Source organism: Deinococcus sp. KSM4-11 (genome assembly GCF_004801415.1).
GTDB lineage: Bacteria > Deinococcota > Deinococci > Deinococcales > Deinococcaceae > Deinococcus.
Genome location: NZ_SSNX01000008.1, coordinates 1 through 55,537, shown reverse-complemented (window position 1 = coordinate 55,537; position 55,537 = coordinate 1). Strand labels below are relative to the sequence as shown.

Genomic DNA, 55,537 nt, shown 5'->3' with positions numbered 1-55,537 from the left:
CAGCGACTCCAGCAGCACCACGCCGGGGGCCTGAGCCGCGCGCAGGCGGCGCAGCACATCGGCGGGCGACGGCACGGGGGCGTTCACGCGCCGGATTCTAGGGCGGGCGCCGGGGTCAGCGGCAATTCCTTACACTTCACCCGGAATTACGCGGTAGACTGCACGGCATGTGGGTGTCCACCAAAGCCCAGTACGGCCTGCGCGCCCTGATCGAGATCGGACGCCATGATGGTCTGCCTGTGCCGCTCAAGGACGTCTCGGAGCGCCAGGGCATCAGCCAGCACTACCTGGAGCAGATCGCCAGCAACCTGCGCCGCGCGGGCTTCATCAAGAGTATCCGCGGCGCGCACGGCGGCTACCGCCTGGCCCGGCCCGCCCGCGAGATCAACGCCTACGACGTGGTCACCGCGATGGAAGGCTCGATCGCCCCGGTGTCCTGCGTCGAGGACGACCACGCCTGCGAGAGCCAGAACGTGTGCGGCACCCAGGGCCTGTGGCAGCGCGTGGATACCGCGCTGCGCGACGTGCTGGGCGGCACCACCCTGGCCGACCTGATCGCCGAGAGCGAAGTGCAGCAGCACGCGCGGCTGGTGCAGCTCGAACCCATGTTCACGCCCGCCTGAGCGGGCGGTCACACTCCACCTATCCTGAGGGGTGATGTACGCCTCGCTCGTCAAGCCCCTGCTGTTCCGCCTGGACGCGGAACGCGCCCATCACCTGACGCTGGACGCCCTGGAACTCGCGTCCCGTCTGCCCGGCTGGCCCAGTGTGGCCCGCGCCGTGACCTCCCCGGCCGATGCCCGGCTGGCGCAGACGCTGTGGGGGCAGGCGTTCGCGTCGCCGGTGGGCCTCGCGGCGGGACTCGACAAGAACGGTGTAGCCGTCCCGGCCTTCGGAGCGCTGGGCTTCGGATTCCTGGAGGTCGGCACCGTCACGCCCCGGCCGCAACCCGGTAACGACCGGCCGCGCCTGTTCCGCCTGCCCAGCGACGAAGCGCTGATCAACCGCATGGGCTTCAACAACGCGGGCGCCGGAGCGCTGCACGACCGGCTGGCCACCCTTCCCGCTCGGCCCGTACCCGTCTGGGCGAATATCGGCAAGAACAAGGTCACGGCCAACGAGGAAGCCACAGAGGATTACCTGACGTGTGTGCGGGCGTTGCAGGACGTGACGGACGCCTTCGTGGTGAACGTCAGCAGTCCGAACACGCCGGGCCTGCGCGCGCTCCAGGCGGCCGACGACCTCGCGGCCCTGCTGCGCGCCGTGGTGGCCGAGGTGGAGGCTGGACGCGTCCGGACGCTGCGCCGCCCGCCGGTGCTGGTCAAACTCGCGCCGGACCTGCACCCCACCGACTTCGAGGCGAGCGTGCAGGCCGCGCAGGACGCGGGCGCGCAGGGCGTCATCGTCAGCAACACCACCCTGAGTCGCGACGGGCTGACCCACGTGAACCGCGAGCAGGCGGGCGGCCTGAGCGGCCGGCCCCTGACGCGGCGCTCGACCGAACTTGTCCGCGACGCCTACCGGATCACGCGCGGCCGGATACCGCTGGTGGGTGTGGGCGGCATCTTCGGTGCGCAGGACGCCTACGACAAGCTGCGCGCGGGCGCGAATCTGGTCGAGGTGTACTCCGCCCTGATCTACCGCGGGCCGGGGCTGGTGCGTGAGCTGAACCGGGGTCTCGCGGCCCTGCTGGAGCGTGACGGCGTGGCGAACGTAACCGAGGTGGTCGGTGCAGATGCATGATGTGCGTCGCCTGCGGGTGCCCGGGCGTGCTAAGCAAAGGCACATGAAGCTCCTTGCACTGCCCCTGCTGGTTCTGACTCTCGCTGGATGTTCGACCACCACCACGTCCGCCCCGTATGACGCGTCCGGCACATGGCAACTGGAGGGCAAGAGCGCCACCCAGACCTCTTGGACCGGCGGGACCATCCTGCACCTCACGCAGGCCTCGGACGGCTCCTTGACCGGCACCGCCACAAGCACAGACGGCTCCATCAACAATACGGTCACCGGACAGGTCTCGACGGGCCAGTTGACCCTGCATGGCGGCGGGGAACTCTTCGAGATGACCGGCACCTTCAAGGGGAACTCCTACGCAGGGACATACACCTATGGTGTCTACGATTCCGGTTCCGTCCGTATGACCCGCTGACCTCAACTGGGCATCAGGCCTGCTCATCAGCGCGTGATAAGCCGTGGGGATGAAGCGGCTCCTGATTCCCATTCTGGGCCTGACCCTGGCGGCCTGCTCCAGTGGGGCACCCACCTTCACCTACGATGCCTCGGGCACGTGGCGGGTCGAGCGCCGCCCGGCGTCCGGAACGGCCTTTCAGGAAGCGGGCACCGTGCAGCTCACGCAGGAGGAGGGCGCCCGGCTGACCGGCACCCTGGACAGCGCCGACGGCCTCACCCACGCCCCGGTGGAGGGCAACGCCATGACCGGCATGCTGACGGTCACCAGCAGCAGCGACGTCCTGAAGATCACGGGCACGTTCAGCGGGAATACCTATACGGGCACCTACTCCGCCAGCACAGGTGCTTCTGGCACGGTGGATTCCGTCACCTGGCGGATGACACGCTGAAGCTCCCGCACGGCTGGCCCTGCTAGCCTGAGTCCATGAAGATCCTGGTGGTGGGCGGGGCTGGGTACATCGGGTCGCACACGGTGCGGCAATTGCGGGCGGCAGGGCACGAGGTGGTGGTGCTGGACAACCTCTCGAGCGGACACCCGGAGGCCTTGCCAGCCGACGTGGAACTCGTGCGCGCCGACCTGCTGGACGCAGCGGCCGTGAAGGACACCCTGATCCGCACGCAGCCGGACGCCGTGATCCACTTCGCCGCACTGATCGAGGTGGGCGAGAGCATGCGCGCCCCTGCCCGCTACTACCGCAACAACGTGGTCGGCAGCCTGAACCTGCTGCAGGGCATCGTGGACACCCGCAAGATCCCGCTGGTGTTCAGCAGCACGGCGGCCGTGTACGGCACGACCGACAACGTGCCGATTCCCGAGAACGCCGCCATGCAGCCCGAGAGCGTGTACGGCGAGACGAAGCTGATGACCGAACGCATGATCCACGCGTTCCACACGGCGCACGGCCTGCCGTACACGATCCTGCGGTACTTCAACGTGTGCGGCGCGTCACCTGCCGGGGACATCGGGGAAGCGCACGCGAACCAGACGCACCTGATCGAACTGGCGTGCCTGACCGCGCTGGGCCAGCGCGAGAAGATGATGATCTTCGGCGAGGACTACCCCACCCCGGATGGCACCTGCATCCGCGACTACGTGCACGTGCAGGACCTCGCGGACGCACATGTGCTGGCCGTCGAGGCGCTCGGGGCCGGGCAGCAGGACGCCGCCACGTACAACGTCGGCCTGGGCCACGGCTTCTCGGTGAAGCAGGTGCTGGACGCCGTGGACGCCGTGACGGGCACGCCCCTGACGCGCGAGATTGCGCCGCGCCGCGCCGGTGATCCCCCGCGCCTGGTGGCCGACGCCACGAAGATCGTGCAGGAGCTGGGCTTCTCACCGCAGTTCACGGATCTCCAGGAGATCGTGCAGACCGCCTGGAAGTGGCACCAATCCCACCCGCACGGCTTCAAGCGGTAGGGCTTCACCCGGCCCTGACCCGCCCGCCTACACTCGGGGCATGCCACTGACCGCCCTGCTGTTCGACGCCGAGGGACAGGATTCACAGATCGACCTGAACGCAGGCCTGCCCGAGATGCGCCCCCACCAGCTCCTGTGGGTGGACATCCAGGCCGACGACGCGGAACCGCTGGACACCCTGCTGGCTGGCCTGCCACTGGACGACCATACCCGCGCGTGGCTGCTGGACGCGGGAGCGCATCCCCTCCTGCACCGCTTCGATCACGCCGTGCAACTCCGTGTGAATGCGCTGGAGAAGGATCAGCACCATTACCGCGCGGTGCCCGTGCGGTTCGTGGCGGGCAGGAACGTCGTGTACACCGCGCACGAGGGGCCGGTGTCGTTCCTGGACGCCTTCCGGGCGCTGCTGGAGGCTGACACGCAACTGGGACAGCTGGACGCCGCCGCGTTCCTGGCGGTGGTGCTCGCGCACCATGTCGAGGGGTACTACCACCAGCTCTCGCCCATCGAGGACAACGTGGATCGGCTGGACGAGCACATCCTGAGCGAGGCGCGGCAGGGACGGCGGCACCTGGAGATCCTGGTGGGCCTGCGCCGCCGCGTGAGTGAACTGCGCCGCATGCTGGCCGCGCACCGCCTGGTGTACGTGGCCCTGGCCAGCCCGGATTTCGCCGTGTACGAGAACGACGAGCCGGAGATCCGGCTGACCCGGCTGCTTCACCAGTTCGAACGCACGCAGGAGGCCGTCAGCCACACGCGCGAGACGGTGCTGGGCTCCTTCGACCTCCTGATGAGCAGCACCGGGCAGCGCACGAACGACACCATGCGGATCCTGACGGTCGTGACGGTCACGCTGGGCATCATCGCGGCGGTGGCGGGCGTGATGGGCATGAACTTCCAGGCGGACATCTTCAAGGCGGGGAACAACGGCTTCCGGGACGTCCTGCTGTTCAGCGGCGGCCTGATCGTGGCCGTCATCGGCGTGGGCCGCTGGATCGGGTGGCTGTAACCACCGCGCCGGGCCGGGCGGCCAGTGCAGGAAATCCTCTACCCTGCGGAGCATGACTCCACCGGATACCGACCTGAGCGCCCACATCCTGCGCGGCCTGCACGACCTGGCGAACCTGGTCGCGCTGGAGAGCGTGTCCGCCCAGGGCCGCATGCTGTCCGAGACAGCCGACGCCGTGCAGGCCCTGCTGGAAGCCGAGGACTTCACCGTCACCATGCACCCCGGTCAGGTCGCGCCCGTGCTGCTGGCCGAGGCGGGCGACGGCCCCTTTACCCTGCTGATCTACAACCACTACGACGTGCAACCCGAAGACCCGGCGGATCTGTGGGAGAGTCCGCCCTTCGAACTGACCGAGCGCGGCGGTCGCCTGTACGGGCGCGGCGCGAGCGACGACAAGGGTGAGTTCACGTCGCGTCTGGCCGGTCTGCGCGCCCTGCGCGAACGCCACGGCGGCCGATTGCCATTGAAGGTCAAGTGGCTGCTGGAAGGCGAGGAGGAGGTCGGCAGCCCCAGCCTGGAACACTTCGTGGAGGCGCACGCCGCCGACCTGAAAGCGGACGGCGTGTGGTGGGAATTCGGCTCGATCACGCCCGAGGGCCGCCCGGTGCTGTACGCGGGCCTCAAGGGCATCATCTGCCTGGAGTTGCGCTGCCGCGTGGCCGCCAGCGACCTGCACTCCTCGAACGGCGCCGTGGTGGACAACCCCCTGTACCGCCTGAGCCGCGCGGTGGCCTCCCTGCGGGACGAGGTCGGGCGCGTGACCATCCCCGGTTTCTTTGACGACATCCGCGCGGAAACGCAGGCCGACCTGAACGCGATCAAAGCCCTGCCCGGCCACGGCGAGGCGCTGATGACCGGCTACAGCGTCACGCAGCCGCTGGGCACGCCGCCCGAGTACCACCACCGCCTGAACCTGATGCCCGTCGTGAACGTCAACGGCTTCCATGGCGGGTACGGCGGCCCCGGCAGCAAGACCGTGCTCCCCGCCGAAGGCATGGTGAAACTCGACTTCCGGCTGGTGCCGGATCAGGATCCCGCGAAGATCGTCGGCCTCCTGCGCGCCCACCTGGACGCGCAGGGCCTGGGCGACATCGAGATCGTCGAACTGGAGAGCCACGAACACCCCTCGCGCAGCGACCTGAACAGCCCCTTCGTCCGCACGGCCGCCCGCGTGGCCGAGCAGGTGCACGGGCACGCGCCCCTGCTGAATCCCAGTTCGGGCGGCAGCGGCCCGATGTACCCGTTCATGCAGCACGTCGGCGCGCCCGTCATCGCCATGGGCATCGGCAACCCCACGGGCCGCGTGCATGCCCCCAACGAGAACATCCTCCGGCGCGACTTCGAGAGCGGCGTGCGCTTCGCCCTGGAATTCATGGACGCCCTCGCGAAAGAGTAAAAAGGCTACGAATCCCAGCCCTTGATTCAGTAGCGATGGTCACACGCTCCCACAAGTCGAGAGAGAAGTAACAACCGAATCGTCCCACCCTGCCCCTGACCGAATGCCATCGTGCGCGAAGCGCGCGGGCGCTGACGACGGCAAAGGAAATAGCAGACACACCACCCCCACGCGAAAGAGACCGCCACCAGATCCAGTTAGCGACGCACGGCGACCACATGCCCAGTGCAGCGCTGCTCCCCTGCCCCTCTGCTCCGCAGCTCTACGAGTCTGGGGTAGGGGCTGGGGGTGGGGCAGCCCACCGCAGGCGCGCCCCCAGCCCCCCTTGTCTACCTCTTCCCCTTCCGTTCCCAACCCCCCGCGCCTATGCTCCCCCTATGCAAGCGGCGCGAATTATTCAGCGGAGTGGGGTCATTGCCTGACAGCCGCCGCGCTGCCCGTCTGCCCCCGCCGAAGTCGCGGGGGTGTTTCGTTTCGAGAGGAGCCCAACATGCTGCAGGTCAGGGAGTTCAAACCGGGGGACATGGACGCGATGGACGTGCTGCGTCTGGCATTGACGAGCAAGGTGTACGGCGCGGCGATCGAGACGCCGGTGAGCGAGACGCCGCTGCTGAGTCGGCGGACGGGGAACCGCGTGCTGCTCAAGCGCGAGGATCTGCAGCCGATCTTCTCGTTCAAGTTGCGGGGGGCGTACAACAAGATGGCGCAGCTCGCGGCCGCCGAGCGGGAACGTGGCGTCATCACGGCGTCGGCGGGGAACCATGCGCAGGGGGTGGCGTTCGCCGCGCAGGCGCTGGGGGTGCGGGCGGTGATCGTGATGCCGTCGACGACGCCGGAGATCAAGGTGGGGGCGTGCCGGGCGCGCGGGGCCGAGGTGGTGCTGTTCGGGGACAGTTTCAGTGACGCCGAGGCGCATGCGTTCGCGTTGCAGAAGGAACTGGGCTTGACCTTCGTGCATCCGTACGATGATCCGCTGGTACTGGCGGGGCAGGGCACGGTGGCGCTGGAGGTGTTGCGGCAGGTCGAATCCGGCAATGGCTACACGGTGTTCGTGCCGGTGGGCGGCGGCGGCCTGATTGCGGGCGTGGCGGGCGTGATCAAGGCGCTCCGGCCGGACATCCGGGTGGTGGGCGTCGAGCCGGACGACAGCGACGCGATGTACCAGTCCTTGCAGGCGAACGAGCGGGTGCGGCTGGACACGGTGGGGATCTTCGTGGATGGCGTGGCGGTGAAGCAGGTGGGCGCGTATACCTTTGACCTGACCCGCCGCTACGTGGACGACTGGGTGCGCGTGAACACCGACGAGGTGTGCGCGGCGATCAAGGACGTGTTCGACGACACGCGCGCCGTGATGGAACCGGCGGGCGCACTGGCGGTCGCCGGATTGAAGAAGTACGTGTCCGAGCGTGGCATCCAGGGCGAGACGCTGGTGGCCCTCACGTGCGGCGCGAACGTGAACTTCGACCGGCTGCGGCACGTGGCCGAGCGCGCGGAGGTGGGCGAGCAGCGCGAGGCGATCCTGGCGGTCACGATCCCGGAGCGGCCGGGCGCGTTCCGGGAGTTCATCGAGGTGATCGGGGTGCGGGCGGTCACGGAGTTCAACTACCGTTACGCGCCGCGCGCCGAGGCGCAGATCTTCGTGGGGGTGCAGCTGGCACAGGCGGGGCAGCGCGGGGCGCTGGTGGCGGAACTGACGGCGCGCGGCTACGCGGTCACGGACCTGACGGAGGACGAGCTGGCGAAGGTGCACGTGCGGCACATGGTGGGGGGGCGCGCGCCGGAGGCGACGGACGAGCGGGTGTATTCGTTTACCTTCCCGGAGCGGCCCGGCGCGCTGCTGGAGTTCCTGACGCATCTGCACGGCCGCTGGAACATCAGCCTGTTCCACTACCGCAACCACGGCAGCGCGCACGGGCGGGTGCTGGCGGGCGTGCAGGTGCCGGACGCCGAGGCGGCGGAGTTCGCGGCGTTCATCGAGGGGCTGGGGTATCCGGCCACGGACATGACCCTGAATCCCGCCTACCGGTTGTTCCTCACCTGAGGCGGTCGCCGCGGGCAGGGAGGGGGTGCGGTGCTGCCCTGGACATCCGTGTCTGGAGCGGCCGGAGGCTTGAATTCCACGCTGATGGGAGCATTTGTTCCCGCGCCTCTCCGCGTCTGGCCGTGCTGCGCTGGTGCCGGGTCTACACTGCGGGCACCGGAGTCAACGCCAGGTGGGGGTGCGGACATCATGCCGGAACTCGAGGTGCGGCTGTTCGGAGCGTTCCAGGTCACGGTTCACGGCCAGCCCGTGACGACGCTGGGGGCGCCCCGGTTGCAGGCCCTGCTGGCGTGGCTGCTGCTCCACCGTGATTGCCCGCAGCCGCGCCGGCAGGTTGCTTTCGCGCTGTGGCCGGATTCGGATGAAGCGCAGGCGCTTACGAACCTGCGCCGCGAACTGCATCACCTGCGCCGGGCGTGGCCGGCCATCGATCAGTGCCTGGAGGTGAATGCGCTGACGCTGCACTGGACGCCGGACGGGCCGTCGGGCCTCGATGTGGCGGCCTTCGAGCAGGCGTCCCGCAGCGTCCTCACCGGTGCGGCGCGGGACTGGAACGAGCTGGAGCGGGCCGCCGGGCTGTACCCGGCGGCCCTGCTGCCGGGCCTGGACGACGAGTGGATTGACGCCCACCGGCAGCGCTGGCACGACCGGATGGTGGCGGTGCTGGAGGCCCTGCTGGACGACGATGCCCCGACGTCCGGCGCCGTGCGGTACGCGCAGCGGCTGGTGGCGCTGGAACCCTACCGGGACAGCGCCCATGCCCGCCTGATGGCCCTGCACCTCGACGCGGGTGATCCGGGGGCGGCGCGGCACGCCTACCACGAATGCGTGCGTGTGCTGGCCGCCGAGCTGGGCGCGGCGCCGGGGCCGCTGGTGCAGGCGGCGTTCCACCGTCTGGAGCAGCAGGGCGAGCAGGCCCCACCCGCACCACCCGGGCCGGGTGAACCGCCGCTCGTCGGGCGCCGCGCCGAGTGGGGGCAGGTGCTGGAGGCGTGGCAGGCGGCCAGCAGCGGCCCACCCCGCGCGCTGCTGATCACGGGCGAGGCGGGAATCGGCAAGACGCGGCTGGCCGAGGCGCTGCTGACCTTCGCTACGGCGCAGGGCGTGCGGACGGCCCGGACGCGCTCGTACGCCGCCGAGGGCCGGCTGGCCTATGCGCCCGTGGTGGAGTGGCTGCGCAGCCCGGCCCTGTACGGCGCCCTGGCGTCGCTGGCGCTGCCGTGGCGACGGGAGGTGGCCCGGCTGCTGCCGGAACTCACGCCGGAGAGCGCGAGGAACCGGGCAGAGCGTCACAGCGAGGGCTGGCAGCGGCCCCAGCTGTTCGAGTCGCTGGCGCGGGCCTGTCTGGGTTCGGGCGCGCTCCTGCTGCTGCTGGACGACCTGCAGTGGTGCGACCGGGACACGCTGGAGTGGCTGCACTTCCTATTGCGCTTCGAGGCGCACTCTCCCCTGCTGCTGGTGTTCACGCTGCGCCGTGAGGAGCAGGACCGCACGCCGGCCGTGCGCTCGTTCCTGCAGATCCTGCAGCAGCGCGGCCTGCTGAACCGGGTGGAACTCGGGGCGCTGTCGTCCGCCGAGACGGCGCAGCTGGCCGAGGCCCTGCGTCCCGGCACGCTGTCGCCGGGCGCGCAGTCGCAGCTGTACCGGGCGACCGAGGGGCATCCGCTGTTCATCGTGGAGGCACTCCGGGCGGGCGTGGCGCTGGACGGGCCCGAGGGCGCGGCGTTTCCCCCGTCGCCGCGCGTGCAGGCGGTGATCGCCGCGCGGCTGGAACAGCTGTCCGGGGACGCGCGCGGAGTGGCGCAGCTGGCGGCCACGGTCGGCCGGGCCTTCGACACGCGCATCCTGCGGGACGCGGGCGAACTGGACGAGGACTCGCTGGCCGGCGCGCTCGACGAACTGTGGCGGCGCGAGATCATCCGCGAGCAGCCGGGCAGCGGCGCGTACGACTTCACGCACGACCGCCTGCGCGAGGGCGCGTACGACGCCCTCAGTCCGGCCCGCCGCCGGCTGCTGCACCGCCGGGTGGCCCGCGCACTGGAGACGCGGCACGCGACCGACCTGGGCGCCGTGGCCGCACAGCTGGCCGCCCACCTGGAGCAGGCGGGCGAGCCGGAAGCCGCGGTCACCGCGTACCTGCAGGCGGCGGAGCGGGCGAACAGCGTCTCGGCCAGCCAGGAGGCGATGCTGCAGATCCAGCAGGCCCTGCGGCTGATCCTGGCCCTCCCGGACAGTGCGGAGCGCGGGCACGCCGAACTGGCGGCGCACAACATGATGGCGGCGGCCCTCACGGCCCTGAAGGGCTTCACGCCGCCGGAACTCGAGCACACGCTCGACCGCGCGCTGGCCCTGGCCGAGCAGCTGGGCGACAGCGTGGCCGTCACGCGCAGCCTGTGGGGCATGTTCTCGCTGCAGATCGTGCGTGGCAACGTCCGGGGGGCGCGCGAACTGGCCGAGCGGGCCATGCGGCTCGCCGGGGACGACACGGGCCTGCTCACCGACAGCCATCAGGCCCTGGGCGGCGGGAACCTGACCGAGGGGCGACTGGCGGCCGCCGCGGAGCATTTCGAGCAGGCGCGGCGCCTGTACGCCGAGCACCGTCACCGCCGCGTGCTGTTCGGAGCGAATGTGGGCGTGTTCACGCTCGCGTGGGGCGCGCACGGCCTGTGGTTGCAGGGCCGCGTGCTGGAGGCGCGGGAGTATGTCGCGCAGGCCGCCGCGATTGCCGAGGAGCTGGGGCATCCGTTCACGCAGATGCAGGCCCGCGCGTACCGGAGCATCTCGCACCAGCTGGAGGGCGATCTGGACGCCGCCTGGAACGCGGCCGAGGCGGCCGTGGAGGGGTGCGAGCGCTCGAACATCGCCTACTACCGCGAGTGGGGCGTGATCGTGGGCGGCTGGGTGCAGGCCCGGCGGGGCGAACCGGAAGCGGGACTGCGGCGCATCCGGCGGGGCCTGGACGCCCTGCAACGGCTGGACGCCGCCCTGCGGCTTCCGTATTACCTGTCGCTGCTGGCCGAGGTGCATCTGCAGCTCAACCGGCCCGAGGCGGCCCGCGCTGCCCTGGATGTCGCCCAATCTGTGGCGGGGCAGAACCGGGACCTGTGGTACCTGCCAGAGGTGTTCCGCCTGCGCGGCCTGACCGAGCTGAACCGGGCCGAGGGCTTCTTCCGGGAGGCGCTGGCCCTGGCCCGGTCGCAGGGCGCGGTCTCGCTGGAGTTGCGGGCGGCCACGAGTCTGGCCGCGCACCTGGAAGCGGCCGGGCACCCGCGGGAGGGGGCCGTGGTGCTGGAGCCGGTGGTGGCCGTTTTCCCAGCCGCTCTGGTCACGCCGGATCTGATGCGGGCCCGCGCCCTGCTGACCACCCTGACCTGAGTCCCGTTCTGTTCACGGATGCCCGGAACGGCACCCGAACGCCCCAGCGAACGCTGCCGGAACGCCCCGCCGCTTACGCTGCGCCCGTGAATGCCGGAGGCGGCCGCAGTCACCCGCAGCGCTCCCGCCGGGCCCCCTTTCCCAAGGAGTCCACCCATGAAGATTCGTCGTCTGGCCCTGCTGACGGCCGGCTGCGCCGCGCTCGTCCTCACCTCCGTGTCGCGGTCTCAGTCGGGGATGTCCATGCCCATGAATGAGGGCGACCTGAAGTGGAGCCCCGCACCACCCTTCCTGCCCGCCGGCGCGCAACTGGTCGTGCTGGACGGCGATCCCGGCAAGGCCGTGCGCGTTACCTTGCGCCTGAAGTTCCCCGCCGGGTACCAGGTGCCCGCCCACTGGCACCCCACCCAGGAGGACGTGACCGTGCTGAGCGGCAGCCTGCACGTCGGCATGGGCGACAAGCTCGACAAATCGGCGGGCACGCTGCTCAAGCCCGGCGGCTTCGTGGCGCTGCCCGAGAAGATGAACCACTTCATCTGGACGGACGACGAAACGGTGGTGCAGGTGCACCTGCAAGGGCCCTTCGAGATCACGTATGCCGATCCGGCCACCGACCCCCGTCAGTCGAAGTAATCCCACCCTCTTTGCCCGGAGGAATGCCCATGACCGACGTTCAGAGCCCCACTTCCTCGACCAGTGATGTCACGGCGCTCCGGGGCACCGTGCGCGGCGACGTGCTCCTCCCCGGCGACGCCACCTATGACGGCGCGCGGGCGCTGTTCAACGGCATGATCGACCGGCGGCCCGCCGTGATCGTGCAGTGCACGGACAGCGCCGACGTGATCCAGGCCCTGTCCTTCGCCCGCCAGCAGGGGCTGCGGGTGGCCGTGCGCGGCGGCGGCCACAACGGCGGCGGCTTGGGCAGCGTCGATGGCGGGCTGGTCATCGACCTGCGGCGCATGGACGGCGTGCGCGTCGATCCGCAGGCGCGCACCGTGCGGGTCGAGGGCGGCGCGACGTGGGGGCAGGTGGATCACGCCACGCACGCATTCTCGCTGGCCGTGCCGTGCGGCGTCATCTCCACCACCGGGGTCGGTGGCCTGACGCTGGGCGGCGGCCTGGGCTACCTGACACGCCGGTACGGCCTGACCATCGACCACCTGCTGGAGGCCGACGTGGTGCTGGCCGACGGACAGCAGGTCACGGCCAGCGAGCAGTCGAACGCCGACCTGTACTGGGCCATCCGGGGGGGTGGCGGCAATTTCGGGATCGTGACATCGTTCCTGTTCCGCGCGCAGCCGGTCAGCACGGTGGTGGGCGGCCCCACGCTGTGGCCGCTGGAGAAGGCGCCGCAGGTGCTGCGCTGGTTCCAGGAGTTCATCCGCAACGCGCCGGACGGCCTGAGCGGCTTCTTCGCGCTGCTGACCGTCCCGCCCGGCCCGCCCTTCCCGGAGGCGCTGCACCTGCAGAAGATGTGCGGCGTGGTGTGGTGCTATTCAGGGCCACAGGAGCGTGCCGACGAGGTCTTCGCGCCCGTCGCGGCCTTCGGGCCGCCCGCCCTGCACGGCGTGCAGCCCATGCCCTTCCCAGCCCTGCAGTCGGCCTTTGACGGCCTGTACACCTCCGGGCAGCAGCAGTACTGGCGCGGGGACTTCTTCGGCGCCCTGGACGACGCGGCCATCGACGCGCTGTGCGCCCGTGGCGCCAGCATGCCCACCTGGCTCTCGACGATCCACCTGTACCCCGTGGGCGGGGCGGCGCACCGGGTACCGGCCGACGCGACCGCCTGGAGTTACCGGGACGCGGACTTCGCGGCCGTGTACTACGGCGTCGATCCTGCACCGGCTGGAGCAGACGCCATCCGCGACTGGACCGTGACGACTTGGGAAGCGCTGCACGGCTTCTCGATGGGCGGCTCGTACGTGAATTTCATGATGGAGGAGGGCCAGGAGCGGGTGCAGGCCACCTACCGCGACAACTACGAGCGCCTCGCCCGGATCAAGGGCCGCTACGATCCGGGGAACGTGTTCAGCGTCAACCAGAACATCAAGCCGGGCTGACGGCGGAGGGGGGACGGGACGTGCAAGCGGGCACGCCCATCCTCCGCCGGTGCAGGTGGCGGATGACCCCAGCGCGGGACGATGGGTGCCGTCCGGTTCTTTCATGAGGGCCTATGATGTAGGGCGTGACCACACAACGGATTCTTGTCATCGAAGACGACCAGGACATCGCGAATGTCCTGCGCATGGATCTGACGGATGCCGGCTATGACGTCGAGCACGCAGATTCTGCCATGAATGGGCTGATCAAGGCCCGCGAGGAACACCCCACCCTGATCCTGCTCGACCTGGGTCTCCCCGATTTCGACGGTGGGGACGTCGTGCAGCGGCTGCGGAAGAACAGCGCCGTGCCGATCATCGTGCTCACTGCCCGCGACACGGTCGAGGAGAAGGTGCGCCTGCTGGGGCTGGGCGCGGACGATTACCTGATCAAACCCTTCCACCCGGACGAGCTGCTGGCGCGCGTGAAAGTGCAGCTGCGGCAGCGCACGACCGAGAGCCTGACCATGGGAGAACTGACCCTCGATCCGCAGAAACGCCTCGTGACCTACAAGGCCGAAGAGCTGCGGCTCTCGCCCAAGGAGTTCGACATCCTGGCGCTGCTGATCCGCCAGCCGGGCCGGGTGTACTCGCGCCAGGAGATCGGTCAGGAGATCTGGCAGGGCAGACTGCCGGACGGCAGCAACGTGGTGGACGTGCACATGGCCAACCTGCGCGCCAAGCTGCGGGACCTCGACGGGTACGGACTGCTGCGCACGGTGCGCGGCGTCGGTTACGCCCTGCGCGGCTGACGCGTTCCGTGGGTCTGAACGCAGCCAGCCCGGACTTCAGCGCCCTGATCCAGGCCATCCCGAACCCAGTGGTGCTCGTCCGGGAGGACGGTTCGGCCGCCATGAATCCCGCCGCGCGCAGCCGCCTGCTCCAGCTGGGCGTGCCCGAGGACTGGCGGCAGATGGTGCATGGATCGGCCGGCCCCGAGGTGCAGGCGGCCGTGGCGCAGGCGTGGCAGGGCGAGACGGTCAGCCTGAGCGTGAAGCTGCCCGACATGATTGCGCCGGGCACGGTGACGGTCGCGCCGGCCGGGTCAGGGGCGGCGCTGGTGCACCTGCAGGTGGGCCGCGATCCGCTGACGGCCGCGCTGGATCTGCTGGACACCCTGGGCCTGGGCGTGACCGTGCATGGCCCCGACAGCAGTTTCCTGCATGCGAACGACCGCGCGCAGGAGATTCTGGGCGTCAGTCTGGAGCAGCTGACCGGCCTGGATTCCATGGATCCGCGTTGGCGGGCCATCCGGCCGAACGGCGAGCCGTTCCCGGCCGAGGAGCGGGCGGCCATGCAGGCGATCCGGACCGGTCAGGTGCAGCGGAACGTGGGCATGGGCATCTACCACCCGCCCTCGGAGTCGTGGCGCTGGCTGAAGGTGACGGCCGTGCCGCGCCGCGTGCCGGGCAGTTCGCAGGTGCGGCAGGTGACGGTGATGTTCGAGGACGTGACCGGCCCGCAGCGCACCGAGGCGGCCCTGCGACACAGCGAGCGGCGCTTCCGTTCCCTGGTCGAGGCCACCGCACAGATCGTGTGGACGGCCAGTCCGGACGGGTATTTTCCTGCGCCGCAGGCCGCGTGGGAGGCCTTCACCGGGCAGACGCCCCAGGAGTACGAGGGCCGGGGGTGGCTGTCGGCCATCCACCACGACGACCGGGCGCACACGCTGGAGGCCTGGAAGGCCGCCGTGGAGTCGCAGGGCGTGTACGCGACCACCTACCGCGTGCGGCGGGTGGACGGCGAGTTCGTGCCCATGCGGGCGCGGGGCGTCCTGGTGCGGGACGACGCCGGGCAGGTTCAGGAATGGGTCGGCACGAACAGCGAGGTGAACGCCGAGCGGGACGCCACGGAGCACCAGGCCATGGTTCAGGCGGAGCTGGAGGAGCGCGTGCAGGAGCGCACGCAGCGTCTGGCCGAGGTGACGCGCTTCTCCACGCTGCTGCTCACGGCCGCCGGGGAGGGAGTGTTCGGGCTGGACACGAGCGGCCACAACACCTTCGTCAATCCCAGCGCGGCGCGAATGCTGGGCTACCCGGTGGAGCGCCTGATCGGCGCGCCCCAGCACGACCTGATCCACCACCACCACGCCGATGGATCCCCGTACCCGGTGCAGGACTGCCCGATCCACCGCACGCTGCGCGACGGCGAGGTAAGGCGCGTCGAGGCCGACGTGTTCTGGCACGCCCAGGGGCACGCGGTGCCGGTGTCGTACGTGGTGACACCCACCCTGGGCACGCAGGGCGAGGTGACGGGCGCGGTGGTGATGGTTCAGGACATCACGGAGCGCACGCGGGCGCAGGAGGAACTGCGCGCAGCCATGCAGGAACTGCAGCGCAGCAACCATGACCTGGAGCAGTTCGCGTCGGTCGCCAGCCACGACCTGCAGGAGCCCCTGCGGACGCTCGGCAGTTACACCGAGCTGCTCGCCCGCCGCTACGAGGGACAGCTGGACGCCCGCGCCACGCAGTACCTGGGATTCATGCAGGCAGCCGTGGACCGCATGCGCGGCCTGATCCAGGATCTGCTGGCCTTCGCCCGGGTGAGCCGCAGCGAGACTCCACGGCACGCGGTCTCACTCCACGACACGATGGCGGTGGTCGCGCAGGACGTGGAGGCCGCGCTGCTGCAAGGGGGCGGCACGCTGGAGTGGGACACGCCGGCTACGGTGATGGCGCAGGAATCGCTGGTCACGCAGCTCCTGACCAACCTGGTGGGGAATGCCCTGAAGTTCGTGCCCCCGGAGCGACTGCCCGTGGTGCGCGTCACGTCGGTGCAGGAGGGCACACAGGTGCAGGTCAGCGTGACCGACAACGGCATCGGCATCGAGCCGCAGAACACGGAGCGGGTGTTCGAAATCTTCCAGCGCCTGAACCAGCGGGACGCGTACGCCGGCAACGGGATGGGCCTGGCCATCTGCCGTAGAATCGTGGAGCATCACGGCGGCCGCCTGTGGCTGGAGTCCACGCCCGGACAGGGCAGTAGCTTCCACTTCACGCTGCCCGCCGCACCCGCGCCCACGCCATGACTGAATCCACCACCCGCCCCATCGAAATTCTGCTGGTCGAGGACAACGAACCGGACGTGCTGCTGACCCTGGAAGCCTTCGGGGAGGCCAGCGTCCCCAACCGCCTGCACGTCGCGCGTGATGGCGTGGAAGCCCTGCGTTTCCTGCGTCGCGAGGGCGAGCACGCCCACGCGCCCCGGCCGGACGTGATCCTGATGGACATCAACATGCCCCGCAAGAACGGCCTGGAAGTTCTGCAGGAGATCAAGGCGGATCGGTCTCTGGGCAGCATTCCCGTGGTGATGCTGACCACCAGCCAGTCCGACGAGGATGTCCGCAGTTCCTACGAACGGCACGCCAGTGGCTATGTGGTCAAACCCGTGGGCTTCGAGAACTTCCTGAACGCCATGCGCGCCTTCGAGAACTTCTGGATGACCTTCGTACGTTTCCCTCCCCACCAGGATCGACCCTGACCGGCCAGTGAAAGCGTCTGGACGCGGCCACCCTGACATCGGGTGGCCGCGTTTTCTGTGTCGGCGACCACGACCGCAGGACGTCAGGCCACCGGAGCGTCACCGGCCACCGGCTCGGCGGCCTCCTGCATGGCCTGAAGCACGTTTTGCAGGTGAGTATCCAACTCCACCCCCAGTTCCTCAGCCCCCTGGATCACCTCATCACGGTTCACGCCCGCCGCGAAGGCGCGGTTCTTGAAGCGTTTGCGCAGACTGCCCAGTTCCACCGCCCGCACGTCCCGATCCGGGCGGATCAGGGCGGCGGCCTGAACCAGGCCGGTGAGTTCATCCACGGCGAACAGGGTCTTCGAGAGCCGGCTCTCGCGGGGCGTGCCCGTGTAGGCCGCGTGACCCATGATCGCGTCGAGCACCTCCGGCGGGGTGTCCGTGTGCTCCCGCAGGTACGTGACGCCCCAGGTGGGGTGCTCCTGCGGGTGCAGCTCATAGTCGAAGTCGTGCAGCAGCCCAGCCACGGCATAGGTCTGTTCGTCATCGCCCCAGTGGCGGGCATACCAGCGCATGGCCGCCTCGACGTTCAGCATGTGGCGTTGCAACGAGGCGGAGGGCGTGTGTTCCAGCATCAGGGCATGGGCCTGCTCGCGGTTCATGCCGCAGTCTACCGGCGCGCCGCCCCCGGTTCCGGCCCCGGCCTCCATCTTTAAAGAAACCTGGAAAATCCGTATGAAACGTTGAGAAAGGGCCGTGTACGCCCAGTGCCCCTGTAAAACCAAAGGGAACATGTGGAGGCCCATCAGTCCGGCGTCATCTTCGGCCGCTACACCCAGGGGGTCAGCAGGCCCCCGGCCCGATGCGGGGTGCCGCTTCCCCCTCCCACCTTTCCGAGCAGTTCCAAGGAGTCCCATGACTACGTCCCGTCCCCTGCGCTTCACCCTGATCCTGACCGCCCTGACCAGCCTCGCTCCCATCGCTGCGTACGCGCAGGTCAAGAGCCAGAGCATCGTCGTGAATCCCACGTCGCCCATCTCGGTGGGCAGCGTGACGCTGCTCAACGCCGACACCAACCAGCCGGTGCCCGGTTACGACCCCATCCAGCCCGGCGCGACCCTGAACCTGGCCACGCTGCCCGCCCGCCTGAGCCTGCGCGCCAACACGGTCGGTCAGGTCGGCAGCGTCCGCTTCGGTCTGGACGGCAACCTGAACTACCACAGCGAGAACATCGCGCCGTTCTCGCTGTGCAACGGCAGTGACTGCGCCGAGGCCCTGCGTGGCGGGCAGCACACCATGATCGCCACCCCCTACACCGCTGCCAACGCGGGCGGCCAGATGGGCCTGGGCCTGTCCCTGACGTACGCCGTGGTGAATGTGGCCCAGGCACCCGCCCCGACGCCCGCGCCGGCCTTCGCCGTGACCAGCTTCACCCTGATCAATGCCGACAACAACCAGCCGGTGCCCGGCTACGACCCCATCCGCCCCGGCGCGCGCCTGCAGCTGTCGGCCCTACCCCGACACCTGAACTTCCGCGCGAACACCACGGGCACGGTCAAGAGCGTGCGTTTCATCCGCACCGGCAACAAGCAGTACGTGGAGAACCAGGCCCCGTTCGCATACTGCGGTGACACCAAGGGCGGCAACGGCCGCAAGGGCGATTACCTGACCTGCGACGGTGCGTTCTTCACGACCGGCAACCACCAGATCACGGGCACGCCCTTCACGGAGATGTTCGCCAAGGGCCGCGCCGGCCTGGTGTACAACCTGCAGTACAGCGTCGTTCCCTGAACGAATGTGAACAGCAGGACATGAAGAAGGCCGCCCTGGGGAATCTGGGCGGCCTTCTTCTTGCATCAGGGCGGGGCCATACGCGGTTGCCCCTCGCTGTCGACCGGTTCAAGACGAGCGATTCAACCCCACCTCGGATCAGTGGATGTAGCGGGCCCATTCCGGCTGCCAGTGCGCGAACTGGCCGTGCGCGTACACGCCGAACGTCGGCGCGCGAGGCCGGGTGCGCAGCGGCATCCCGGCCTCGTCGGGGGTGCGGCTCCCCTTCCGCTGGTTGCACGATCTGCACGCCGTGACGACATTCTCCCAGTTGTGCCGCCCGCCCCGGGATCTGGGCATGACGTGATCCATGGTGAGCTCCTCGGGGCTGCCGCAGTACTGGCAGGCGAAGGTGTCGCGCCGGAGCACGTTGCGGCGGTTGAACGGCACCGGGTGCACGCGCGGACGGCGCACGTACTTGCGCAGGCGGATCACGCTGGGCACCTTCAGGATCGTGCTGGGCGAGCGGACGATGTCGGGGCTGTTCTCCAGGACTTCGGCGACGCCGTACTGCACCAGCGTGATCGCGCGCTTGGCGCTGGTCACGTGGAGGGGTTCATAGGAGGCGTTCAGTACCAGCACGCGTGGGGCATTGAGATCTGCCGCCACGTGCGGTATTCGCACTTCCTCCTCTCTGGGCATGTCCTTTCTGGAGATCATGCCCGGCATTCTAACCCGCGCCAGTCAGGCCAATGTTGCGCCGGGACGCTTAGTGGACGCCCTGCACGCTGATGGTTGTGGCCTACCGGGCCGAGCCGCTCAGCCTGTTTTCAGGCCGCCGCGCAGCAGTTCCAGCACGCCATCGGCGACGTACTGCACGGCGAGCGCGCCCAGCAGCACCCCCAGCACGCGCGTGACCACATGCACGCCGGTCACGCCGATCACGCGGGCGATCTGCCCGGAGAGCCGCAGCGCGAGGTAGCACAGCAGCAGCACGAAGCCGGTCACGACGAACACCACGGCCAGCAGCCACGGATTGCCATGCGTGGCGCTCGCCTGGATCATGATGCTCGCCAGCGTGCCCGGCCCCGCGATCAGCGGAATGGCGAGGGGGAACACGCTGATGTCCTGGCGTTCCTGCGCCTCGCGCTCCTCATCCGGACTTTCCTTGCTGCCGCTGGGCCGCGCGAACACCATATCCAGCGCGATCAGGAAAAGCAGAATGCCGCCCGCCACGCGGAACGAGCTCAGGCTGATGCCGAGGTGCTCCAGCAGGGCCCGTCCGCCCAGCCCGAAGGCCAGGATGATGCCGCCCGCAACCAGCGAGGCCCGCGCGGCGACCCGCCGCCGCTCGAAGCTGGGGCGGTGCCCGGCAAGTCCGATGAAGATGGGCGCCAGACCGACCGGATCCATGACCACCAGCATGGTCAGGAAGGTGCGGTTGATGGTGGTGAGAAGATCGGCCAGATCCGGCACAGAGGGCAGCGTAACAGGCCAGAGGCCCGGCGGCGTCAACCGGCCAGGAATCTCACGACCAGTCAGAACGGCCCGGCGTTTTGGAGGGCGCTCGACAGGCCATACCCACCGGCTCCCCATACGGATCTGTGAGAAATTCGACAGAGCGGAGGAGTGATGCTGAGGGCCTGATGGCCCGGTCACCTGACCCCCACCCACGACTCGGTGCGTCCAGAGCGGCCGCCAGCCCGGTGGATCGCTCAAGTCACGCCCTGGTCGGAACGCTGATCACACCTGTCGTGGTGCTCCTCTCGATCCTGACACCTGGACAGGTTCGGGAACTGGCCGATGCCGAAAGCATCGGCTAACTCCCACTGCGGCCTGAACAACCTGAACTTCTCACCTGCTCAGGGAGACACTGCAGGCCGGACATCGATATCCAGCGATGAACTGGCGCTCGCGACCTTGCCTTCTCGCGTCGTGGTGGCCTGCACGCCCACGGTATAGGTATTTACACCGGTGTCCGGCGCGGCCGTGATCCGCACCGGGAACACCTCGCCCGCCCGAACGGCCGTGCGGGGCAGCGTGACCGTGATGCCCGGCGTACTCGACTGTGCCTGCAACGTGAACGTGCCGGGATGGGTGGTGCGAGTGTACCCCCCGATCCGGCCGGTCAGGTCGCGCGTTGTCCCGACCGGGAGACTGAGGCTGGACACGGACGCCCCCCCGGCCGGGGCGAACACGATATACCCGCCCGCGCAGCCCTCGCCGCGCAGCACCGCGATATCGCGCGCCCCCACATACAGCGCGGGCAGCAACGAGGCCACGACCAGCCCCAGCCCCAGCGCCGCCAGTCCGGGACGCCGCCAGTTCGCCGCCGCAAAGGCCAGCCCGCCCGGCCCTAGCAGCAGCGGCAGCAGCAGCGCCAGCAGCGTGTGCCCCTGACACGGCGCACTCAACAGCATGGCGGCCCCGGCCCGCACGGCGAAGGTCAGGGCCGCGCCGATGCCCCAGCCCAGCAGGAAGGACGGCAGGAACGTCCGCGCGGGGAACGTGGGAAATTCGGGGGCGGGCGCATTCACGCCCGGCAGCGTACTCCGGCGGGGCCGGGACACCCGACCTCCACAGCACACGGCCCTTAGGCGGCGGCGCGGGCGGCCAGGATGCGGCGCACGGCCGCCAGCCGCTCACCGTGCAGCGGGTACAACGACAGCAGCGCCAGGGCCAGCACGGCTCCCGCGATGGGCGGCACGGTCATGAAGACCCGGAATCCCTCCGCGACGCTGGCGGGCTGCACGGCGAGGGTCGGGTCGTAGCCGTAGCGGTGCGCGACCCAGCCGAAGGCCAGCGAGACCAGTGCGCCGCTCAGGGTGGTGATCAGACCGCTCAGGCCGTAGTACATGCCCTCGCGCCGCTGGCCGGTGCGCACCTCGTCCTCGTCGATCACGTCGGCCAGGATCACGTCACCCATCAGGATCATGCCGCCCAGGCCCACGCCGAAGAGGGCCGTGACCGGCCACACGCCCGCCAGGGTGCGCATCACGGCCAGCAGGCTCACGCTGAGGCCTGTGACCGCGAACGCGAGCATCAGGGTGGTGCGTGCGCCGGCGCGGCCCGCGACCAGCACCCGCCACGGCCACAGGCTCGCGCCCGCCACGACGAACGCCGTGGCGAGCAGCAGGGTCGTGACCGCGCCACCCGGATGGCCCAGCGTGTACTTCACGTAGAAGCCCATCCCGGCGGCCAGGGTGCCGGTCGTGACGAAGCGCATGGTCTGCGCGAGCACGACCGTCAGGAAACTGCGGTTGCCGAAGGTGGCCCTCAGGGCCTCCAGCAGCGGCAGCGCCTGGACCTGCTGGGAACCGGGCCGCTCGCGCAGCGCGCCCAGGCCGCTGAAGAGAGCGATTCCAGAGATCACCGCGAACGTGGCGGCAGTTGCGCCCCAGCCCAGGCGGGCGGCCAGCACGGGCGGCAGCGCCAGCCCGATCAGCAGGCCCACGACCTGCACGACGTTCATGCGCCAGGCCACGCCGGTGCGTTGGGCATAGCTACGGAACATCTCGGGCAGCAACGCCAGGTACCCGGTGCCGACGGCGGTGCCGGCCGTCTCCCACAGCCACCACGTGGCCGCGAAGTACGCGACCAGCGCCCAGGGCTGATCCACACCACTGAACGGCGCGTTGAACATCAGCGCGAAGCCCAGCAGGGTGGGCAGCGTTCCGTAGCGCACGTACGGAATGCGGCGGCCCAGGCGGCTGCGCGTCCGGTCGGACAGAAAGCCGATCACCGGATTGTCGATGGCGTTGTACACGGCAAAGCACGTCATGATGGTCGCCGCCCACGCCGGGCTGAGTTTCTGGCCGTCCACGTAGTACAGCAGCAGGAAACTGCTCGCCTGGGCGGGAATGGTCAGGCCGAAGTTCATGATGGCGTAGCGCCACGCGGTACCCGAAGACGGATCATCGTCTCGGACGGCGTTCATGTCGGCTGCCGCATCCACTCCCTCAAGGGCCGGTAGCCGATGGCGTGGACGCCGCTCTGTGCGATCACATCCACCATGCGCGGGTCGCGGAAGGCCTCGTAGTTCGCCACGCGACCCTCCCAGTCTGAGCAGATGGCCCGCAGTTCGGGCGTGTCCCGCGCGGGGTGCAGGATGAAGTGCGTGATGCCCGGCGGCAGGTCCGCGAGCATCCGCCGCGTGAGTTCCACATGGTCGCCGCCCACGTGCAGCGGCAGCATCCGCAGGTGATCGACCAGGGGCCGCCCCGCCGCCTGCACCAGCCGCCCGTAGCCCCACGCCAGTGAGGCGCTGAGGGGGTCGAAGCCCTGCGCGCGCCAGCCGTCCACGCCCATGCGCGGGTACATGGCGGGCACCCGCTCCCGCCCGGCCAGGGCCATCACGGCGGGCAGGAATTTCGGGTGGGCCAGCGCGCCCATGTGCGAGTCCACGTGAGTGACGTCCACGCCCCACGCCCGCGCGCGGCTGACCTGCGCGGCCAGCTCGTCGCGCACGGCCTCTGGTCGGCCGTTGGCCTGGATCTCCGGATTGTCATGCGGGAAGTACCCCTGGGCATCCAGCAGGCCGCTGGCCGGGTCGCGGGTACTGACCGGCCCCCAGCGCAGGGCGTCCCACTCACTGGTGATGGTCAGGTGCACTCCCATGTCCGCCGCCGGGTGGGCGCGGGCGACCGCCGCCCCCTCGGCCGCCGCCGGGCACGGCACCATCAGCGCCGCCGAGGTCAGTAGGCCCGCCTCCAGCAGATCCGCGTAGGCATCCACCGTGGCCCCACACATGCCGATGTCGTCGGCATGAAAGATCACCACACGGTCGGAAGCACAGTACCCGAGGGCCGACAGGAGCGGATTGGGACGCATAGTCCTCCAGAAAAGCAGTGGAAAGGGAAGGTGACGTGCCCAGCATGGCACGCGTCCCTGCTCCCCCGCACGGCACTCCTGTCAGGGTTCATCTGTGGGTGCGACAATGCACGCTGATATGTCAGGCCCCACTCCCTTCTCCCCCATCGCCAGGAAAGCCCGTGCGGGCGTCCCCAAGACCGTCTGGGATCTGGTGTTCACGTTCATCATTCCGATCCTGGTGCTCAGCCCGAACATCCTGGGCAGCGGCATCAGCATCGCCGAGCAGGTCTTCGGAGGCGGCACCACCGGCAACGTCCGCGCGTACGTCCTGGCCGCCCTGATCCCCGTCGCCTACGTCCTGTGGGACCTGATCCGCAACCGCACCCTCAGCCCAGTTGCCATGATCGGCGGGGCCGGCGCCATCTTCTCGGGCGCACTGGCGTTCTGGTTCGTGGACGGCTTCTGGTTCGCCGTGAAAGACAGCGCCCGCTCGTACCTGACCGGCGTGCTGTTCCTGGTCAGCGCCGCCACCAGCGTGCCCCTGCTGCGCGTGTTCATCGACGCCGCCAGCCTGGGCGAGACGCCCGAACACCGCGCGGCCACTCAGCAGGCCATGCGCGACCCCGGCGTGCACCGGGCGCTGGCGCTGGGCACCGTGCTGTTCGCCGCCGTCGATCTGCTGGGCGGCGTGGTGAACAGCATCGTGAACTACGCCCGCGTGACCGCGAAGTTCGGCACGGACGCCTTCAACGCCGAGGTCGCCACCGTGAACGCCATCATGCGCGTGCCCGGCCTGATCGTCAGCCTCGCAGGCATCGCCGTTGCGTTCTGGATCGTGCAGCGCGCCGTGCAGAAACGCTACGGGGCCGCCGCCAGCCTGCTGGAACCCGCGAAACTCGAGGCCGTCATGCGCGAGCGCGGAGAACTGGCCGAGGGCTGATCCGGCTCCGTCCTCGGCGATGAAGTGGAGCGCTGATGGGTTGAGGCAGCAAAACAGGTCTTGATGCTTGGTCAAGGTTGGGAACGGCGTCTTCCAGGCGTCATGACAGCGCTTGACCACGCCCCCAGCTCAACAGGCTGGCGATCCTACGCGCCCTACTCCCCTGTCCGTGCCCTTCGCTTCTGGAAGGCGCCGGTCAGCAGTTCGGTGATGTATTCCTTGGTGAAGGGCATGCCGCTGGCCTCGGCGGCGCTGATTTCCTCGTCACGGTCGTAGGTCAGGCGCACGAAGGTGGCGGCGTGCATGGGGCTGTGCGGGTCGAATTCCAGGATCAGGTAGCACGGCAGGGTGGAATCCAGGGGGTTGCCCACGCTGCCGCAGTTGATCAGCGGCCGGCCCTCGACGTCCAGCAGCAGGGCCTCGTGCATGTCGGCGTAGACCAGCGCGTCGGCGTGGGCGTTCAGGCCGTACTGCGCGTTGGGCTCGAAGGCACTGATCTGATCGGCGAGGCTGCTGTGCGGGTACAGGCGGTGGAACAGGCCGCGCGAACTGGCGTGCACGAACCGCCACCACGCGCCCGCGAACTGCTCCTCGATCCCGTACGGCAGGTCGCCCAGGTACGAGAGTTGCGCGGGGCTCAGCTTGCTGCGCGGCCACAGATCCTGCGGGCGGTGGGTGGCGCCGGCCACACGGGCGTCCCAGTTGCCCTGGATGACGCGGCTGGCGTGGGCCTGCGTCCATTCCAGCACTTCCTTCGGGCGGGGTCCCTTGCCGACCAGGTCACCCAGCACCCACGCGTCGGTCAGGCCGCGGCGCTGCATGTCCGCGTGAACCGCGAGCGTGGCCGCCAGGTTGGCGTGCAGGTCCGCGAGGATGGCGAGACGGATCATGCCCCGGAGTGTAGCCCGCGTGTCCGGCGCGGACTGCGGCGCATGGAACCCGCTACGGGGTGGGGGTCAGGGCGCGCACCATCGCCCAGGTGATCAGGGCGGCCACGAGCAGGCCCGAGACGACGAACCACGCGAGGGCGCGGCCACCGTTGACGGCGTTCGCGGCGGTCCATGCAGTTCGCAGGTTCACCAGGGCGAACATCAGCAGGAGGGCGTCCAGGGCGTCCACGTGCCGGTTCCCGCCGATGGCGAGCGGGAAGCCGACCAGGACGCTCAGGCCGACGATCAGCAGCGCGATCAGCAGTTGCAGCGCGTAGGGCGGCACGGCGGCTCCTACCCGAGTTCGTGGTACTGCCCACGGAAATACACCAGCGGATCGTCGTCGGTGTAGCGGGCATATTCCACGAAGCCCAGGTACAGCGTGTGGTCTCCGGCGGCAATGGCCTGGTGTCTGCGGCACACGAGTTGCGCGACCGCGCCGCCCAGCAGGGGCAGACCCTCGTGCTCAAACCACGGCACCTGTTCTTCCGGGCCGAGTTTGCCGGCGAAATGCTCGCTGAGGTGTCGCTGCGTACTGCTCAGGACGTTCACGCCGAAGTGCGTGACGTTCTCCTCGGCGAGCAGGGCGTGCATGTGGGCCCGGACATCCACGCTGACCAGGATCAGGGGCGGCGTGAGGCTCACCGACACGAAGGCGTTGGCGGTCATGCCCCGGCGCTGCGTGCCGTCCGTGGCCGTAATGACGGTCACGCCGCTCGCGAAGCGGCCGAGGGTCTGCCGGAACTCATCTGGGGTGAGGCCACCGGGCGGCGTCGCAGTCATGCGCGCAGTGTAGGGCAGCCGTCCAGACCGGTGCCCAGGCACCGGGCCTCGCGCTAGACGCGTGCCCGCAGGCCGACCAACAGCCCGGCCGTGAACGCCCCCGCGAAGGGCAGGTTCGCGGTCAGCACGCGCCGCAGCCACGACGCGCCCTGCTCGCCCCCCTGCCGCAGCCACGGTTCGGACAGGGCCTGGATCTTCAGCCAGTTGATGGTGACCAGGTCGAAGTACGCGAGCAGTTGCAGCACGATGAACAGCACGCCCACCACGATCAGCACGACCCGGCCCACGTGCCGCAGGGCCACGCCGGTCGCGAACCCCAGCAGCGCCCCCACGCTCAGGTCCGGCAGCATGGGGCGCAGCGCGTCGAGCAGACTGCCGCTCTGCGCGGCGTCGGGCGCAGGGGGGGTGGAGGTCGGAAGGGTCGTCATGGGCGCTGTGGAGGGAAGAAACGGGGGCATGCTAGCGCGCTGCGTCTTACGGCGGCCTTCCCCGGCGCGCCGCGCTATCCTGCGCTCACTGTGGAGACCCTGCCAGACGCCCCCGCCGACCTGCTGCCCACCGAGCGGTATGGGCGGCTCGTGGCGGGCGACGAGGCCGCGTGGTACGAGTTCGTGCAGGAGTACGAGGGCCGCATGTACGGTTACCTGTACCGCCTGGAGGGCAACAGCGACGACGCGCTGGACCTGACGCAGGAGGTCTTCTACCGCGCGTGGCGGAGCATCCGCACCTTCCGGCCGGGCGAGCGCGTCCTGCCCTGGCTGTACCAGGTGGCGCGCAATACCCAGATCGAATCGCACCGCCGCAAGCAGCTCCAGCGCTTCAGTCTGGAGGAAGCGCGCGAGGACGTGGGCTTCGAGGTCACGAGCGCCGCGCGCTCGCCCGTGCAGGCGGCCGAGAGCGCCGACGCGCAGGATCGCGTGCAGCGTGCCCTGCTGAAACTCCCGGAGGAGTACCGCGAGGCCGTGGTGCTGCGCTTTGTGGAGGATCTACCGTACGAGGAGATCGCACAGATTCAGGGCGTGGCCGTCGGCACGGCCAAAAGCCGCGTGTTCCGCGCCAAGGAGCAGCTCGCTCAGCTCCTCGCGGATGTCGCGGACGTGAACTGATCCACGCGTTCTGGGCGGATGCCGCATGTGTCACACCGCAGACAGACGCGGGCACGTAGCCTGAAGGCGTGATGCCCGGACGCCCTTCCTCCTTGTTCCGGCGGGCGCTGCTGCTCGGCGCGCTCGCGTGCAGTGCCGGCGCTCCCGGCCCGGGCGGCGCGCACGGTCAGACCGCCGCCGACCAGACGCCGTTCAAGGTCGGGTATACCGCGAGCTCCGAGGGCCGCGCTCCGCTGCTGGTCACCTTCCACGCGAATATCGCGCCCGCCTACCGGGTCGAGTGGACGTTCGGGGACGGCGGAACGGCGAACGGAACGCAGGTGCAGCACACCTACTACCACAGCGGCGTGTACACCATGCAGGCGCGGCTGCTGGACGCCCAGGGCCGCATGGTCAGCCGCGCGCAGAGCACCATCGACGTGCAGTCCGCCGGACCTGAACGCAGTGAACTGACCATCCTGCTCGGCCAGGGACAGGTGCAGCTGAGCGCCGTGGACAGCGTGTACTACACGCCCACCCCCCCCAGGCTGACCCTCGACGGCCAGACCGTCACCTCCCGCCCGGTGCGCCTGAGCGAGGGGCCGCACCGCGCCGTCACGGCCGGCATCACGCAGGGCGGCCAGGTGCAGGAACGCAGCGTGTCGTTCACGGCCGCCGCCTTCACGGGCAGCGTGGTGTACGAGAACGAGGTGCTGCGTCTCACCAACCTCGCCCGCGCGCACGGCTGGAACTGCGCCACGCTGCGTGAGGGCGGTCCGGCCCTGCCGCCCCTCAGGCAGAACGTCACGCTGGACGTGGCCGCGCTGGCGCAGTCTGCGGGCATGGCCGTCGCCGGATACTTCGATCATGTGAGCGGCCTGGACGGCAGCACGCCCATGCGGCGCGTGCAGGCGGCCGGCATGCAGCCGAGCGCGGTGGGAGAGAACATTGCCGCCGGCCACGAGACGCCCGCGCAGGTCGTGGACGGCTGGCTCCGCAGCCCAGGCCACTGTCACAACATCATGGGGGACTACAGCCTGATCGGTCTGGCATACGTGAACCGGCCGGGCACGACGTATGTCCGGTACTGGACGCAGGTGTTCGCCTCGCCCTGAACACCGCCGCTCAGTCTCACCGGAGAAGGGTGGTCGGCCGGGGCTCGGTGAGCACGGCGGAGGGTTCTCCCAGGCGAACGGTTGCGATCAGGCCGCCGCCCTCGGCCAAGGCGAGGGTCACGTCGCCCCCGTGGGCCCCCGCGTACCGGCGCACCAGGGGCAGCCCCAGCCCCTGCCCATCGCGCGGGCCGCGCGGGCCACGCTCGTAGGGCAGGAAGACCGTCTCCAACCATTCCACGCCCAGGCCGGGGCCGTGATCCCGGATGCGGATCTGCGGCCCACCCTCCGCCCCGCACAGCGTGACCTCGACCGGGCCGTCCGTGTACTTCAGGGCGTTTTCGATCAGGTTCTCCAGAATCTGCCGCAGACGGTTGCGGTCAACCATCCAGGGCACGGGTTCCAGCGGCACGCTCACGCTCACGCGGGGGGACGCAAAGGGCCACAGCACGGTGCGCAGATCCGTGGATTCGACATGGAGCGTCACGTCCAGGTACAGGTCGTTCAGCCGGGTCAGGTCGGCCCGGTTGGCCAGCTGCGTCGCACTCTCCTCGATCAGGGACAGCAGATGCTGTTGCCGATCCGGGGTGTCCGCGTGCCGCAGCAGGTCGCTGGCCAGCAGCAGTGACTGCAGCGGCCGCCTGAGTTCGTGGCTGGCAAGTTGCAGGGCCTCGCGCTGCCGAGCCTCCCGCTGCGCGTGACGGTGGCGTTCCGCGCGCCACATGATCAGCGCGCGGGCTGTCAGCAGCATGCTCAGCAGGCCCGTGACGGCCGCAGTTCCAATCAGCAGCCGCTGCAGGAACTGCAACGTGCCCACGTACCGTCGGTGCAGCACGGTCGAGTACTGCGCTGCCTGCGAGTTGAGTGCCACCGCCTCCTTGGAGGCCAGCTCCAGCGAATCGAGGGTGTCCTGCTCGAGGTACCGGGCGATCCGGGACAATCTGGCTGCGCCTTGCCGCTCCACCTGCGCCAGTTCGTTGAACTGGCCGGGATTAATGGCGCTCGACAGGGCGATGTCACGCCTGAATTTCTGCTGCTGCGCCGAGAGGTTCCCGTGCAGCCTTCCGATCTGGTATTCCAGCACATCCTGAGCCAGCCCCTGATAGGCGTGGGGGGTCCAGCCGGTTCCACCACTGATGAGCGCCTGATACGCGGGCCGGGTGGCCTGAAGGAGCAGCACAATGGTCAGCACGGCGGGCAGCGCGGCCAGCAGGACTTCACGCAGCGCGACGAGCGGAGGTGTACCCCGCAGGTACCGCCGCATGACGTCGACCGGGGTCACGGGACGGGCGTGATGCGCTCGGCGAACCACACCCACGCGGCCGAGTACGTGCCCTCGTGGAAGCGTTCCGGGCGGGCAGGCAACACGACGGTCAGGGGGCCTTTTTTCAGGGTGGGAATGGGGTTGCCGTCGGCCGAGTAGGCGAGCATGATGGGGTAGTTCATGTAGTCGCTAGCCAGGATGGTCGAGGCGAAGCCGTTTGCAGCGGCAATTCGCAGGTTCTGACCGCTGAAGCCGCCCAGGATCGCCAGGTCACGCAGGGCCACGCCCTCGTAGGTGTAGTCCTGGTGCAGTTGCATGTGGTTGGTGCGGTAGCGCACGGCGGGCAGGGACTTGAGCTGCCGCAGGGTCAGGGGTTTGCGCAGACTGCCGCTCTCGACGGTGAGCACCACCGCTTCGCCCGGCAGGGCCGGGGGCATGTGCCGGGCGGGGTGGGAATACGTGAACACGGGAATACCCGGCAGCGGCCTCGCCGGAAGGGCTGGTACCGACAGTGCCACACCCGCACCCAGCAGCGACAGCAGCAGGAACCCCCGGCGGAATGGACGGGAGCGGAGGGTGGTGGCCGCAGTGCGGGGGATCACCCCTCCAGTCTACCGGGCCGCAAAGGCAGGAACGGGAAGACGAATGACCGCCCGTTTAGTAAGGTCGGGGCACGTCAGTCTGGGGTCATGATGCCAGCGCACACTGCCGGGCATGAAGAAGATCCTCGCCCTGACCCTCCTGGGAACCGCCCTGGCGACCCCGGCCCACGCTGCGCCGAGCATCAGCGCACAGAGCATCATCGTGAATCCCGTGCCCAGTCCCGTGAACGTGCGTGTGTGGACCGACCGGGACAGCAGCGGCGCGGGCACGCCCGACTACCTGCCGGGCGAGAAGATCCGCCTGTATACCAGCGTCGCGCAGGACGCCTACGTGTACCTGTTCAACGTCGATCCGGCCGGACAGGTCGACCTGATCCTCCCGAACCGTTACCAGGGCGGCGGGAACTTCCTGAAGGCCGGCAGCGTGAAGGTCTTCCCGGGCGCCGGGGACGGCTTTACCTTCGATATCGCTGCGCCGTACGGCGTGAACAAGGTGCTGGCCCTGGCCAGCCGCACGCCGCTGAACATCGACGACATCGCGTCGTTCAAGAACCAGCAGGGGTCGTTCGCCACCGTGAGCGTGCAGGGGCAGGGGCAGCTCGCGCAGGCGCTGAGCATCGTGGTCACGCCGGTGCCGCAGAACACCTGGGACAGCGCGACGGCCTTCTACCGCGTGGCCGCCCGCTCGGTGCCACTCAGCGTGCAGCCCGCTCCGGTGCGGCCGGTTCCCGTGCAGCCCGCACCCGTCCGGCCTGTTCCCGGCGCGGTCATGCCGTGGGGTGATGCCCGCGAGTGGAACGCGATGGATGCCCGCACGAACCTGCGGGAAGTGCACGACGAGTACGCGGCGCGCCTGCGGACAGAAGGGTACGTGCTGGTGAAGTCCACCCAGAACCGCAACGAGATCCGCAGCGAGTTCCGCAGCGCCCAGGGCGGAAAGGCCGTGCTGCGCGTGAGACACACGGGCAGCCGCATCCTGGTGACCGTGGAACACGAGCGGTCTGAGCGCGACTGATCCATTCGTTCTCTGCGGTGTGATTTCCGTACGGCTGGGTTGGCAGGTTGCTGTTCCCGGCGCAGCGTGGCCCCCGGTCAGGGGCCACGCCGTATGCTTTCCGGCAGGAACCGAGAAAAAAGTAATATGAAGGTTGGATGAAAACAGGCATGATGGCAGGCATGGAATTGCTGCTTGCCGGGCTGGCCATCGTGATCTCGCTGCTGCTGGCCGCGTGGCAGGAACGTCCGGCCGCCCAGCGGGCCCCGAGCCGGGATCACACCCGGCCGCGCTGAATTCCGCCCGTATACTCGCCGGAACATGTCTCCCCTGTGGCCCGGCCGCACGCCCACCCTGACCTCCCGGCTGGCCCGCCTGACCATGCAGCTGCTCGGCTGGACGCCGGTGCTGGCTCCACCGCCCGGCCCGAAGGTCGTGGCGGCCGTCGCGCCGCACACCAGCAACATGGACTTCTGGCCCGGCATCCTGCTGGCCCTGGCCATGCGGCTGCCCATGCATTTCCTGGCCAAACGCGAGCTGTTCACGCCGCCGCTGGGCGTCATCATGCGCGCCCTGGGCGGCCTGCCCGTGGATCGCCGCCGGGCCGGCGGGAACTTTGTGGACGCCGTCGTGGCGATCATCAACCGCGAGACCGAACTCGTCCTGGCCGTGGCCCCGGAGGGCACCCGCTCGCGGGAGGAGTACTGGAAGACCGGCTTTTACTACATGGCGCTGGAGGCCGGCGTGCCGATCGGCGTGACTGCCTTCGACTGGGGGCACCGGCAGTTCGGCATCATCGGGTATGTGCGGCCGACGGGGGACATCGAGGCGGATTTCGCGCAGATCCGCACGCTCCTCCGGGACGTGCGCGGCCGCACGCCGGGCAACGAGACGCCCGCCTACCCGCGTCCCTCCGAGGCGGGCGGTCCCAGTCGCCGCTGAGCAGGCCACCGCTGTAACGCGGGCGTGATGCCCGGCACGTACACTCCCTACGTACCACAACCGTACGGAAGGGAGGACGATGCCTGAAGCTGCATCCGGCCGGTCACCATGACGGCCATGACCACACCACATCCAGCGCCCGCCCCTCCACCCGGCGGGCCGATCGCGCTGGCAGCCCGGCATCTGGTGAAGGAGTTCCGGGGATTCCGCGCGACCAACGACGTGAGCCTGGACATCCGGGAGGGAGAGATCCACGCGATCATCGGCCCGAACGGTGCGGGCAAGACCACGCTGTTCAACCTGCTCTCCGGCTTCCTGAAACCCACGGGCGGCGAGGTGCATCTGTTCGGGGAGCGGATCGACCTGCTGCCCCCGCACCGGATCGTGCGGCGCGGCCTGAGCCGCTCGTTTCAGATCAGTTCGGTGTTTCCCAGCATGACCGTGCGAGAGAACGTCCTGGTCGCCCTGCAATCGCCCACGCGGCTGCCGGGGCAGTTCTGGTCGCGCCTGTCGACCCTGGACGCGCTGGCAGGCCGGGCGGAGCAGATCCTGGCCGACGTGGGGCTGGCGGGCGCGCAGGCCCGCCTCGCGGCCGACCTGTCTCACGGCGAGAAACGGCAGCTGGAGATCGGCATTTCCCTCACGCAGGATCCGCGCGTGCTGCTGCTGGATGAACCGACCTCCGGCATGGGCAGCGAGGGCATCGCCCGCGTGACCGGGCTGGTGCAGCAGGTCGCGCAGGGGCGGACGGTCGTGCTCGTCGAGCACAACATGAGCGTCGTGGCCGAACTCGCCCACCGCATCACCGTGCTCCAGTACGGGTCGGTGCTCGCCAGCGGCGTGTACGACGACGTGCGCCGCGACCCACGCGTGATCGAAGCGTACCTGGGCGACGAGGATCACGCGTGACGCTGCACGCCGCGGCCAGTCCCTCCCCGGCCCCCGGGCCCGGACCCAGCCCGCTGCTGGACGTCCGTGACCTGAACGCCTACTACGGCCAGAGCCACGTGCTGCACGGCGTGAACCTGCACGTGAATCCCGGCGAGGTCGTGTCGCTGATCGGGCGCAACGGGGCGGGCAAGACCACCACCCTGAAATCGATCATGGGCGTGCTGCGCAGCCGCACCGGGCAGATCACGTTCGACGGGCAGGACATCACGCGGCTGCACAGCCACCGGGTCGCGGCGCGCGGGCTGGCGTGGGTGCCGGAGGAACGCGCGATCCTGGGCACCCTGAGCGTGAAGGAGAACCTGGAACTCCCGCCCGCCCGGCCTGGGGGCTGGACCACCGAGCGTGCCTACGAGGCCTTCCCCGTGCTGCGCGAGCGCGGCCACCACCCCGGCAGCAAGCTCTCGGGCGGCGAGCAGCAGATGCTGGCGATCGTGCGGGTACTGCGCAGTGGCCCCCGACTGCTGCTGCTCGACGAGCCCAGCGAGGGCCTGGCCCCCGTGATCGTGCAGGGCATCGGGCGGATCATCGAGGGGCTGCGCGAGGCGGGCATGGCCGTGCTGCTGGTCGAACAGAACCTGGGGTTCGCCACCCGCCTCGCAGATCGCCACTACGTGTTCGTGGACGGCATGGTCGTCGATGAGGTCGCCCGCGCGGACGTCGAGGCCCGCCGAGGCGACCTGCTGAAGTCCCTGAGCGTCTGAAGACCCCAACCCGTCCCGTACATCACATTCCCCTGGAGGAACCCATGAAGACCAAGACCCTGACCGCCCTGCTGCTCACCACCGCCCTGTCCTCCACCCACGCACAGACCCTGTCGGATAACGGCATCAAGGTCGGGGTGCTGACCGACCTGTCCGGCGTGTACTCCGAGCTGTCCGGGCAGGGCAGCGTGAAGGCCGCGCAGATGGCCGCCGACGATTTCATGAAGGCGAACAAGGCCTACGCCGGGAAGGTCAGCGTGATCGGCGTGGATCACCAGAACAAAGCAGACGTGGCCAGCAACAAGGCCGCCGAGATGATCGACCGGCAGAACGTGGACATGCTGGTCGACATGCCGACGTCCAGCACCGCGCTGGCCGCGACCGAGATCGGCCGGCAGAAGAAGGTCATCTCGATGGTCGTGACCGGCGGCACCACCGCCCTCACGAACGAGAAGTGCAACAAGTACACCTTCCACTACGCCTACGACAACTACATGCTCGCCAACGGCACCGGCACCGCCGTGACCAAACGCGGCGGCACGAGCTGGTACATCATCTACCCGAACTACGCCTTCGGGCAGGACCTGAACCGCCAGATGACGGCGGCCGTGCAGGAGAACGGCGGGAAGCTCGTCGCCCCCAGCGACGCCACCCCCTTCCCGAACACGGACTTCAGCACGTACTTGCTCAAGGCGCAGAGCCTCAAGCCGAAGATCTTCGGCACCATGCAGGCCGGGAACGACCTGGTGAACGTCGTCAAGCAGTACAACGAGTTCGGTCTGAAGAAGCAGGGCATCGGCCTGGGGATCGGCCTGCTGTTCGAGACGGACGTGGCCGCGCTCGGCCAGGACGCCTACGCCGGGGCGCTGGCCACCGTGCCGTGGTTCTGGAACTTCGACGCCCGTTCCCGCCAGTGGGCCGCGAAGTTCGAGGCGGCCTTCGGGAAGAAACCCACCTGGGCGCAGGCCGGCGTGTACTCAGCCACCATGACCTACCTGAACGCCGTGGCCCGCGCCAAGACCGACACCAGCGACGCCGTGGTGAAGGAGCTGGAAGGCTACTCCTTCGACGACTTCTTCGCCCGGCACGCCAGCATCCGCCCCCAGGATCACCGCGTGCTGCTCGACGTGCACACCGTACAGGTCAAGGCCAAGGCCGACGCGAAGGAACCCGGTGACATCTTCACGCGCCTGAGCACCATTCCCGCCGCGAAGGCCTTCATGCCCCTGAGCGAGAGCAAGTGCAAGATGTGACCGGCCACGGAGCGTGATGCCGGTCAACCAGGCAGGCGGGCCAGACCAGAGGCCATGACAACGGAGGATCGGGGCGGCGCGTCATCAGCCCCGATCCGGAGGGACAGGGGCCGGTGCCGTGCGGAAGTGGCCGGCTGAAGGGACGGAATGAATACACAGTTACTGCTGATTCAGGTCTTCAACGGCCTTGTGAACGGCGCGTTCTACGCGATGCTGTCGCTGGGCCTCGCGGTGATCTTCGGAATGCTGCGCATCGTGAATTTCGCACACGGAGCGCTGTACATGCTGGGCGCGTTCACGGCCTTCGCGCTGGGGCAGGCGCTGGGGCTGGGCTTCTGGCCGGCGCTCATCATCGCGCCGGTGCTGGTGGGCCTGCTGGGCGCGGCCCTAGAACGCACGCTGCTCTCGCGGCTGTACGGCCTGGAACCCAGCTACAACCTGCTACTGACCTTCGGCCTGACGCTGCTCACGCAGGATCTGGTGAAGCAGGTCATGCTCAGCCGCTTCGCCGTGTCGAGCGCCCCGTACAGCCCGCCGGAAGCGCTGTCGGGCGTGGTGAACCTGGGCTTCGTGGTGTTCCCGAAGTACCGCCTGTTCGTGATCGCGCTGTCGCTGGTCGTGTGCCTCCTGACGTGGTTCGTGATCGAGAAGACGCGGGTGGGCAGCATCATCCGTGCCAGCACCGAGAATCCCAGCGTGACCCGCGCGTTCGGCATCGACGTGAGCAAGTGGGTCACGGGCGTGTTCGCGGTGGGCGTGGGGCTGGCCGGGCTGGCCGGCGTGCTGGCCGCGCCGATCTACTCGGTCGAGCCGTACATGGGCGCGGAACTGATCATCACGACCTTCGCGGTCGTCGTGATCGGCGGCCTGGGCAGCATTCTGGGCAGCGTGATCACGGGCTTCGCGGTGGGCGTGCTGGCCGCCGTGGGCGCGGCCTTCTACCCGCCGATCGCGAACACGCTGGTGTTCATCCTGATGTTCGTGGTGCTGCTCGTGCGGCCCAGCGGCCTGTTCGGCCTGCCCGAGGGAGCGCGGTGACGGTGCTGCCGCGCGCGGCCGCGCAGACCGACCGGGAGCGCACCACCCGCGCCGTATGGCTGGCCGGCCTGGGGCTGCTGCTGCTGATCCTGCCGAAACTGATCTACCCGGTGCTGGCGCTGGACATCCTGGCGTGGGGCCTGTTCGCCGTGGCCTTCGACCTGCTGTTCGGCTTCTCGGGCCTGCTGAGTTTCGGCCACGCGGCCTTCTGGGGCAGCAGCGCGTATGTCACCGCGTCCCTGCTCTCGCACGGCCAGAGCGTGCCCGTCGCCCTGCTCGGCGGCACCCTGAGCGCCCTGGCCCTGGCCGTCCCCGTTGCGTTCCTGAGCGTGCGATCCAGCGGCATCTACTTCTCCATGATCACGCTGGCCTTCGCGCAGATGATCTCGTTCCTGGCCCTGCAATGGACTGACCTGACCGGCGGCGAGAACGGCCTTCAGGGCTTCGACCGCCCCGGTTTCCTGGGGATGGATTTCAGCAACTCCACCACCCGCTACTACGTGTGTCTCGCGCTGTTCGCCGTGGGCTTCGCCGTCGCGTGGCGCACCGTCCGCAGTCCCTTCGGCCGCGCCCAGCAGGCCGTCCGCGACAACGAGCCGCGCGCCCAGAGCATCGGGTACGACCCCCGGCGCTTCAAGTTCACGGCCTTCCTGATCAGCGCCACGCTCGCGGGTCTGGCGGGCAGCATGTATACCTTCGGGCACGGCGTCGTCAGTCTGGAGGTCGTGAACTGGCGCACGTCCGGCGAGGTCGTCATGATGACCCTGCTGGGCGGCACCACCACCCTCTTCGGCCCGGTGATCGGCGCGGGCCTGGTGCTGCTGCTGCGCGACCAGCTCACCACCGCGAACCTGCCGGTGGGCATCGTCACGGGCCTGGTATTCGTGCTGGTCGTGCTGTTCTTCCGGCGGGGCGTGGTCGGCACCGTGCAGCAGTGGACGCGGCGCCGGTAGCGGTTCCTGGCCTCTCCCCTGCCCCCGCCGCGTGCGGGGGCTACGCCGTTCCGCAGGAGGTGTCACGCCTTCGGAACGGCGTAGCCGGGGCGCGGTTGACATCGGTGGACATGGGCGGTGCCCAGCCTCGCGTTCCACTGGTTCGTCCGGTGGGGTACCCAGACCTCTTCAGGAGTTAAGACTCGCCCTCGTCCTTGAGGCCCTGGATTTCCTCGATAAATCGCTCCAGGCTGTCGAAGTCGCGGTACACGCTGGCGAAACGGATGTACGCGACGTCGTCCAGGGGCCGCAGGAAGGTCATGGCGCGCTTGCCGATCTCGGTGGCGGGAATCTCACTAAGGCCGACCTCGTCCTCGAAACCGTACGCGAAGGCGCGCAGGGTGTCCTGATCCACCGGGCGTTTCTCGGTGGCCAGGGTCAGGCCGCGCAGCAGTTTGTCCGGGTTGAAGGCCTCGCGCGGGCCACTTCGCTTGACGACCATCAGCGGCTCGAGTTGCGCGCGCTCGTAGGTGGTGAAGCGCCGGGCGCAGTTCAAGCACTCGCGGCGGCGGCGGATGCTGGCCCCATCGTCGCTGGGCCGGGAGTTCACGACCTTGCTGTCGGGCGCGGAACAGTACGGGCATTTCATGGGCCGGCCTTCACGGGCGCCACCTTACAGCGACAGGCCATACGGGGTGTCCGAGATGCGCAGCTTCGGAACGGGCGGCAGGGGCACGTCCATGACGTTCCCGCGCAGGTGCGCCATGCCGGGCAGCGCCAGGGTCAGGACGGTTTCGGCCAGACGCTGATCCAGGGTCTCGTCGCCGCTGCTGGCGCGGGAGGGCAGCACCAGGTTCAGGCGCAGATCCTCAAGGTGCGCCTGTTCGACCAGGCCGCGCAGCGCGCCGCGTTGCGGGTGGGCGTGCAGTCCCTGTTCGTCCAGGTGCGGGCCGATGATGGTCAGCCACGTGCCGGGCAGGCGGCGGCGGACGATCTGGGCGATACCCACCGAACTTTTGACGTTGCAGTTGAACAGATCCATCCACTCGTTCTCGCTGAGCATGGTGAAGTCCGAGCTGGCGCGCTTATCGGCCAGATGCACGATGCCGTGCAGCGCGCCGAAGATCTCCAGGATGCGGTTCTGCGCGCTGAGCCAGTCCAGCGGCACACCCACGTCGGCCTTGATGGGAATGGCGGTGCCGCCCGCGACTTCCAGACTGCTGGCGGCGGCGGCCAGTGTTTCGGTGTTCCCGCCGATCAGGACGACGCTGGCGCCCGCGCGGGCCAGGGCGGCGCTGATGGGCCGTCCGTAGCCCTGGTCGGCGCTGGTGACCGCGATCACCTGTCCGGCGAGCGACGGCCCGCCGGACGGTGCGGTGGCGGACTGGGGTCGGGCGGGGCCGGTCATGCCCTCCAGCATACTGCGAGGTGGGCGGCCCTCAGCTGGCCTGCTGCACCTTGAGTGCGCCTTCGGGAGGATCGCCGGCACGGTGTCCTCGGTTGCAGCTATGACACCAGTACGCCTGATCCCCGTCGCGCAGGTCGTGCAGGGTCATGGGCTGCGCGCAGCCGGGGCACACATGCACGTACCCGCGGCCGCTGGCGGGCAGTGGGTCGGGCTGCCCACGTAATTGCCTCTTCATATTCTGATCATAGCAGATCAGCGCCGGGCATCGCCAGCCCGGCCCATCACGACCACGGGCGGCCGGAACCACTCCCGCCGCCCGCACCGCCGAACCTTTCCTACAAGTCCGGCTCGCCGTCCGCCTCTATTTCCGGCTCGATCACCTGCGCGCCGCCTCCCGGCTCGCCCACCCGCCGGCGCTTGCGCAGCATGGCCGGCTCCCGGTCGAGGTTGAACACGAAGTGCCGGGGACGCCGCTCGCGCAGCCACGTTTCCAGCGCCACCAGGCGCGGCCGGAAGCGGATGAACTCCCGGAGCTGCCGGATCGGCACGAACTTCGCCTCCTGCACGTCCTTGTCGGGATCGCGCGGCGCCAGGGTGCCCCCGACCTCGCGGCCCGTGTAGAAGAACTGCAGATGGTGCCCCCACGTCTGAGCCTGGAATTCCACGATGAACGCCAGATCGCGCAACTCCACCACGATGCCCGTCTCCTCGAAGGTCTCGCGGCGCGCGCCGTCCTGCACGAGTTCCCCGGATTCCAGGCCACCTTTCGGCAGCGACCAGCGGCCGCGCTCGCGCACCAGCAGGATCTCGTCCCCGCGCAGCACGATGCAGCCCACCGCGATGCGCGGATCGGCCAGCGGACGCTTCTGCCCGCGCTTCTGCGGCGCGGCCGGCACCGGCACGGCCGTCGTGTTCGTCACCTGGCCGGGCCGGAGCGCCTGCCCCGCCACGCTGCCCCCACGCCGCCGCCGCCGCCGCCGCTGCGCCGTGGCCTGTCCCGGAACCTGATCCTCCGCCATTACACTCCCTCCGGCGCAAGATCGTTGAACCGCACGTGCGCGCTGTGAAACTGCAACTTCACCGTTCCCACGGGCCCGTTGCGCTGCTTGCCAATGATGATTTCCGCGATGCCCTGCTGATCCGTTTCCTTGTTGTAGTACTCGTCGCGGTAGATGAACATCACGATGTCCGCGTCCTGTTCGATGGCCCCGGATTCACGCAGGTCCGAGAGCATCGGCCGGTGGTTGGGGCGCTGCTCGACCGCACGCGACAGCTGCGACAGCACCATGATCGGCACCTCCATCTCCCGCGCCAGTCCTTTCAGGCCGCGCGAGATGGTGCTGATCTCCTGCTGCCGGTTGTCCGAACCGCCGTTGCTCTTGCCGCCAGACATCAGTTGCAGGTAATCAATGACGACCAGCCCCAGCTGCCCGTGCTGCGCCGCGATCCGCCGGAGCTTGCTGCGCAGGCCGTTCAGCGTCAGGTCAGCCTCGTCGTCAATCACCATCGGGGCCTCGGCCAGTCGGCCCGCCGCGTGTGCCAGCCGCTCGAAATCGCGCTCGTTCAGCTGCCCGGAGCGGATGCGGTTCATGTCCACCCGCGCTTCACTGCACAGCATCCGCAGGGCCAGCTGCACGCTCGGCATTTCCAGGCTGAACACCGCCACGGTCTTCTCGCCGCGCAGCGCCACATTCTGTGCGATGGACAGCGCAAAGGCTGTTTTTCCCATCGAAGGCCGCGCCGCCAGCACGTTCAGGCTGCCCTTCTGCAGGCCCGAAATCTGCTCGTCCAGGTCGCGGAAGCCGCTGCTCACGCCGTCCGGAATGCCCTTGTTGGCGTGCAGCAAGGTGATGTACTCGAAGGTGTCGTGAACGACCTCGCCCATGTCCGAGTAGGTCTCGCCCTTGTTCTTCTGCTCGGCCACCTCAAAGATCATCTTCTCGGCGCGGTCGAGCAGATCCTCGAGCGGCAACTGCGCCTCGTACGCGAGCTGCATCGCCTTACCGGAGGCGCTGATCAGCAGCCGCAGCGTGTATTTTTCCTGCACGATGCGCGCGTAATGCTCCGCATACGCGGCGGTGGGCACCTGATCCGACAGACCGATCAAGTACGTTAGGCCGCCGACCTCATCCAGTTGACCCTTCACGCGCAGGTCTTCACTGAGCGTCACCAGATCCACGGGCTCCCCACGCTCCTGCAAGGTGCGCATGGACGCGAAGATCTTCCGGTGGCCTTCCCGGTAAAACATGTCCGGCGCGACCGAATCACCGAGCTGGTTCAGGGTGTCATTGTCGAGCAGAATGCTGCCCAGCACGCTGATTTCTGCATCAGTACTGTGCGGGGGAACGCGCGGCGTGAGTTCCAAAAATACCTTCCTTCCGACCCTTCCGCCGCAGATCAGGCCGCCACTGGGGGGCCGTCATGTGGGGCGGAACTCGTTGTGGGGTGGGTTTGGGCAGCCACCAGAGGGCCATCCCATTCGCCAGGGCAGCGCCGCTGGACTGAACTGAGGCGCAGCATACCACCCGCCGCACCCCACACGCGCGACATGGGATCGTGGCCAGATGTGAAAGATGCTCTGATCTTAATGTTTCGACGAAGCCAGATTTCCTTCGTCCCAGAAGAGATTTGACGGCTTTTTACACCGCAGCTTGTACACCTCTAGCGCCATGGATTTCGTGGGAACAGTATGATATTGATCTTCTTGAGCTCCCTCGAGCCCTGACCTGGCGCCGTGAGCGGCTAGCCAATCCAAATTGCCCCCACACTTCTCCCAACACGACCATCTGGTCAGATTCTCAGACTGCGATTATCCGCATTGGCGCAACAGGCACAGACGTCATCTGCGCTCAGAACGCCACTCGTCCGAACGCCCTTGAGGTGACTTCGACCTGTAGCGGTGGCACGAAACCCAAAGTCACGTCGGCCAATGAACGACCGGCGGCGCCTGCCTTACAGCGTTCCCATACTGCTTCCGTACAACCCTCAATGCTGCCAGCAGTGGGCGGCTTTTTCATACCCTATCTTTCTGCCATGTCCATCACGGCCCTCAAAGAGTGGGATGCCCAATGTCGACTGCTCACGTCTGGTGCCTTATCTGTCCTGGTGCGGAAGGGTGGGATCGTCGAGCCGCAGGGCGATTTTGAGGTCGAGCACACCTCGTTCCTGCTGTACCCGACGTTCCTGCACCAGAATCCCGTTGAGCTCCGCCCGGAGTTCAAGGACAGGTTGCAGGTTGATGCTCACCCAGGGCGGGTACGGGTTCCGGCCCTGGCCGAGGTCGTGGCGGTACACAAGGTCGAGGATGAGTCGCGTCTTGCAGGGGTGGCAGGCATGCAGGCCCTGACCATAGAGGCGCTGAACAGGCGGTTCGCCTATCGGGGGAAGCCCTGGGTGCATGTGCTGGTGCTGCGTGTGCGGCCTCTGGTGGAACCCCTGGTGCTGCCGGAAACGGAGGCCATGCTGGGCTGCGTGAGCTGGGTGCCGCTGGGCGATCTGGAGCTTCACGCAGGGGACAGTGTGCTTCCCGAAGCGGAACTTCAGGCGCGGGCGGCGGCAGTGGCACAGGTGGTGGGCGCGTAGGGGAACACAGGAAGGGGAGGCACGTGGCCTCCCCCGGGGGTTCCTGAAGCTCGGCGTTACATCGCGTCGAGGTCGTAGTTGTTGAGCAGGGTGGTCTGCACGTACTGGTTGCTGAGCACCACGAGGTTCCAGCCGGGCTTGGTACCGTTGTAGTACTGGTTGGCCTTGCTGGCGTAAATCAGGCGCTTGCCGTTGTCCTTGCTCAGAACCGTATCGCCGGTGTCGTAGCGGTTGTTGTTGTTGGCATCTTTGAACACGATCACGCGGTACGTGCCGGTCGGCAGGTTGGTGGGCAGGTCGAGGCTGAAGCCGCCGGTGAGGAACTTGTCGATGATCTGGCTTTCGGTTCCGTCGGCGGTGTACTGGCCGTTGTTGAACCCGATGATGGCCAGACCGAGGTTCTGATTGGCGCTGAAGCCGTGGAGTTGCCCGGTCACGTCTTTCTTGGTGGGGTTTCCAGCCAGGGTGCAGGCGCTGAGGGTCAGGGTGCCGAGGGCGGCGATGGTCAGCAGTTTTTTCATGGTGGTGTCCTCCAGGGGTGGGGTGATGCTCGTGGGTGCTGTGATTCACCCTAATGGGCGACGTGTGGGGCTGGCTACGGTGATTCCGTTCCGCTTCAACTCACGCCCTGCTCACGGCATATGGGGGCCAGATGGGATGGGTGCCGCTGGAGGCGACCTGCGGGGTAGGTGAAGATGCGTTTACATGGGGCCCTATACTCCCGCTTATGCAGCACGAGCCCTTCACCGCGCTGGCCGCCGTGTATGACGCGATCATGGCGGACGTGGAGTATGACCACTGGGCGGACTTCGTGCTCACCTATGCGCGGGATGGGGGCCTGGAGCTGCGCAGTGCGTCGGCACTGGATCTGGCGTGCGGCACCGGGGGCTTCACGAAGGAGCTGCGGGCCGCCGGACTGGATGTGACGGGCCTGGACGGCAGCGCCCAGATGCTCGCGGAGGCGCGACAGCGGGTGCCGGAGGTGACCTTCGTGCCAGGCGACCTGCGGGACTTCGAACTGGGACGGCGCTTCGACGTGATCACCTGTGTGTTCGACTCACTGAACAACCTGCTGACCCCGGCCGAGCTGGGACAGGCGCTGGCACGCTGCCGCGCGCATCTGAAGCCCGGCGGCCTGCTCGCTTTCGACGTGAACACCCGTCTGGGCGTGCGCGAGCTGTGGGAGGATGACGCGGTGGAGGGCCTGGCCCCGCTGCCGGGTGGCGGCGAGGTGCACTACCACTGGTCGCACCACCACGAGCCGGACACGAACCTGGGCGTGGTGCAGGCCTTCTGTCGTGTGCTGGGTGAGGACGGCAGCGTGCAGGAGTTCGTCGAGACGCACCGCGAGCGCGGGTACGACCCGGCGGACCTGACGCCGCTCCTCGCGGGCCTGGACTTCGCGCGCTTCGAGATCGTGGAATACCCGGACTTCGCGCCGCCGACGGTGGACACGCCGCGCGTGTGGGTGTTCGCGTGGGCTCCCGCGTAATGCCGCTGCCGGTGCTGGGCGCGGGCGGCTGGGGCACGGCGCTGGCGGTGAACGCGGCCAGGAGGCGTGCGCCGGAGTCGGCACCGGTTCGGTTGTGGGCGAGGCGCCCGGAGTTCGCGGCGCAGCTTGCCGCGTCGCGGGTGAACGCGGCCTATCTACCGGGGGTGACGCTGCCGGACAGTGTGGAGGTGGTGGCCGATCTGGGCGCGGCGGTCGCGGGCGCGGACTTCGCGCTGGTGGTGGTGCCGAGCGTGGGCGTGCCGGAACTGCTGGCCGAGCTGGTCGGGCTGGGGCTTCCACGCTCGCTGGGCGTGGTGCTGTGCGCCAAGGGCCTCGCGCCGGACGGCGGGCAGCTCACGGCCCTGGCCCGCGGGATGGGCTTTGCGCGCGTGGCCGTGTTGAGCGGTCCGAACCACGCTGAGGAGATCGGGCGGGGCCTGCCGGGGGCGACGGTGGTCGCCAGCCAGGATGACGCGCTCGCGCGGGCGGTGCAGCGTGCCCTGATGACCCCGGCCCTGCGCGTGTACACCAGCGCCGACGAGACGGGCGTGGAGCTGGGCGGGGTGCTGAAGAACGTGATGGCCCTGGCGGCGGGCCTGAGCGACGGGCTGAGCCTGGGCGACAACGCGAAGGCGGCGCTGATCACGCGCGGCCTGCGCGAGATGGGCCGCTACCTGGTCGCGCTGGGCGCGCAGGAGGACACCGTGTATGGCCTGAGCGGGCTGGGCGATCTGGTCGCCACTGCCACCAGTCGCCACAGCCGCAACCGTGCGGCAGGCGAGGCCATCGCGCGCGGCGAAACGGTGGCGCAGGGAGGGAAGGTCGTGGAGGGCCTGCGGACGGCGGGCCTGCTGGACGCCTGGGCACTGGCGCACGGCCACGACCTGCCGATCGTCCGGGCGGTGGCACGTGTGGCGGCCGGCGAGTGGACACCGCAGGCGGGCATCGCGAGCCTGATGGGCCGGGATGCGAAGGCGGAGGAATAGACGAAGTCCACTGCGGGGTGCCGCCCTGAATGTGAACTTGTTTCCAAATATTCCGTCCAGCACGTACTTTCAGCGGACATTCATCTTTCCCCGAGGCCACCGCATGTTGTACCCGCAGTGGATGGTGGGTACTAGCGCTTGTACACGCCCCCAGACGGTGGTACAGTCAGACCCGGCCCACGCCCCCTCGTACTCACCTGAGCACCGTACTGTTCACCCGCCGCGCCTCACCGGACGCCGGGAGTGAGTGTCGTTTCCGTTTTTCGTTCCCCTTCAAGGAGCCCCACCATGACCACCCTGTCCGACAAGCCCGCGCAGACCCTCACGAACTTCGATGAGAACGCCCACCATATTGCCAAGCGGCAGTACCTCCAGGCGGGCGACGGAGACCTGAGCGGCATGTTCTGGCGGATTGCGAACTGGGTGGCGGGCGCGGAGACCGAGAGTACGCGCACACAGTGGGCACAGGCGTACTACGACCTGATGGCCGAGAAGAAGTTCTGCCCCGGCGGCCGCGTGCTGGCGGGCGCGGGTACCCAGCACGGCAACGTCCTGAACTGCTTCGTACAGGGCGCCACCGAACACGATCCCAGCACCTTCGAGGGCGTGATGGAGGTCGCGAAGAAGCTCGCGCTGGTCACCAAGGTCGGCGGCGGCAACGGCGTGAACCTCGACGTGTACACCCCGCGCGGCGCGGGCAGCCGCCCGGACGCCGGGGTGCGCGGCTGGGCCTACATGCCCGCGAGCCACGCCGACGTGCAGGACTTCATCGAAGGGCTCATGCGCCCACCCACGCAGCCCGACGGCGACAAACAGCCGGTCGCGGTGCGCAACTGGACGCGCGTGGTGTACGGGCAGGTCATCCGGCCGGAACTGGTGGCGCTGGCCCGCGCGAACGGCGTGTCCGTGGTGCGGGCCCTGCCCGAGGGCGTGCAGGCCGTGCCGGACGACATGGGCGGCATCATCGACGCGGCGCGCAAGGTCGCGGAAGACGCCAAGCTGGGCCTGGAACCCCGCATCGATCTGAGCCAGATGCGACCGGAGGGGGCGCCGATCAAGGGCTCCGGCGGCACCAGCAGCGGCCCGGTGTCGTTCCTGATGGAGATCTTCGACAACTTCCTGGAATGGAGCAACCGGGGCGCGGAGCAGGCCGGCCCCATCAACACCCTGCGCTTTGTGTACGCCCCGGTGCTGCGCGTGGTGCGCCAGGGCGGCACGCGGCGCGGCGCGGGCATGGCCACCATTTCCATCGAGCACCCGGACGTGCTGGACTTCCTGACCGCCAAGGACCTCGACCGCGAGGCCAGCGAGGGGGACATCAGCACCTTCAACATCTCGATCCTGGTCACGGAGAAGTTCTGGGACACCCTCCAGCGCGACGCGCTGTGGCACATCGCCGCGCAGGAAGTGCCGGGCAAGTACCACCTGCTGCCCCAGGACGGCGCGTACACCGGCACCCTGCCCGAGCTGGGCGACCGCGAGGAAGACGGCGCGCGCGGCGTGCCCCTGTACCGTGAGGCGCAGCCCGGCCTGTTCGACCCCGCCGACGAGCGCCCCGGCATTCCCGCCAAGTGGCTGTGGGATCAGATCGCGCAGCACGCGTGGAGCACCGGCGAACCCGGCCTGATCTTCAGCGACCGCGTGAACGAGTTCAGCGCCCTGAAGAACCTCGGGAAGCGCTACGAGATCCGCAGCACCAACCCCTGCGGCGAGATTCCCCTGACGGTCGGCGAGCCCTGCGACCTGGGCGCCATCAACCTCGCGGCGTACGTGAAGGGCAGCGACTTCGACTACGCGGGCTTCCGCGCCGACGTGCGAACCTGCGTGCGCTTCCTGGACGACGTGCTGGACGTGAACGTGTTCGCGCTGGAGGACAACCGCGTGGCCTCGCAGGACCTGCGCCGCCTGGGCCTGGGCGTGATGGGCCTCGCGGACGCGCTGATCAAGATGGGCCTGCGCTACGACAACGCCGCCGGCCGCGCCGCCATCTACGAGATCATGAGCGCCCTGCGCGAAGAAGCGGTGGCCGAGAGTGAGCGCCTCGCCGTGGACCGCGGCGTGTACCCCGTATACGAGCGCAACAGCGGCAAGATCCCCCACGAGCCGCGCCGCAACGTGGCCGTGCTGACCGTCGCCCCCACCGGCACCACCAGCATGCTGATGGGCGTGAGCAGCGGCATCGAACCCGTGTTCAGCCCCTTCATCTGGCGCAAGATCGGCAGCGAGTACCGCGCCCTGCTGGCCCCGCTGTTCGTGGAACTGCTCGAAACCTACCCCGCCCCGGCCGGAATGGCCGTGGACGGCAAGTGGGACTGGGACAAGGTCACGGAAGCTGTATCCGAGAATCACGGCAGCGTGGTCGGCCTGAACTTCATCCCCGAAGCGCTCCAGAGCGTGTTCGTGTGCGCCCACGACATCAAGCCCGTCGATCACGTGCGGATGCAGGGCACCGTGCAGATGGCCTTCGACGCCGAGGGCCTCGCCGCCAACAGCCTGAGCAAGACCATCAACCTGCCCAACAACGCCACCGTGCAGGACGTACAGGACGCCTACACCGAGGCGTACAAGACCGGCTGCAAGGGCATCACCGTGTACCGCGACGGCAGCCGCCAGTTCCAGGTGCTGAGCACCAGCAAGAAGAAGGACAAGAAGGCCGAGGAAACGCCCGTGCAGGCCGCCGCCGAGGTCATGGGCGAGAAGGCCGAGAGCACCGAGCCGAAGGTCGAGAGCAAGCCCGCCGCCGTGGCCGCGCTGCCGCAGGCGCCCGCCGCCCAGGCCCCCAAGGCCCCGGTGTACGAACGGCCCGCCCGCCTCGCCGGAATCACCGACATGGTCAAGCTCACGGACCCCACCAGCGGGCACCGGCGCTCGTTCCTGGTCACGGTCAACCACCTGAACGGCAAGCCTGTGGAAGTCATGGTCATCTCTGGTCGTGCGGGCGATGAAGCCAACGCCGACAGCGAAGCGCTGGGCCGCGTCGTGTCCATTGCCCTCCAGCACGGCGTTCCGGCCAGCGCCCTGATCAAGACCATGCGCGGCATCAACGGCGGACTGTACGGCAGCTACAACGGTCGCCTCGTCGGTAGCAAGGCTGACCTGATCGCGGTCGCACTGGAGACCTTCCAGAAGGACATGGAAGCCGCGCAGCTTCCGCCCTTGGCCGGTGCCAGCAGCGCACCCGCCCCGGCCAGCGCGCCTACGGGCGTGAGCGTGAGCAGCATGGACGGCATGAGCCGCGAACGCTGCCCCGTGTGCGAGGAGAAAGCCGTGATCCGCGAGGAAGGCTGCCTGAAGTGCCAGGCCTGCGGGTATAGCAAGTGTGGGTGAAATTCTATACACTAATGTAAATTGGATAGGATGATCAAAAAGCTCACTATCAAGAATTTTAAGGGGATTGAAGCTCTCTCAATAGAGCTTCAATCCCTAAATATATTAATTGGTTCCAACAATTCGGGCAAGACATCCATAATGCAAGCTGTACACATGTCAACTGCTCTTATGCAAAGCATAGAACTTACTGATAGGCTTAAGAAGATTCCCGCCAGCGCTTCGGCATCTACTTCAACTATATCACCCAATCAAATTTTATATACTCCCTTTGAAGACATTGAGTATTTTGCTCACAATGGAAATTTGACACAGACAAGTGGTTTTGAAGTCGGATTTGAATTCTCAAACAGTACAGTTCTGACCATTGGAGTTAAAAAGGGTAAGAATAAAAATCTTGTAGTATCTCACAACAACCTCATTAGGGCCAGGGAGTTGGCCGATATAGATCATCCATTTAGTATTTTTGTGCCAGGTTTAGCAGGAATCTCAAAAAACGAACAGCTGGAATCCCTAGGTGTCATAAGACGTGCGCTAGCACGCGGAGACGCTAACTTAGTTTTTAGAAATGTACTCTTTAAACTGAACTCAGATAAAATTGCATGGCAGAGCTTTCAAGACTCCCTCAAGCTGATCTTTCCAGATCACAATATCAAGTTCAAATTTGACGAGAACATAGACGAGCATATTGAGGTATATGTAGAAAGGCCAAATGGAAAGCTCCCAATTGATGCCATGGGAACAGGCTTTTTACAGGTTACCCAGATCCTTTCTTATTCATATCTGTTTAAGCCAAAGGTTTTACTGCTCGATGAACCGGACTCTCATGTCCATCCCGATAATCAGAGAAGGATATCGAAATTTTTAGAAAGCGTCGACATTCAGACAATTGTGTCTACTCATTCAAGGCACATTTTGGATGCCGCTACAAAAAACACGAAAAAGATTTGGATTAAGAACGGAGAGGCCCTAATTTTCACAGACAATTTAGATATTTTGCTAGACTTAGGTGCTATAGATTCAGCGGAGGGACTACTCTCCAATAAAGGAATTAAATACATCATTTTCACAGAGGATAGCGACACCTCCTTCCTGAAGACACTCTTAAGTTCCCATATAGAGTCAGAAGTGTTCAGCATTTGGTCCTACAAGGGCAGCTCAAGGATTGACACTGCCATAGCTATGGCGAAAGTTATTCACAGCATCTCCAAAACTGTCAAGGTAATTTTGCATAGAGATAGAGATTGCCTGAGTCCGGAATACTTCGACGATCAATCCAAAAGACTCAAAAACAATTCGATTGATCTTTTCGTCACGAAAGGGTCTGACATAGAGTCATATTTTACCCTAGAAGATTACTTGAAATCAATCAATATTGGAAATGAATCTGACGTTTTAAATTCAATCCATAATGTGAATTCATCCGACGCCAAAATAGATGAAATGAGACAGATATATCGAAGAAAGCTAGATGACGCGCGCGGATAGCAATATAGAGCAGGATTATCCGCTCCTTCTAAGGAGGAAATCGACGAATCTGCGAAGGCGAGCCTCCCGAGCTTTCAAAATATCAATGGAAAAAAGTATTTATCAATGATAAGAGGTGAATACAGGAAAATTACAGGTGGTAATCTAGATTCTACAAAACCATCAGGCCTCTTAAGAGACCCTGATTTGGAAAAACTCTTATGAAGAGTGAACATTAGACGTCAGGGAACCGGTTGAGATATTGTTTAACCACAGATATTAAAGAGAATGATACGCTACATCCTGTGACTACTTCCATATCCAGTAAAGTCGTCCTCATCACCGGCGCGTCCTCGGGCATCGGTCTCGCGGCGGCGGAGGCGTTCGCGGCGCAGGGGGCGAAGGTGGCGCTGGCCGCCCGCTCCGAGGACAAACTGCGCGAACTGGCCGCCCGGCTGCCGGACGCGCTGGCCGTGCCCACGGACATGCTCGACGAGGCGTCGGTGGCTCGCATGGTGGCGCAGACGCACGCGCACTACGGGCGCATTGACGTGCTGGTGAACAACGCGGGCCGGGGCATGCACGTGCCGGTGGCGCAGGCGGGGCTGGCCGAATACCGCGAACTGCTGGAACTGAACGTGGTGAGCGTGCTGAACGCCATGCAGCAGGTGCTGCCGATCATGACCGCGCAGGGGTCGGGCAGCATCGTGAACATCAGTTCCGGCACGACCAAGATGCTGGTGCCGGGGCTCGCGCCGTACTCCAGTACCAAGCACGCGCTGAACAACCTGACCCTGATCGCCCGCGAGGAATTCCGCCCGCTGGGGATCACGGTCAGTCTGGTGCATCCGGGCATGACGGCCACGGACTTCGGATACAACTCCGTGGCCAGCGACCCGAAACGCGCGGCGGCCTACGTGCAGGGCGACAGTGCCGAGTATGTGGGCGGCCTGATCGTGCAGGCCGTACAGAGTGGCGAGGCCGAGGTGTACGCCGAGAGCGTGCGGAAACGGCTGAAACCGGCGTAAGACGGCAGCGTTCTACCGGTGCGGCCGGGTTGCTCTGCGTCTGTGCCGTACCCTCTCCCCCATCCACGCCGCCAGCAGCCCCATGCTGCTGCCCAGCAGCCACCCGGCCAGCACGTCGCTGGGATTGTGAACGCCCAGGAGCACGCGGGCGGTGCCCATCGCCACGGCGTACCCGAGGGCGAGGATCACGGTGGGCCAGCGCCAGCGGGTGCGCCACGCGAGGACAGCGGCGAGCGTGCCCAGTGCGGCGGCCAGGGCCGTGTGCCCGCTGGGGTATGACAGGCCGGGCGCGGCGACCAGATGCGGGTACAGCGTGGGCCGGGGCCGGTGGACGGCGGCGTTCAGGGCGAGCTGCGCGGCCAGGGTGGCGGTCATGCCGCCCAGTACCGTCAGCGCGTGTCGGGGCCGCTGCCGGGCGGCGAACACTGCGGCCGTTATCAGCGTGGCGGGCACCACCACCGCCAGGGTGCCGGTCACGTTCAGGATGTCTGCGCCGGTCACGTCCGGCGGCGTGGCCTGCCCGTGCAGCCACACGCTCAGGGGCCGGTCGAAGGCGAGCGGGTGGCCCGACCTCACCGCGACCGTGAGCAGCGCGAGCAGCAGCAGGGCAATCACGCCGCCCGTCAGGGTGGCGCGGCTCATGCGGGCGGAAGCAGCACGCTCAGGGCGCCGGGCCACACCTCGATATCCACGCTGCCGCCGGGCGTCCCCGCTGGGCGGGTCTCGCCATCTACGTGGAACACCTGACCGGCATAGGGAATGCTCACGGTGCTCAGGTCGTGCGCGGTGACGCTGGGCAACGTGTCGAACTGGCCGCGCAGCAGGGCCGAGCCGTAGGCCAGCAGACTGTCGCGCTGCTCGCCGTTCACGCGGATCAGGTTCAGGCGGCCGTCGCCGGGGTGCGCGTCCGGCGCGAGCCGCATGGAGTTGCCGGTGCATTGGATGTTCATGACCTCCAGCAGGGCCAGCGCGGGGCCGGGGTGCAGCTGTCCGTCCAGCGTCACGTCCAGGTCGGTGGGCGTGAAGTTCGGCAGGGTGTCCAGCAGCGCCTGCACGGCCCGCAGCGGACTCTTGGGCGCGTCCGGGTCGTAGGCGTGCAGGATGTCCGCGAACACGCCGCAACCGCAGGCCTCGAAGAACAGATCCGTGCCCCACGGAGCGGTCACGCGGCCCGCGTCGAAGGGCGTGCCCTGCGCTCCCGCGTACGAGCGGACAATGTCCAGCGGAGCGCCCCGCAGGCCCAGCGTGCCCGCGATGTTGTTCGACGTGCCCAGCGGAATCACGCCCAGGGTCACGTCCAGCCGTCCGGCCAGGGCCAGTGCGACGCAGCGGAAGGTGCCGTCGCCGCCCGCCACGAACACGGGGCCCGTCACACCGCTCAGCACGCGGGGCACGTCGTCCGCGCTGTGGGTGGCAAGGTGGCGGGCGTCATACCCGGCGTCCTGCAACGCGGCCATGACCGCCTCCAGCGGGGCGCGGTGGCTACTGCCGCCACCGGCGTTGTAGACCAGCGTGGCGGGCCGGGCGGCGGACGTCATGCGGGCACCCTCATGCCGGCACTGTAGAGCGGGGCGGTACGCTGGCGTATGAACCGATCCCCCATCTCCGCGTATGCCGAGAAGTACCGCCACCCGTCGGCCGACCGGATCCGCCTGTACGGGTCGCTGCTGCTCATGCTGATCCTGACCGCTGCGTTCGGAGGTCGGCGGCCGGGCGACCTGGGCACCATGGAGTCCCTGAAACGCAGTCCGTTCACGCGGATCATGTTCATGGACATCGGTGCCCTCTCCACCCTGGGCGCGCTGTACCTCGTGCTGAACGGCCGGACGGCCGTGCGCGTCCCGGCTGCCATCGCCTCGCTGTTCGTGGGCAGCTTCGCCCTGTTGCCCGCGCTGGCCTACGAGGACTGGGCGGCGCTGCGAGGCCAGCGGCCGGAGAACGGGCGCACGGCCAGCCACCCCCGAGTCCCCTGACGGTTTTCACAAGGCGCGTGAGAGAGGCAGTCCGTACAGTGGCCGCATGACCCTGCACGACGCCGCCCCCGAGGCCATCCCAGAGTCCCGTGTGCCCGGCACGGACGCGCCGGCCAGCACCGAGGCCACGCTGATCTACAACACCAACGCGGGTGGCAGTGAGCGCAGCAGCCCGGATCATCTGGTGGAGGCGCTGCACCAGCTCGGCTACCACCCCGTGTACCGCGCGACGGACTCCGAGGCGGATCTCGTGCACGCGCTGCGAGAGGTCGAGGGCACGGTGTTCGTGGCCGGCGGCGACGGCACCATCCGCGCCGCGACCCTGCACCTCGCCGGGCGGGAGGGTGTGGTTCTGGGCATCATTCCCATGGGCACCGCGAACAACATCGGCCGCACCCTGGGAATTCAGGGCGATCCGCTGGACGTGATCGCCGGCTACCGGGGCGCGCAGGTGCAGCCCTTCGACCTGGGCCGCGTGACCGCCCCGTGGGGCGAGGATGTGTTCCTGGAGGCCTTCGGCTGCGGGGCCTTCGCAGAGGTGCTCGCGGAGTACAACCCGGACGACGGCAAGAGTCCGCTGCGGGCCGTGCAGGCGCTGGGCACGGCCCTCTCGGCCTTCGATCCCACGCCCATCGTCCTCACGCTGGACGGCACGCCGGAACCGGACGAGACGCCGTACGCCCTGCTGGAAATCCTGAACACGCGCGCGACCGGCCCCCGCCTGCGCCTGGCGACGACTGCCGACACGTCCGACGGCCTGCTGGACGTGATCCGCATCGACGCCGCCCACCGGGACGGCATGCTCACGTACCTGGCAGCGCTGGCCCGCGACGACTTCGAGGCGTTGCCCAGCGTGCTCAGTGGCCGCGCGCAGGTGATCGAGATTCCCTACCACGGGCAGGCCTTCCACGTCGACGGCGAGGTGCACGCCCCCGAACAGGGCGCGGTCGGCTCCATCCGCGTCGAGTGCTGGGCGGGCGCGCTCCGGGTACTCGTGCCCGGTACGCCCGTGGACGCCGTGGCCACCCCATCCCAGGGAACGACTCTATGACCCGCCCCGGCCCCCGCCACTCGCCGGACGTGACGGCGGCGCGCCGCACGACGCCCATGCCGGTCTCGGCGGTGCATCAAGTGCAGGATTTCGTGGGCAAGCTGCTGGGACGGCCGCCACACACCATCCGGGGTATCCAGAACAACATCGTGTGGCGGCAGGGCGTGCAGGTCATGCGGGTGGACCTGCACTGCCACACGGCAGTCAGCCACGACTGCCGCACGGCGCTGCGCGACATTCCCGGCTGGATGCTGCGCACGAACACCCGCGTGATCGCGGTCACGGATCACGACCAGCAGCGCGGCGGCCCGGAACTCCGGGCGATCATCGCGGACATGGGCCTGGATGACAAGCTCAGCGTCGTGCCTGGCGAGGAGATCACGACCAGCGAGGGTGAACTCATCGGGCTGTTCGTCACCGAGCGCATTCCGCCGAAACTCACGCCGGAAGAGACCGTGCGCGAGATCAAGGCGCAGGGCGGGCTGGTCATGCTCCAGCACGGCTTCGATCCTCTCAAGCGCTACCGCCTGCGCCCGGAGGCGACGCTGCGGATCGCGGACGACATCGACATCGTGGAGACTTTCAACTCGCGCCTGTCGCAGCACCGCTGGAACCACACGGCAGCCGAGTGGGCGCGGGCCCGCAAGCTGCCCATCTGCGCCGGCAGCGACGCGCATACCCTGCGCGATATCGGCGAGGCCTGGGTGGAAACGCCCTTCCGGCTCGTGGACTCGCCCGCCACGCTCCTCAGGGCCCTGCGCGAGGGCACGGTCGCGGGCAAGTGGACTCATCCCGTGTACGCTTACGGGCGAAAACAGTGGCGCTTCTTCAACCAGCAGTTCCGGCGCGATTGACCCCGGGCGGGATAGTGGAAATGGTCAATGTGCCGTCAGCTGGCACCTGTTAAACTGTTCGTGTCGGAGCAATCCGACGCGCTCTGGGGGTGACCCGGTTTCGACAGGGGAACTGCAGGCGCTGCTGCGTGTCGAGGTGCCGTTGGCCTCGTTAAAAAACGGCAACGCCTTTAACTGGCAACCAGAACTACGCTCTCGCTGCTTAAGTGAGACAGTGACCGCCTAGCCCGGCCTTTGGCGCGGCGCGAACTGAAACAAAAGAAGGCTAGCCCAGGCGAGGTTCCATAGCCAAAGGCGAAAACAAGTGGAGATACGGTCGTCGAGAACCCGCCCCCTGGTGAGCGCCGACCCGACAATCAAACAGAGGGATACACACGTAGACGCACGCTGAACGGACTCTTGGACGGCGGTTCGACTCCGCCCACCTCCACCACGAACCCCGCCTTCCCGGCGGGGTTGTTCATGCCGCGCGTGCCGGGCAGCTACCCTATACTGACCGCGCCCACCCTGGGCAGCAGGCCGGGATGGCGGAATGGTAGACGCATCCGACTTAAAATCGGCCGGGGCAACCCGTGCGGGTTCAAGTCCCGCTCTCGGCACCACACCAGCGGGCCTCTCCTGGAAATCGGAGGGGCCTGCCTCTTTATGTTTCTGCTCCCTTGCAGAACCTCGGCTTCATGAAGCGAACTGCTGCTGTCCATCCCAAACACACCGGCGAACACGGCCTGAGTGCAAACGAGCAAGACGACCATGTCCGCTGACCGCCCAATAGAGCGAATCTCAGGACTGTCATCCTCCCCGACGGCGGTTCAGAACCGCTCAAAGCCATATTTATGTTGTTCAACCTCAGGCCCTGTAAGACTTCTGATCCAGGGCGTTGGGCATCATCTAAACATGACCTCGAGTGGCCTCGGACGCCATGCCAGCAAACCCATCCTGGAATGGGATGAAGTTGAGATGGATGACGATCACCAGGACGTCGCCCCCCCTGCGATCGAGGCAACCCAGCAATACGCCCAGCAGACAACCTCCACGCTGAGCAAGGACAAGGGTGCGTCGCCCTGGTCGGCCATGCGGAAACTGTTCAAGCGCTGACAGAAAAGAGATGCCCAGAAAGCCCTCCAGCAATGGTCTGGAGGGCTTTCTGTCATGCTGATTTCTTGTTCCTGGCAAGTCGGGTGCGTCTCGACAACAGCCCTGACGACAAAAGCACCCCACCTCATCCGAGGTGGGGTGGGGGGGTGGAGCGGGAGACGAGATTCGAAC

The 55,537-nt window shown here is 67.9% G+C and carries 57 protein-coding genes, 1 tRNA gene and 1 other RNA gene (1 of these 59 cut by a window edge); 38 read left to right on the top strand and 21 right to left on the bottom strand.

Translation table 11 applies throughout. From position 1 onward, the window contains the following. Positions 1–87, bottom strand: partial view of a chorismate-binding protein gene (locus E7T09_RS18190; RefSeq protein ID WP_370294071.1) — the 5' end (the start) only. 1,788 nt of this gene lie to the left of the window's left edge; the window shows 87 of its 1,875 coding nt (coding positions 1–87); its start codon is at positions 85–87; the stop codon falls past the left edge of the window. An 80-nt stretch (positions 88–167) separates the two neighbouring features. On the opposite strand from E7T09_RS18190, the gene E7T09_RS18185 reads away from it, so the two are divergent. The 14 genes from E7T09_RS18185 to E7T09_RS18120 all read left to right on the top strand — a co-directional run bounded on the left by E7T09_RS18185 (position 168) and on the right by E7T09_RS18120 (position 17,010). Beyond that, positions 168–623, top strand: a complete 456-nt coding sequence (locus tag E7T09_RS18185) for an Rrf2 family transcriptional regulator (RefSeq protein WP_136390615.1) — start codon at positions 168–170, stop codon at positions 621–623. Between the two features lie 34 nt (positions 624–657). Continuing rightward, complete coding sequence (locus tag E7T09_RS18180) at positions 658–1,743, top strand: quinone-dependent dihydroorotate dehydrogenase (RefSeq protein WP_136390614.1); 1,086 nt, start codon at positions 658–660, stop codon at positions 1,741–1,743. Between the two features lie 43 nt (positions 1,744–1,786). Continuing rightward, positions 1,787–2,152 (top strand): hypothetical protein, encoded by a 366-nt coding sequence (locus tag E7T09_RS18175; protein ID WP_136390613.1) that lies wholly within the window; start codon positions 1,787–1,789, stop codon positions 2,150–2,152. A gap of 49 nt (positions 2,153–2,201) precedes the next feature. Then, positions 2,202–2,582 (top strand): hypothetical protein, encoded by a 381-nt coding sequence (locus E7T09_RS18170; protein WP_136390612.1) that lies wholly within the window; start codon positions 2,202–2,204, stop codon positions 2,580–2,582. A 35-nt stretch (positions 2,583–2,617) separates the two neighbouring features. After that, positions 2,618–3,610, top strand: a complete 993-nt coding sequence (gene galE / locus E7T09_RS18165; protein WP_136390611.1) for a UDP-glucose 4-epimerase GalE — start codon at positions 2,618–2,620, stop codon at positions 3,608–3,610. Between the two features lie 40 nt (positions 3,611–3,650). Next, on the top strand, positions 3,651–4,619 hold the full coding sequence (locus E7T09_RS18160) for a CorA family divalent cation transporter (RefSeq protein WP_136390610.1): 969 nt from the start codon (positions 3,651–3,653) through the stop codon (positions 4,617–4,619). A gap of 52 nt (positions 4,620–4,671) precedes the next feature. After that, positions 4,672–6,015, top strand: a complete 1,344-nt coding sequence (locus E7T09_RS18155) for a M20/M25/M40 family metallo-hydrolase (RefSeq protein ID WP_136390609.1) — start codon at positions 4,672–4,674, stop codon at positions 6,013–6,015. Between the two features lie 490 nt (positions 6,016–6,505). Then, positions 6,506–8,056, top strand: coding sequence for a threonine ammonia-lyase, biosynthetic (ilvA, locus tag E7T09_RS18150; RefSeq protein WP_136390608.1), 1,551 nt, complete (start codon positions 6,506–6,508; stop codon positions 8,054–8,056). Positions 8,057–8,245: 189 nt separating this feature from the next. After that, the gene (locus tag E7T09_RS18145) at positions 8,246–11,431 is read left to right on the top strand and encodes an AAA family ATPase (protein WP_168734934.1); all 3,186 of its coding nucleotides are present in this window, start codon (positions 8,246–8,248) and stop codon (positions 11,429–11,431) included. Positions 11,432–11,587: 156 nt separating this feature from the next. Then, entirely contained in the window at positions 11,588–12,064 is a 477-nt protein-coding gene (locus E7T09_RS18140; RefSeq protein WP_136390606.1) for a cupin domain-containing protein, read from the top strand. Between the two features lie 29 nt (positions 12,065–12,093). Then, the gene (locus E7T09_RS18135; protein WP_136390605.1) at positions 12,094–13,491 is read left to right on the top strand and encodes an FAD-binding oxidoreductase; all 1,398 of its coding nucleotides are present in this window, start codon (positions 12,094–12,096) and stop codon (positions 13,489–13,491) included. Between the two features lie 125 nt (positions 13,492–13,616). Further along, complete coding sequence (locus tag E7T09_RS18130) at positions 13,617–14,282, top strand: response regulator transcription factor (protein ID WP_136390604.1); 666 nt, start codon at positions 13,617–13,619, stop codon at positions 14,280–14,282. Positions 14,283–14,290: 8 nt separating this feature from the next. Then, positions 14,291–16,558, top strand: coding sequence for a PAS domain S-box protein (locus tag E7T09_RS18125; protein WP_240741884.1), 2,268 nt, complete (start codon positions 14,291–14,293; stop codon positions 16,556–16,558). After that, entirely contained in the window at positions 16,555–17,010 is a 456-nt protein-coding gene (locus E7T09_RS18120; RefSeq protein ID WP_136390603.1) for a response regulator, read from the top strand. Before E7T09_RS18125 ends, E7T09_RS18120 begins: the two co-directional genes overlap by 4 nt. An 83-nt stretch (positions 17,011–17,093) precedes the next feature. Here the strand turns inward: E7T09_RS18120 and E7T09_RS18115 are convergent, their stop codons facing one another. Then, a complete protein-coding gene (locus E7T09_RS18115) occupies positions 17,094–17,657 on the bottom strand; it encodes an HD domain-containing protein (RefSeq protein WP_168734933.1) in 564 nt (187 codons plus the stop codon). A gap of 253 nt (positions 17,658–17,910) precedes the next feature. Here E7T09_RS18115 and E7T09_RS18110 point away from each other — a divergent pair, with 253 nt between their 5' ends. Further along, positions 17,911–18,786, top strand: a complete 876-nt coding sequence (locus tag E7T09_RS18110; RefSeq protein WP_136390601.1) for a hypothetical protein — start codon at positions 17,911–17,913, stop codon at positions 18,784–18,786. Between the two features lie 138 nt (positions 18,787–18,924). Here E7T09_RS18110 and E7T09_RS18105 read toward each other — a convergent pair whose 3' ends face one another. Together E7T09_RS18105 and E7T09_RS18100 are read right to left on the bottom strand one after the other, a co-directional pair. After that, positions 18,925–19,485, bottom strand: coding sequence for an HNH endonuclease (locus tag E7T09_RS18105; RefSeq protein WP_168734932.1), 561 nt, complete (start codon positions 19,483–19,485; stop codon positions 18,925–18,927). 99 nt (positions 19,486–19,584) lie between these two features. Beyond that, positions 19,585–20,241 (bottom strand): MarC family protein, encoded by a 657-nt coding sequence (locus tag E7T09_RS18100; RefSeq protein WP_255578457.1) that lies wholly within the window; start codon positions 20,239–20,241, stop codon positions 19,585–19,587. Positions 20,242–20,411: 170 nt separating this feature from the next. Between E7T09_RS18100 and E7T09_RS22005 the strand changes: the two genes are divergently transcribed. Continuing rightward, the gene (locus tag E7T09_RS22005; RefSeq protein WP_168734931.1) at positions 20,412–20,588 is read left to right on the top strand and encodes a hypothetical protein; all 177 of its coding nucleotides are present in this window, start codon (positions 20,412–20,414) and stop codon (positions 20,586–20,588) included. Between the two features lie 39 nt (positions 20,589–20,627). Here E7T09_RS22005 and E7T09_RS18095 read toward each other — a convergent pair whose 3' ends face one another. Genes E7T09_RS18095 through E7T09_RS18085 form a run of 3 tightly spaced genes read right to left on the bottom strand, consistent with a single transcriptional unit; the run spans position 20,628 to position 23,595 of the window. Further along, a complete protein-coding gene (locus E7T09_RS18095) occupies positions 20,628–21,302 on the bottom strand; it encodes a hypothetical protein (protein ID WP_240741883.1) in 675 nt (224 codons plus the stop codon). Between the two features lie 56 nt (positions 21,303–21,358). Continuing rightward, positions 21,359–22,702, bottom strand: coding sequence for an MFS transporter (locus E7T09_RS18090; protein WP_136390599.1), 1,344 nt, complete (start codon positions 22,700–22,702; stop codon positions 21,359–21,361). Further along, positions 22,699–23,595 carry a polysaccharide deacetylase family protein gene (locus tag E7T09_RS18085; protein ID WP_136390598.1) on the bottom strand — a complete coding sequence of 299 codons (897 nt, stop codon included), beginning with the start codon at positions 23,593–23,595 and terminating at the stop codon, positions 22,699–22,701. The genes E7T09_RS18090 and E7T09_RS18085 overlap by 4 nt, the downstream gene beginning before the upstream one ends. A 118-nt stretch (positions 23,596–23,713) precedes the next feature. Between E7T09_RS18085 and E7T09_RS18080 the strand changes: the two genes are divergently transcribed. Further along, positions 23,714–24,517 carry a VC0807 family protein gene (locus tag E7T09_RS18080; protein WP_136390597.1) on the top strand — a complete coding sequence of 268 codons (804 nt, stop codon included), beginning with the start codon at positions 23,714–23,716 and terminating at the stop codon, positions 24,515–24,517. A 155-nt stretch (positions 24,518–24,672) separates the two neighbouring features. On the opposite strand, the gene E7T09_RS18075 is transcribed toward E7T09_RS18080, so the two are convergent. From E7T09_RS18075 to E7T09_RS18060, 4 genes are read right to left on the bottom strand one after another with little or no spacing between them, the layout of a single operon-like run. Beyond that, the gene (locus E7T09_RS18075; RefSeq protein WP_136390596.1) at positions 24,673–25,407 is read right to left on the bottom strand and encodes a metallophosphoesterase; all 735 of its coding nucleotides are present in this window, start codon (positions 25,405–25,407) and stop codon (positions 24,673–24,675) included. Positions 25,408–25,459: 52 nt separating this feature from the next. Then, on the bottom strand, positions 25,460–25,732 hold the full coding sequence (locus tag E7T09_RS18070; RefSeq protein ID WP_136390595.1) for a hypothetical protein: 273 nt from the start codon (positions 25,730–25,732) through the stop codon (positions 25,460–25,462). 8 nt (positions 25,733–25,740) lie between these two features. Beyond that, positions 25,741–26,229, bottom strand: coding sequence for a flavin reductase family protein (locus tag E7T09_RS18065; RefSeq protein WP_168734930.1), 489 nt, complete (start codon positions 26,227–26,229; stop codon positions 25,741–25,743). A 53-nt stretch (positions 26,230–26,282) separates the two neighbouring features. Next, entirely contained in the window at positions 26,283–26,657 is a 375-nt protein-coding gene (locus E7T09_RS18060; RefSeq protein ID WP_136390593.1) for an FUN14 domain-containing protein, read from the bottom strand. Between the two features lie 90 nt (positions 26,658–26,747). Here E7T09_RS18060 and E7T09_RS18055 point away from each other — a divergent pair, with 90 nt between their 5' ends. Together E7T09_RS18055 and E7T09_RS18050 are read left to right on the top strand one after the other, a co-directional pair. Continuing rightward, complete coding sequence (locus tag E7T09_RS18055) at positions 26,748–27,335, top strand: RNA polymerase sigma factor (protein WP_370294067.1); 588 nt, start codon at positions 26,748–26,750, stop codon at positions 27,333–27,335. Positions 27,336–27,406: 71 nt separating this feature from the next. Further along, on the top strand, positions 27,407–28,429 hold the full coding sequence (locus E7T09_RS18050; RefSeq protein ID WP_136390592.1) for a CAP domain-containing protein: 1,023 nt from the start codon (positions 27,407–27,409) through the stop codon (positions 28,427–28,429). 16 nt (positions 28,430–28,445) lie between these two features. Here E7T09_RS18050 and E7T09_RS18045 read toward each other — a convergent pair whose 3' ends face one another. Together E7T09_RS18045 and E7T09_RS18040 are read right to left on the bottom strand one after the other, a co-directional pair. Beyond that, positions 28,446–29,708 carry a sensor histidine kinase KdpD gene (locus E7T09_RS18045; RefSeq protein ID WP_240741882.1) on the bottom strand — a complete coding sequence of 421 codons (1,263 nt, stop codon included), beginning with the start codon at positions 29,706–29,708 and terminating at the stop codon, positions 28,446–28,448. Next, positions 29,705–30,292 carry a hypothetical protein gene (locus E7T09_RS18040; protein ID WP_240741881.1) on the bottom strand — a complete coding sequence of 196 codons (588 nt, stop codon included), beginning with the start codon at positions 30,290–30,292 and terminating at the stop codon, positions 29,705–29,707. The genes E7T09_RS18045 and E7T09_RS18040 overlap by 4 nt, the downstream gene beginning before the upstream one ends. 112 nt (positions 30,293–30,404) lie before the next feature. Between E7T09_RS18040 and E7T09_RS18035 the strand changes: the two genes are divergently transcribed. The 7 genes from E7T09_RS18035 (at position 30,405) to E7T09_RS18005 (ending at position 37,124) form a co-directional block, all read left to right on the top strand. Continuing rightward, entirely contained in the window at positions 30,405–31,307 is a 903-nt protein-coding gene (locus E7T09_RS18035; protein ID WP_136390591.1) for a DUF4384 domain-containing protein, read from the top strand. Positions 31,308–31,607: 300 nt separating this feature from the next. Beyond that, on the top strand, positions 31,608–32,228 hold the full coding sequence (locus E7T09_RS18030; RefSeq protein ID WP_136390590.1) for a lysophospholipid acyltransferase family protein: 621 nt from the start codon (positions 31,608–31,610) through the stop codon (positions 32,226–32,228). A 117-nt stretch (positions 32,229–32,345) separates the two neighbouring features. Then, positions 32,346–33,137 (top strand): ABC transporter ATP-binding protein, encoded by a 792-nt coding sequence (locus E7T09_RS18025; RefSeq protein WP_240741880.1) that lies wholly within the window; start codon positions 32,346–32,348, stop codon positions 33,135–33,137. Continuing rightward, entirely contained in the window at positions 33,134–33,880 is a 747-nt protein-coding gene (locus E7T09_RS18020; protein ID WP_240741879.1) for an ABC transporter ATP-binding protein, read from the top strand. The genes E7T09_RS18025 and E7T09_RS18020 overlap by 4 nt, the downstream gene beginning before the upstream one ends. A gap of 44 nt (positions 33,881–33,924) precedes the next feature. Beyond that, the gene (locus E7T09_RS18015; RefSeq protein WP_136390588.1) at positions 33,925–35,133 is read left to right on the top strand and encodes an ABC transporter substrate-binding protein; all 1,209 of its coding nucleotides are present in this window, start codon (positions 33,925–33,927) and stop codon (positions 35,131–35,133) included. Positions 35,134–35,280: 147 nt separating this feature from the next. Continuing rightward, complete coding sequence (locus tag E7T09_RS18010) at positions 35,281–36,171, top strand: branched-chain amino acid ABC transporter permease (RefSeq protein WP_136390587.1); 891 nt, start codon at positions 35,281–35,283, stop codon at positions 36,169–36,171. After that, positions 36,168–37,124: a branched-chain amino acid ABC transporter permease gene (locus E7T09_RS18005; RefSeq protein ID WP_136390586.1), complete on the top strand. Its 957-nt coding sequence runs from the start codon at positions 36,168–36,170 to the stop codon at positions 37,122–37,124. The genes E7T09_RS18010 and E7T09_RS18005 overlap by 4 nt, the downstream gene beginning before the upstream one ends. 175 nt (positions 37,125–37,299) lie before the next feature. On the opposite strand, the gene nrdR is transcribed toward E7T09_RS18005, so the two are convergent. From nrdR to dnaB, 5 genes are all read right to left on the bottom strand, one after another. Further along, positions 37,300–37,752 (bottom strand): transcriptional regulator NrdR, encoded by a 453-nt coding sequence (gene nrdR / locus E7T09_RS18000; protein ID WP_136390585.1) that lies wholly within the window; start codon positions 37,750–37,752, stop codon positions 37,300–37,302. Positions 37,753–37,776: 24 nt separating this feature from the next. Further along, positions 37,777–38,511 (bottom strand): SDR family NAD(P)-dependent oxidoreductase, encoded by a 735-nt coding sequence (locus E7T09_RS17995; protein WP_136390584.1) that lies wholly within the window; start codon positions 38,509–38,511, stop codon positions 37,777–37,779. Positions 38,512–38,542: 31 nt separating this feature from the next. Then, positions 38,543–38,746 (bottom strand): hypothetical protein, encoded by a 204-nt coding sequence (locus E7T09_RS17990; RefSeq protein WP_136390583.1) that lies wholly within the window; start codon positions 38,744–38,746, stop codon positions 38,543–38,545. A 100-nt stretch (positions 38,747–38,846) separates the two neighbouring features. After that, on the bottom strand, positions 38,847–39,530 hold the full coding sequence (locus E7T09_RS17985) for an NUDIX domain-containing protein (RefSeq protein WP_136390582.1): 684 nt from the start codon (positions 39,528–39,530) through the stop codon (positions 38,847–38,849). Continuing rightward, positions 39,530–40,876: a replicative DNA helicase gene (gene dnaB / locus E7T09_RS17980; protein WP_136390581.1), complete on the bottom strand. Its 1,347-nt coding sequence runs from the start codon at positions 40,874–40,876 to the stop codon at positions 39,530–39,532. Before dnaB ends, E7T09_RS17985 begins: the two co-directional genes overlap by 1 nt. A gap of 668 nt (positions 40,877–41,544) precedes the next feature. Here dnaB and E7T09_RS17975 point away from each other — a divergent pair. Then, a complete protein-coding gene (locus tag E7T09_RS17975) occupies positions 41,545–42,093 on the top strand; it encodes a DUF1802 family protein (protein ID WP_136390580.1) in 549 nt (182 codons plus the stop codon). Positions 42,094–42,149: 56 nt separating this feature from the next. Here E7T09_RS17975 and E7T09_RS17970 read toward each other — a convergent pair whose 3' ends face one another. Beyond that, the gene (locus E7T09_RS17970; RefSeq protein ID WP_136390579.1) at positions 42,150–42,614 is read right to left on the bottom strand and encodes a DUF2141 domain-containing protein; all 465 of its coding nucleotides are present in this window, start codon (positions 42,612–42,614) and stop codon (positions 42,150–42,152) included. A 206-nt stretch (positions 42,615–42,820) separates the two neighbouring features. Here E7T09_RS17970 and E7T09_RS17965 point away from each other — a divergent pair, with 206 nt between their 5' ends. From E7T09_RS17965 to E7T09_RS17945, 5 genes are all read left to right on the top strand, one after another. Continuing rightward, entirely contained in the window at positions 42,821–43,585 is a 765-nt protein-coding gene (locus E7T09_RS17965; protein ID WP_136390578.1) for a class I SAM-dependent methyltransferase, read from the top strand. Next, positions 43,585–44,571: an NAD(P)H-dependent glycerol-3-phosphate dehydrogenase gene (locus tag E7T09_RS17960; RefSeq protein WP_136390764.1), complete on the top strand. Its 987-nt coding sequence runs from the start codon at positions 43,585–43,587 to the stop codon at positions 44,569–44,571. The genes E7T09_RS17965 and E7T09_RS17960 overlap by 1 nt, the downstream gene beginning before the upstream one ends. 288 nt (positions 44,572–44,859) lie before the next feature. Further along, positions 44,860–47,898 carry an adenosylcobalamin-dependent ribonucleoside-diphosphate reductase gene (locus E7T09_RS17955; RefSeq protein ID WP_136390577.1) on the top strand — a complete coding sequence of 1,013 codons (3,039 nt, stop codon included), beginning with the start codon at positions 44,860–44,862 and terminating at the stop codon, positions 47,896–47,898. Positions 47,899–47,928: 30 nt separating this feature from the next. Continuing rightward, positions 47,929–49,386, top strand: coding sequence for an ATP-dependent endonuclease (locus tag E7T09_RS17950; protein WP_136390576.1), 1,458 nt, complete (start codon positions 47,929–47,931; stop codon positions 49,384–49,386). 284 nt (positions 49,387–49,670) lie between these two features. After that, on the top strand, positions 49,671–50,393 hold the full coding sequence (locus E7T09_RS17945; protein ID WP_240741878.1) for an SDR family oxidoreductase: 723 nt from the start codon (positions 49,671–49,673) through the stop codon (positions 50,391–50,393). 12 nt (positions 50,394–50,405) lie between these two features. Here E7T09_RS17945 and E7T09_RS17940 read toward each other — a convergent pair whose 3' ends face one another. Beyond that, positions 50,406–51,035 (bottom strand): phosphatase PAP2 family protein, encoded by a 630-nt coding sequence (locus E7T09_RS17940; RefSeq protein WP_136390575.1) that lies wholly within the window; start codon positions 51,033–51,035, stop codon positions 50,406–50,408. Next, positions 51,032–51,931 carry a diacylglycerol kinase family protein gene (locus E7T09_RS17935; RefSeq protein WP_136390574.1) on the bottom strand — a complete coding sequence of 300 codons (900 nt, stop codon included), beginning with the start codon at positions 51,929–51,931 and terminating at the stop codon, positions 51,032–51,034. Before E7T09_RS17935 ends, E7T09_RS17940 begins: the two co-directional genes overlap by 4 nt. 48 nt (positions 51,932–51,979) lie before the next feature. On the opposite strand from E7T09_RS17935, the gene E7T09_RS17930 reads away from it, so the two are divergent. From E7T09_RS17930 to E7T09_RS17905, 6 genes are all read left to right on the top strand, one after another. After that, complete coding sequence (locus E7T09_RS17930) at positions 51,980–52,366, top strand: hypothetical protein (protein WP_168734929.1); 387 nt, start codon at positions 51,980–51,982, stop codon at positions 52,364–52,366. Between the two features lie 46 nt (positions 52,367–52,412). Further along, complete coding sequence (locus E7T09_RS17925) at positions 52,413–53,417, top strand: diacylglycerol kinase family protein (protein ID WP_136390573.1); 1,005 nt, start codon at positions 52,413–52,415, stop codon at positions 53,415–53,417. A gap of 101 nt (positions 53,418–53,518) precedes the next feature. Continuing rightward, the gene (locus E7T09_RS17920; RefSeq protein ID WP_370294088.1) at positions 53,519–54,271 is read left to right on the top strand and encodes a PHP-associated domain-containing protein; all 753 of its coding nucleotides are present in this window, start codon (positions 53,519–53,521) and stop codon (positions 54,269–54,271) included. Between the two features lie 85 nt (positions 54,272–54,356). Further along, positions 54,357–54,704: a transfer-messenger RNA gene (gene ssrA, locus E7T09_RS17915) on the top strand. 85 nt (positions 54,705–54,789) lie between these two features. Next, a tRNA-Leu gene (locus tag E7T09_RS17910) sits at positions 54,790–54,873 on the top strand. A 292-nt stretch (positions 54,874–55,165) separates the two neighbouring features. After that, positions 55,166–55,366 carry a hypothetical protein gene (locus tag E7T09_RS17905; protein ID WP_136390572.1) on the top strand — a complete coding sequence of 67 codons (201 nt, stop codon included), beginning with the start codon at positions 55,166–55,168 and terminating at the stop codon, positions 55,364–55,366. Positions 55,367–55,537 lie beyond the last annotated feature (171 nt).

What these genes read in the sequence shown, in the direction of transcription:
- E7T09_RS18185 (WP_136390615.1), top strand. Translation starts at nt 168, where the DNA reads ATGTGGGTGTCCACCAAAGCCCAGTACGGCCTGCGCGCCCTGATCGAG.
- E7T09_RS18180 (WP_136390614.1), top strand. Translation starts at nt 658, where the DNA reads ATGTACGCCTCGCTCGTCAAGCCCCTGCTGTTCCGCCTGGACGCGGAA.
- E7T09_RS18175 (WP_136390613.1), top strand. Translation starts at nt 1,787, where the DNA reads ATGAAGCTCCTTGCACTGCCCCTGCTGGTTCTGACTCTCGCTGGATGT.
- E7T09_RS18170 (WP_136390612.1), top strand. Translation starts at nt 2,202, where the DNA reads ATGAAGCGGCTCCTGATTCCCATTCTGGGCCTGACCCTGGCGGCCTGC.
- galE (WP_136390611.1), top strand. Translation starts at nt 2,618, where the DNA reads ATGAAGATCCTGGTGGTGGGCGGGGCTGGGTACATCGGGTCGCACACG.
- E7T09_RS18160 (WP_136390610.1), top strand. Translation starts at nt 3,651, where the DNA reads ATGCCACTGACCGCCCTGCTGTTCGACGCCGAGGGACAGGATTCACAG.
- E7T09_RS18155 (WP_136390609.1), top strand. Translation starts at nt 4,672, where the DNA reads ATGACTCCACCGGATACCGACCTGAGCGCCCACATCCTGCGCGGCCTG.
- ilvA (WP_136390608.1), top strand. Translation starts at nt 6,506, where the DNA reads ATGCTGCAGGTCAGGGAGTTCAAACCGGGGGACATGGACGCGATGGAC.
- E7T09_RS18145 (WP_168734934.1), top strand. Translation starts at nt 8,246, where the DNA reads ATGCCGGAACTCGAGGTGCGGCTGTTCGGAGCGTTCCAGGTCACGGTT.
- E7T09_RS18140 (WP_136390606.1), top strand. Translation starts at nt 11,588, where the DNA reads ATGAAGATTCGTCGTCTGGCCCTGCTGACGGCCGGCTGCGCCGCGCTC.
- E7T09_RS18135 (WP_136390605.1), top strand. Translation starts at nt 12,094, where the DNA reads ATGACCGACGTTCAGAGCCCCACTTCCTCGACCAGTGATGTCACGGCG.
- E7T09_RS18120 (WP_136390603.1), top strand. Translation starts at nt 16,555, where the DNA reads ATGACTGAATCCACCACCCGCCCCATCGAAATTCTGCTGGTCGAGGAC.
- E7T09_RS18115 (WP_168734933.1), bottom strand. Translation starts at nt 17,657, where the DNA reads ATGAACCGCGAGCAGGCCCATGCCCTGATGCTGGAACACACGCCCTCC.
- E7T09_RS18110 (WP_136390601.1), top strand. Translation starts at nt 17,911, where the DNA reads ATGACTACGTCCCGTCCCCTGCGCTTCACCCTGATCCTGACCGCCCTG.
- E7T09_RS18105 (WP_168734932.1), bottom strand. Translation starts at nt 19,485, where the DNA reads ATGATCTCCAGAAAGGACATGCCCAGAGAGGAGGAAGTGCGAATACCG.
- E7T09_RS22005 (WP_168734931.1), top strand. Translation starts at nt 20,412, where the DNA reads ATGGCCCGGTCACCTGACCCCCACCCACGACTCGGTGCGTCCAGAGCG.
- E7T09_RS18090 (WP_136390599.1), bottom strand. Translation starts at nt 22,702, where the DNA reads ATGAACGCCGTCCGAGACGATGATCCGTCTTCGGGTACCGCGTGGCGC.
- E7T09_RS18085 (WP_136390598.1), bottom strand. Translation starts at nt 23,595, where the DNA reads ATGCGTCCCAATCCGCTCCTGTCGGCCCTCGGGTACTGTGCTTCCGAC.
- E7T09_RS18080 (WP_136390597.1), top strand. Translation starts at nt 23,714, where the DNA reads ATGTCAGGCCCCACTCCCTTCTCCCCCATCGCCAGGAAAGCCCGTGCG.
- E7T09_RS18075 (WP_136390596.1), bottom strand. Translation starts at nt 25,407, where the DNA reads ATGATCCGTCTCGCCATCCTCGCGGACCTGCACGCCAACCTGGCGGCC.
- E7T09_RS18065 (WP_168734930.1), bottom strand. Translation starts at nt 26,229, where the DNA reads ATGACTGCGACGCCGCCCGGTGGCCTCACCCCAGATGAGTTCCGGCAG.
- E7T09_RS18060 (WP_136390593.1), bottom strand. Translation starts at nt 26,657, where the DNA reads ATGACGACCCTTCCGACCTCCACCCCCCCTGCGCCCGACGCCGCGCAG.
- E7T09_RS18050 (WP_136390592.1), top strand. Translation starts at nt 27,407, where the DNA reads ATGCCCGGACGCCCTTCCTCCTTGTTCCGGCGGGCGCTGCTGCTCGGC.
- E7T09_RS18035 (WP_136390591.1), top strand. Translation starts at nt 30,405, where the DNA reads ATGAAGAAGATCCTCGCCCTGACCCTCCTGGGAACCGCCCTGGCGACC.
- E7T09_RS18030 (WP_136390590.1), top strand. Translation starts at nt 31,608, where the DNA reads ATGTCTCCCCTGTGGCCCGGCCGCACGCCCACCCTGACCTCCCGGCTG.
- E7T09_RS18025 (WP_240741880.1), top strand. Translation starts at nt 32,346, where the DNA reads ATGACCACACCACATCCAGCGCCCGCCCCTCCACCCGGCGGGCCGATC.
- E7T09_RS18015 (WP_136390588.1), top strand. Translation starts at nt 33,925, where the DNA reads ATGAAGACCAAGACCCTGACCGCCCTGCTGCTCACCACCGCCCTGTCC.
- E7T09_RS18010 (WP_136390587.1), top strand. Translation starts at nt 35,281, where the DNA reads ATGAATACACAGTTACTGCTGATTCAGGTCTTCAACGGCCTTGTGAAC.
- nrdR (WP_136390585.1), bottom strand. Translation starts at nt 37,752, where the DNA reads ATGAAATGCCCGTACTGTTCCGCGCCCGACAGCAAGGTCGTGAACTCC.
- E7T09_RS17995 (WP_136390584.1), bottom strand. Translation starts at nt 38,511, where the DNA reads ATGACCGGCCCCGCCCGACCCCAGTCCGCCACCGCACCGTCCGGCGGG.
- E7T09_RS17990 (WP_136390583.1), bottom strand. Translation starts at nt 38,746, where the DNA reads ATGAAGAGGCAATTACGTGGGCAGCCCGACCCACTGCCCGCCAGCGGC.
- E7T09_RS17985 (WP_136390582.1), bottom strand. Translation starts at nt 39,530, where the DNA reads ATGGCGGAGGATCAGGTTCCGGGACAGGCCACGGCGCAGCGGCGGCGG.
- E7T09_RS17975 (WP_136390580.1), top strand. Translation starts at nt 41,545, where the DNA reads ATGTCCATCACGGCCCTCAAAGAGTGGGATGCCCAATGTCGACTGCTC.
- E7T09_RS17970 (WP_136390579.1), bottom strand. Translation starts at nt 42,614, where the DNA reads ATGAAAAAACTGCTGACCATCGCCGCCCTCGGCACCCTGACCCTCAGC.
- E7T09_RS17965 (WP_136390578.1), top strand. Translation starts at nt 42,821, where the DNA reads ATGCAGCACGAGCCCTTCACCGCGCTGGCCGCCGTGTATGACGCGATC.
- E7T09_RS17960 (WP_136390764.1), top strand. Translation starts at nt 43,585, where the DNA reads ATGCCGCTGCCGGTGCTGGGCGCGGGCGGCTGGGGCACGGCGCTGGCG.
- E7T09_RS17955 (WP_136390577.1), top strand. Translation starts at nt 44,860, where the DNA reads ATGACCACCCTGTCCGACAAGCCCGCGCAGACCCTCACGAACTTCGAT.
- E7T09_RS17950 (WP_136390576.1), top strand. Translation starts at nt 47,929, where the DNA reads ATGATCAAAAAGCTCACTATCAAGAATTTTAAGGGGATTGAAGCTCTC.
- E7T09_RS17940 (WP_136390575.1), bottom strand. Translation starts at nt 51,035, where the DNA reads ATGAGCCGCGCCACCCTGACGGGCGGCGTGATTGCCCTGCTGCTGCTC.
- E7T09_RS17935 (WP_136390574.1), bottom strand. Translation starts at nt 51,931, where the DNA reads ATGACGTCCGCCGCCCGGCCCGCCACGCTGGTCTACAACGCCGGTGGC.
- E7T09_RS17930 (WP_168734929.1), top strand. Translation starts at nt 51,980, where the DNA reads ATGAACCGATCCCCCATCTCCGCGTATGCCGAGAAGTACCGCCACCCG.
- E7T09_RS17925 (WP_136390573.1), top strand. Translation starts at nt 52,413, where the DNA reads ATGACCCTGCACGACGCCGCCCCCGAGGCCATCCCAGAGTCCCGTGTG.
- E7T09_RS17905 (WP_136390572.1), top strand. Translation starts at nt 55,166, where the DNA reads ATGACCTCGAGTGGCCTCGGACGCCATGCCAGCAAACCCATCCTGGAA.